Source organism: Sporichthyaceae bacterium (assembly GCA_036269075.1).
In the GTDB taxonomy this organism is placed as follows: domain Bacteria; phylum Actinomycetota; class Actinomycetes; order Sporichthyales; family Sporichthyaceae; genus DASQPJ01.
In genome coordinates, this window is record DATASX010000084.1 from 1 (window position 1) to 57,671 (window position 57,671).

Annotated in this window: 51 protein-coding genes (1 of these 51 running past the window's edge); 29 read left to right on the forward strand and 22 right to left on the reverse strand. The window is 71.7% G+C overall.

Annotated elements, in window-relative coordinates; genetic code table 11:
- Positions 1–42 precede the first annotated feature (42 nt).
- Both VHU88_14860 and VHU88_14865 read right to left on the reverse strand, forming a co-directional pair.
- Positions 43–225: a hypothetical protein gene (locus VHU88_14860; GenBank protein HEX3612964.1), complete on the reverse strand. Its 183-nt coding sequence runs from the start codon at positions 223–225 to the stop codon at positions 43–45.
- A 597-nt stretch (positions 226–822) separates the two neighbouring features.
- Positions 823–6,318 carry a carboxyl transferase domain-containing protein gene (locus VHU88_14865; protein ID HEX3612965.1) on the reverse strand — a complete coding sequence of 1,832 codons (5,496 nt, stop codon included), beginning with the start codon at positions 6,316–6,318 and terminating at the stop codon, positions 823–825.
- A gap of 141 nt (positions 6,319–6,459) precedes the next feature.
- On the opposite strand from VHU88_14865, the gene cobF reads away from it, so the two are divergent.
- The 7 genes from cobF to VHU88_14900 all read left to right on the forward strand — a co-directional run bounded on the left by cobF (position 6,460) and on the right by VHU88_14900 (position 10,858).
- A complete protein-coding gene (cobF, locus tag VHU88_14870) occupies positions 6,460–7,221 on the forward strand; it encodes a precorrin-6A synthase (deacetylating) (protein ID HEX3612966.1) in 762 nt (253 codons plus the stop codon).
- 29 nt (positions 7,222–7,250) lie between these two features.
- Entirely contained in the window at positions 7,251–7,679 is a 429-nt protein-coding gene (locus VHU88_14875; GenBank protein ID HEX3612967.1) for a TIGR03618 family F420-dependent PPOX class oxidoreductase, read from the forward strand.
- Between the two features lie 86 nt (positions 7,680–7,765).
- Positions 7,766–8,980 carry a precorrin-6y C5,15-methyltransferase (decarboxylating) subunit CbiE gene (gene cbiE, locus VHU88_14880; GenBank protein ID HEX3612968.1) on the forward strand — a complete coding sequence of 405 codons (1,215 nt, stop codon included), beginning with the start codon at positions 7,766–7,768 and terminating at the stop codon, positions 8,978–8,980.
- Positions 8,980–9,726 (forward strand): precorrin-4 C(11)-methyltransferase, encoded by a 747-nt coding sequence (gene cobM / locus VHU88_14885; protein HEX3612969.1) that lies wholly within the window; start codon positions 8,980–8,982, stop codon positions 9,724–9,726. The genes cbiE and cobM overlap by 1 nt, the downstream gene beginning before the upstream one ends.
- 13 nt (positions 9,727–9,739) lie before the next feature.
- Positions 9,740–10,507: a cobalt-precorrin-6A reductase gene (locus tag VHU88_14890; GenBank protein ID HEX3612970.1), complete on the forward strand. Its 768-nt coding sequence runs from the start codon at positions 9,740–9,742 to the stop codon at positions 10,505–10,507.
- Positions 10,508–10,559: 52 nt separating this feature from the next.
- On the forward strand, positions 10,560–10,676 hold the full coding sequence (locus VHU88_14895) for a heavy metal-binding domain-containing protein (protein ID HEX3612971.1): 117 nt from the start codon (positions 10,560–10,562) through the stop codon (positions 10,674–10,676).
- Positions 10,673–10,858 carry a heavy metal-binding domain-containing protein gene (locus VHU88_14900; GenBank protein ID HEX3612972.1) on the forward strand — a complete coding sequence of 62 codons (186 nt, stop codon included), beginning with the start codon at positions 10,673–10,675 and terminating at the stop codon, positions 10,856–10,858. Before VHU88_14895 ends, VHU88_14900 begins: the two co-directional genes overlap by 4 nt.
- 107 nt (positions 10,859–10,965) lie before the next feature.
- Here the strand turns inward: VHU88_14900 and VHU88_14905 are convergent, their stop codons facing one another.
- From VHU88_14905 to VHU88_14920, 4 genes are all read right to left on the reverse strand, one after another.
- Positions 10,966–12,435 carry an SDR family oxidoreductase gene (locus VHU88_14905; GenBank protein HEX3612973.1) on the reverse strand — a complete coding sequence of 490 codons (1,470 nt, stop codon included), beginning with the start codon at positions 12,433–12,435 and terminating at the stop codon, positions 10,966–10,968.
- A 144-nt stretch (positions 12,436–12,579) separates the two neighbouring features.
- Complete coding sequence (locus VHU88_14910) at positions 12,580–14,103, reverse strand: precorrin-2 C(20)-methyltransferase (GenBank protein HEX3612974.1); 1,524 nt, start codon at positions 14,101–14,103, stop codon at positions 12,580–12,582.
- Positions 14,100–14,729 carry a precorrin-8X methylmutase gene (locus VHU88_14915; protein ID HEX3612975.1) on the reverse strand — a complete coding sequence of 210 codons (630 nt, stop codon included), beginning with the start codon at positions 14,727–14,729 and terminating at the stop codon, positions 14,100–14,102. The genes VHU88_14910 and VHU88_14915 overlap by 4 nt, the downstream gene beginning before the upstream one ends.
- Positions 14,730–14,801: 72 nt before the next feature.
- Complete coding sequence (locus tag VHU88_14920) at positions 14,802–15,764, reverse strand: precorrin-3B synthase (GenBank protein HEX3612976.1); 963 nt, start codon at positions 15,762–15,764, stop codon at positions 14,802–14,804.
- Positions 15,765–15,884: 120 nt separating this feature from the next.
- On the opposite strand from VHU88_14920, the gene cobN reads away from it, so the two are divergent.
- The gene (cobN, locus tag VHU88_14925) at positions 15,885–19,583 is read left to right on the forward strand and encodes a cobaltochelatase subunit CobN (protein HEX3612977.1); all 3,699 of its coding nucleotides are present in this window, start codon (positions 15,885–15,887) and stop codon (positions 19,581–19,583) included.
- 53 nt (positions 19,584–19,636) lie between these two features.
- Positions 19,637–20,524, forward strand: coding sequence for a class I SAM-dependent methyltransferase (locus VHU88_14930; protein HEX3612978.1), 888 nt, complete (start codon positions 19,637–19,639; stop codon positions 20,522–20,524).
- On the opposite strand, the gene tsaD is transcribed toward VHU88_14930, so the two are convergent.
- Positions 20,517–21,551: a tRNA (adenosine(37)-N6)-threonylcarbamoyltransferase complex transferase subunit TsaD gene (gene tsaD / locus VHU88_14935; GenBank protein ID HEX3612979.1), complete on the reverse strand. Its 1,035-nt coding sequence runs from the start codon at positions 21,549–21,551 to the stop codon at positions 20,517–20,519. The genes VHU88_14930 and tsaD overlap by 8 nt on opposite strands.
- Before the next feature lie 182 nt (positions 21,552–21,733).
- Between tsaD and VHU88_14940 the strand changes: the two genes are divergently transcribed.
- Entirely contained in the window at positions 21,734–21,859 is a 126-nt protein-coding gene (locus tag VHU88_14940) for a hypothetical protein (GenBank protein ID HEX3612980.1), read from the forward strand.
- A gap of 44 nt (positions 21,860–21,903) precedes the next feature.
- Here VHU88_14940 and VHU88_14945 read toward each other — a convergent pair whose 3' ends face one another.
- From VHU88_14945 to hemG, 3 genes are all read right to left on the reverse strand, one after another.
- Complete coding sequence (locus tag VHU88_14945) at positions 21,904–22,941, reverse strand: DUF475 domain-containing protein (protein HEX3612981.1); 1,038 nt, start codon at positions 22,939–22,941, stop codon at positions 21,904–21,906.
- A 160-nt stretch (positions 22,942–23,101) separates the two neighbouring features.
- Entirely contained in the window at positions 23,102–23,842 is a 741-nt protein-coding gene (gene hemQ, locus VHU88_14950) for a hydrogen peroxide-dependent heme synthase (GenBank protein ID HEX3612982.1), read from the reverse strand.
- Positions 23,839–25,260 carry a protoporphyrinogen oxidase gene (gene hemG / locus VHU88_14955; protein ID HEX3612983.1) on the reverse strand — a complete coding sequence of 474 codons (1,422 nt, stop codon included), beginning with the start codon at positions 25,258–25,260 and terminating at the stop codon, positions 23,839–23,841. The genes hemQ and hemG overlap by 4 nt, the downstream gene beginning before the upstream one ends.
- A 124-nt stretch (positions 25,261–25,384) precedes the next feature.
- On the opposite strand from hemG, the gene VHU88_14960 reads away from it, so the two are divergent.
- Both VHU88_14960 and VHU88_14965 read left to right on the forward strand, forming a co-directional pair.
- On the forward strand, positions 25,385–26,368 hold the full coding sequence (locus tag VHU88_14960) for a DUF4349 domain-containing protein (protein HEX3612984.1): 984 nt from the start codon (positions 25,385–25,387) through the stop codon (positions 26,366–26,368).
- An 80-nt stretch (positions 26,369–26,448) separates the two neighbouring features.
- Positions 26,449–27,777: a hypothetical protein gene (locus tag VHU88_14965; GenBank protein HEX3612985.1), complete on the forward strand. Its 1,329-nt coding sequence runs from the start codon at positions 26,449–26,451 to the stop codon at positions 27,775–27,777.
- 19 nt (positions 27,778–27,796) lie between these two features.
- Here the strand turns inward: VHU88_14965 and hemE are convergent, their stop codons facing one another.
- Positions 27,797–28,921, reverse strand: coding sequence for a uroporphyrinogen decarboxylase (hemE, locus tag VHU88_14970; GenBank protein ID HEX3612986.1), 1,125 nt, complete (start codon positions 28,919–28,921; stop codon positions 27,797–27,799).
- A 109-nt stretch (positions 28,922–29,030) separates the two neighbouring features.
- Between hemE and VHU88_14975 the strand changes: the two genes are divergently transcribed.
- From VHU88_14975 to VHU88_14990, 4 genes are all read left to right on the forward strand, one after another.
- On the forward strand, positions 29,031–29,246 hold the full coding sequence (locus tag VHU88_14975; protein ID HEX3612987.1) for a hypothetical protein: 216 nt from the start codon (positions 29,031–29,033) through the stop codon (positions 29,244–29,246).
- Positions 29,247–29,333: 87 nt separating this feature from the next.
- Positions 29,334–29,903 (forward strand): DUF3000 family protein, encoded by a 570-nt coding sequence (locus VHU88_14980; GenBank protein HEX3612988.1) that lies wholly within the window; start codon positions 29,334–29,336, stop codon positions 29,901–29,903.
- A gap of 301 nt (positions 29,904–30,204) precedes the next feature.
- The gene (locus VHU88_14985; protein ID HEX3612989.1) at positions 30,205–30,879 is read left to right on the forward strand and encodes a LuxR C-terminal-related transcriptional regulator; all 675 of its coding nucleotides are present in this window, start codon (positions 30,205–30,207) and stop codon (positions 30,877–30,879) included.
- Positions 30,880–31,035: 156 nt separating this feature from the next.
- On the forward strand, positions 31,036–32,304 hold the full coding sequence (locus VHU88_14990) for a ribonuclease D (GenBank protein HEX3612990.1): 1,269 nt from the start codon (positions 31,036–31,038) through the stop codon (positions 32,302–32,304).
- Positions 32,305–32,315: 11 nt separating this feature from the next.
- On the opposite strand, the gene dxs is transcribed toward VHU88_14990, so the two are convergent.
- A complete protein-coding gene (dxs, locus tag VHU88_14995) occupies positions 32,316–34,229 on the reverse strand; it encodes a 1-deoxy-D-xylulose-5-phosphate synthase (protein ID HEX3612991.1) in 1,914 nt (637 codons plus the stop codon).
- A gap of 169 nt (positions 34,230–34,398) precedes the next feature.
- Between dxs and VHU88_15000 the strand changes: the two genes are divergently transcribed.
- Complete coding sequence (locus VHU88_15000; GenBank protein HEX3612992.1) at positions 34,399–35,427, forward strand: hypothetical protein; 1,029 nt, start codon at positions 34,399–34,401, stop codon at positions 35,425–35,427.
- On the opposite strand, the gene acnA is transcribed toward VHU88_15000, so the two are convergent.
- Complete coding sequence (gene acnA, locus VHU88_15005) at positions 35,424–38,159, reverse strand: aconitate hydratase AcnA (GenBank protein HEX3612993.1); 2,736 nt, start codon at positions 38,157–38,159, stop codon at positions 35,424–35,426. The two genes, VHU88_15000 and acnA, sit on opposite strands and share 4 nt — an antisense overlap.
- Before the next feature lie 241 nt (positions 38,160–38,400).
- Here acnA and egtA point away from each other — a divergent pair, with 241 nt between their 5' ends.
- From egtA to egtD, 4 genes are read left to right on the forward strand one after another with little or no spacing between them, the layout of a single operon-like run.
- Entirely contained in the window at positions 38,401–39,654 is a 1,254-nt protein-coding gene (gene egtA, locus VHU88_15010) for an ergothioneine biosynthesis glutamate--cysteine ligase EgtA (GenBank protein ID HEX3612994.1), read from the forward strand.
- On the forward strand, positions 39,651–40,958 hold the full coding sequence (gene egtB / locus VHU88_15015) for an ergothioneine biosynthesis protein EgtB (GenBank protein ID HEX3612995.1): 1,308 nt from the start codon (positions 39,651–39,653) through the stop codon (positions 40,956–40,958). Before egtA ends, egtB begins: the two co-directional genes overlap by 4 nt.
- Positions 40,958–41,773 (forward strand): ergothioneine biosynthesis protein EgtC, encoded by an 816-nt coding sequence (gene egtC / locus VHU88_15020; protein ID HEX3612996.1) that lies wholly within the window; start codon positions 40,958–40,960, stop codon positions 41,771–41,773. Before egtB ends, egtC begins: the two co-directional genes overlap by 1 nt.
- Positions 41,770–42,765, forward strand: a complete 996-nt coding sequence (gene egtD / locus VHU88_15025; GenBank protein HEX3612997.1) for an L-histidine N(alpha)-methyltransferase — start codon at positions 41,770–41,772, stop codon at positions 42,763–42,765. The genes egtC and egtD overlap by 4 nt, the downstream gene beginning before the upstream one ends.
- A gap of 102 nt (positions 42,766–42,867) precedes the next feature.
- On the opposite strand, the gene VHU88_15030 is transcribed toward egtD, so the two are convergent.
- On the reverse strand, positions 42,868–44,205 hold the full coding sequence (locus VHU88_15030; protein ID HEX3612998.1) for a class I SAM-dependent RNA methyltransferase: 1,338 nt from the start codon (positions 44,203–44,205) through the stop codon (positions 42,868–42,870).
- Positions 44,206–44,382: 177 nt separating this feature from the next.
- On the opposite strand from VHU88_15030, the gene VHU88_15035 reads away from it, so the two are divergent.
- Both VHU88_15035 and VHU88_15040 read left to right on the forward strand, forming a co-directional pair.
- Positions 44,383–45,048 (forward strand): TrkA family potassium uptake protein, encoded by a 666-nt coding sequence (locus VHU88_15035; GenBank protein ID HEX3612999.1) that lies wholly within the window; start codon positions 44,383–44,385, stop codon positions 45,046–45,048.
- Complete coding sequence (locus VHU88_15040) at positions 45,048–45,728, forward strand: TrkA family potassium uptake protein (GenBank protein ID HEX3613000.1); 681 nt, start codon at positions 45,048–45,050, stop codon at positions 45,726–45,728. Before VHU88_15035 ends, VHU88_15040 begins: the two co-directional genes overlap by 1 nt.
- Before the next feature lie 51 nt (positions 45,729–45,779).
- Here VHU88_15040 and VHU88_15045 read toward each other — a convergent pair whose 3' ends face one another.
- From VHU88_15045 to dut, 4 genes are read right to left on the reverse strand one after another with little or no spacing between them, the layout of a single operon-like run.
- Positions 45,780–46,439 carry a DUF3159 domain-containing protein gene (locus VHU88_15045; GenBank protein ID HEX3613001.1) on the reverse strand — a complete coding sequence of 220 codons (660 nt, stop codon included), beginning with the start codon at positions 46,437–46,439 and terminating at the stop codon, positions 45,780–45,782.
- Entirely contained in the window at positions 46,436–46,840 is a 405-nt protein-coding gene (locus tag VHU88_15050; protein HEX3613002.1) for an OB-fold nucleic acid binding domain-containing protein, read from the reverse strand. The genes VHU88_15045 and VHU88_15050 overlap by 4 nt, the downstream gene beginning before the upstream one ends.
- Positions 46,841–46,886: 46 nt before the next feature.
- Positions 46,887–47,729, reverse strand: coding sequence for a DUF3710 domain-containing protein (locus tag VHU88_15055; protein ID HEX3613003.1), 843 nt, complete (start codon positions 47,727–47,729; stop codon positions 46,887–46,889).
- Between the two features lies 1 nt (position 47,730).
- The gene (dut, locus tag VHU88_15060; GenBank protein ID HEX3613004.1) at positions 47,731–48,237 is read right to left on the reverse strand and encodes a dUTP diphosphatase; all 507 of its coding nucleotides are present in this window, start codon (positions 48,235–48,237) and stop codon (positions 47,731–47,733) included.
- 116 nt (positions 48,238–48,353) lie between these two features.
- On the opposite strand from dut, the gene VHU88_15065 reads away from it, so the two are divergent.
- Complete coding sequence (locus VHU88_15065) at positions 48,354–48,821, forward strand: DUF3093 domain-containing protein (protein HEX3613005.1); 468 nt, start codon at positions 48,354–48,356, stop codon at positions 48,819–48,821.
- 69 nt (positions 48,822–48,890) lie between these two features.
- Positions 48,891–49,187 carry a DUF4235 domain-containing protein gene (locus VHU88_15070; protein ID HEX3613006.1) on the forward strand — a complete coding sequence of 99 codons (297 nt, stop codon included), beginning with the start codon at positions 48,891–48,893 and terminating at the stop codon, positions 49,185–49,187.
- 39 nt (positions 49,188–49,226) lie between these two features.
- Here the strand turns inward: VHU88_15070 and VHU88_15075 are convergent, their stop codons facing one another.
- The 3 genes from VHU88_15075 to VHU88_15085 form a co-directional block, all read right to left on the reverse strand.
- Positions 49,227–49,523, reverse strand: a complete 297-nt coding sequence (locus tag VHU88_15075; GenBank protein HEX3613007.1) for a DUF4193 domain-containing protein — start codon at positions 49,521–49,523, stop codon at positions 49,227–49,229.
- Between the two features lie 251 nt (positions 49,524–49,774).
- Positions 49,775–50,548, reverse strand: a complete 774-nt coding sequence (locus VHU88_15080) for an inositol monophosphatase family protein (GenBank protein ID HEX3613008.1) — start codon at positions 50,546–50,548, stop codon at positions 49,775–49,777.
- A gap of 28 nt (positions 50,549–50,576) precedes the next feature.
- Positions 50,577–51,692 carry a ferrochelatase gene (locus VHU88_15085; protein HEX3613009.1) on the reverse strand — a complete coding sequence of 372 codons (1,116 nt, stop codon included), beginning with the start codon at positions 51,690–51,692 and terminating at the stop codon, positions 50,577–50,579.
- 216 nt (positions 51,693–51,908) lie between these two features.
- On the opposite strand from VHU88_15085, the gene sepH reads away from it, so the two are divergent.
- The gene (gene sepH / locus VHU88_15090; protein HEX3613010.1) at positions 51,909–52,838 is read left to right on the forward strand and encodes a septation protein SepH; all 930 of its coding nucleotides are present in this window, start codon (positions 51,909–51,911) and stop codon (positions 52,836–52,838) included.
- A 387-nt stretch (positions 52,839–53,225) separates the two neighbouring features.
- Positions 53,226–54,971 carry a putative glycoside hydrolase gene (locus tag VHU88_15095; GenBank protein ID HEX3613011.1) on the forward strand — a complete coding sequence of 582 codons (1,746 nt, stop codon included), beginning with the start codon at positions 53,226–53,228 and terminating at the stop codon, positions 54,969–54,971.
- Between the two features lie 50 nt (positions 54,972–55,021).
- On the opposite strand, the gene kynU is transcribed toward VHU88_15095, so the two are convergent.
- Positions 55,022–56,284 (reverse strand): kynureninase, encoded by a 1,263-nt coding sequence (kynU, locus tag VHU88_15100; GenBank protein HEX3613012.1) that lies wholly within the window; start codon positions 56,282–56,284, stop codon positions 55,022–55,024.
- Positions 56,285–56,374: 90 nt separating this feature from the next.
- Here kynU and VHU88_15105 point away from each other — a divergent pair, with 90 nt between their 5' ends.
- Positions 56,375–57,475, forward strand: coding sequence for a S8/S53 family peptidase (locus VHU88_15105; GenBank protein HEX3613013.1), 1,101 nt, complete (start codon positions 56,375–56,377; stop codon positions 57,473–57,475).
- On the forward strand, positions 57,472–57,671 hold the beginning of the coding sequence (locus tag VHU88_15110) for a sigma-70 family RNA polymerase sigma factor (protein ID HEX3613014.1). The gene runs 382 nt beyond the window's last position; the window shows 200 of its 582 coding nt (coding positions 1–200); it begins with the start codon at positions 57,472–57,474; the stop codon falls past the right edge of the window. The genes VHU88_15105 and VHU88_15110 overlap by 4 nt, the downstream gene beginning before the upstream one ends.

Here is a 57,671-nt window from a genome sequence, read left to right on the forward strand (position 1 = left end):
GCCTCGCCGCGAGCGGCGAGGCGCGACCGGAACGCCGAATGCTTAGAGCGGGAGGCCGCCGAGGCTGCCGGTGATGGCGCCGAGCAGACCGCTCAGCAGGGCCGGCAGGCCGCCGACGGTGCTGATGGCGGTGCCCCCGGCGCCCGTGACGGCCGTGACCGCCCCGCCCAGCAGCGTGGCCAGCGACGAGATGATGCCGGTGAGGTCGAGGAAGATACCCAGCATGTTGATTCCTAAGGTCGAGGGTGATTTCGTGGTTTCGGTCGACGGCTTTCGAATAAAGGCAGCTAGACCCGTTCCGTCCTTGTCTGACATGGGAAGAAAACCAGGGCCCTAAATGCCCGTGTAGTGCCGTTTGTCATCGGTCACCGAATTCCTCCCGCCGCGGCGGCACCCACGGTGTCCGTTTCCGGCGTTTTGCGTGCCAATCGCGGGCAAGCCCGGATTCCGCTGGTCGGGACCTAGGTCCAAGAGCCCTCTTCGTGGAGGTATGCAGCGGAATGGGCGCGGCACCCCGTGAGGTGCCGCGCCTTTCGGGTTGGCCCGCCACGGTCTCCGCGTCCGCACCTCGGCCCAGGACAACACCCTGCCGAACGCGGGTTCGAGTCGGTGGCGGAGCCGCCTATTGAGCTTCCGACGCGTTTCTTGGTCGAGATAGTGTCATTTGTCATCTACTGTCCGATGTGCGGGGAATTCACCCGCTTCGGGCCCTGCACCGAGGTCGGCAGTCACTGGCAACAGCAACGGCCGACCCCGTCCACAAAAACGAGCGGGCCGGCGCGGCACCCCATGGGATCCCGCGCCGGCCCCGCGTTCGGTGTGCTACCGCTCCAGCGTCCGCGCGATGCCTCGCTCGACCGCGCCGATCAGGTAGGGCCGCAGGTCCGCGGCGGCGATGATGGCGTGGACCGAGCCGACCCGCTGGGCCCGGCGGATGTCGTGGATCCCCTCGAACTCAGCGGCGACCTGGCCCATCTTCTCGACCCGGACGGTGGTCCGCAGGTCACCGAGCTCCACCCGCAGCGCAGCGGCCCTGGCCCCGTCGGCCTCGGCGATCGCGGTCTCCAAGGCCTTGATCCGGCCGTCGTCGTTGGTCCGCCTGCGGACCTCGCCGGCGAAGACGACCGCAGCCGCGGGCGCGCCGCCGAGCACCGAGGCGTAGGAGCCCTCGACCGCGACGACCTCCATGTTGTCGTTCAGGGTCCCGGAGAACACGACGAACGCACCACCGTGGTAGCGGGAGATGACCGCGAACACGATCGGGCCCTGGAAGTTGGTGATCGCGCGGCCGATCTCGGCGCCGTTCTCCAACTGGACGTTGCGCAGCGACTCCGGCGAACCGTCGAACCCGGACAGGTTCGCGAGCACCACCAGTGGCCGGACCCCGCTCGCGGCGTTGATCGCCCGGGCGGTCTTCTTCGACGACTGCGGGAACAGCGTGCCGCCGGTCCAGATGTCCGGGCCGTCCTTGGGCAGTGCGCCCTTACGCGGAACGGGTTTCGACTCGATCCCGATCACCGCGACCGGGATGCCACCGAGGTGCGCGTCCACGATCACCGAGGTGTCGGCGTCGGCCATGCCGGCCCACCGTTCGAGCACCGCGTGGTCCTGGTCCATCACCGCCCGGATCACGGTCCGGATGTCGAACGGCTTCTTCCGCTCGGCATTCTTCTGCGCGGAGAAGATGTCGCCGACCTTGGTGAAGTCGCTGCCCGCGATGTTGTGCGGGAACTCGCGCACGTCGCGGTCGCGCGGGTCGTTGGTCGGTGCCGGACGCGGGAACCGCTCGCCGGGCGCGCGGTAGGCGTGCTCGTAGTGCGCGAACAGGATTCCCACCGCGGCCGGGATGTTCGGCGCCCAGTACTGCGCCTGGCCGTTCGGGCCCATGACGCGGTCGTAACCGCCGATGCCGAAGTTGTCCTCGGCCGAGACGCCGCCGGAGTAGTCCAGCGACTGCTTGCCGGTCAGCACCATCGCCGAGTCCGGCGTCATGACCAGGATGCCCTTGGTGTGCATCAGCATCGTGGCCTCGGCGTTCCAGTACGGCTGGGCGCCGACGTTGATGCCCGCGACCACGACGTTGATCTCGCCGCCGGCCTGGGTGAACTCGATGATTCGGCGCAATGCCCGGGCCACCCAGTCCATGTTCTCCGTGCCGGACTCCATCGAGATCCGGGCGCCGGAGGACAGCGCCAGCCACTCGACCGGGATGCCTCGGTTTTCTGCGTAGTCCAGTGCCGCGCAGACCCGGTGGCACTCGGCCTCGGCGACCGAACCCAGCGACTTGGTCGGGTCGCCCATCAGCACGACCCGGGTCATGCCCTCCGGGTAGCGCGGAGTGATCGAGGTGACCTCGCCGACCACGATCCCGGCCGTGTTCTTGCCGCGGGGGCGGTCGACCGGGACCAGCACCCCATCGGCCAGATCCAGCTCGGCGAACGTACCGCCCTCACCGGCCAACAATTCGGCCAGTTCGTACGGGTAGATCGCGCCACGGGCCCGGGAGGCCCGGACCTTCTGCGAGTACTCGTCCAGCGGCGGAAGCGGCTCGGTGGGCCGCTCGACGACCGAGATCTGCACCCCGGCGCCGTGCCGGTAGGAGATCAGCACCGCGACCTCGTGCTCGGCGATGTCGTCGGCCTCCTGCAGCCGGCCGACGACCATGACCTCCTCGAGACCCGCACCCGCGGTCATCGGGACGAGGTTGCGCACCACGTGGTGCATCTCGTCCAACGGGACCTTCGCTGTCGGGGCCACCGAGAGCACGATCCGGTTGGACTCGATGCGAAGCTTCGGCGGACGCCGCAGGTGCTGCGCGCGGATGCTCTCCACGCAACCGGCGAGCACCCGCTCGACGGTGGGCACGGCCAGGACCCGGCCGGCCGCGTCGCGCAACGGGTGCACGTCGCGGATCTCGCCGAGAGCGATGAACCGCTGGTCGTCCCGGTTCTCCTTGCCGACTGCGCGGTACAGGTAGATGCCCTCGTCGCCCGGTAGCCGAGTCAGGTCGAAGTTGACCAGCCGCTTGAAGTCCAGCCGCTGCGCCACCAACGGGTGCAGCCCGCGGATCAGACGGTCCTCGACCAGGCTCCCGTCCGCACTCGGGCGGAACGTGAAGTAGTGCGCCCGGGCGGCGATCTCGCCGCCGGCGATGCCGACGGTGACCCGGCGCAGGGTCTCCGGCAACGACAGCTGCGCGGCAGCGGCCCGCAGTTCCTCAGCCATCGCGTCGTGGTCGCTCGGCGCCCCTGCCCAGGACAGGAAGATGTCGACGACCAGCGTCGAGGGTTCCCAGGCGTCGGTGCCCGCGGCGACCACGTTCAGCGCGCCGGACAGCTCGTCGAGCTCGCTGAAGTCGCCGACCGTGGTGATCAGGTGCAACCGTTGGTCGGCCAGCTCGAACTCGGCGGTGACGAACTGGCGGTCCTGCTGCTGGAACAACCGCACCTCTTCCAGCACCCGGGTGCGATAGTAACGCCGCGTCAGAACTTCGAGCAGCGGGCCGAGGTCGGCGGTACCGGTCCCGATCCACTCACTCATCAGCCCGATGATCGGCTCGGGCGAGACGACCATCTCCTCGACCCGCTCGGCACGGTCCGGTGCGTCCGGATTCGCCACCAGGTAAGCCAACTGCTCGCGCACAGCCGTGATGACCTTCGCGCGGTAGGCCATGTTCTGCGGCTTGTCGAAGTAGCGGTACCGCACACTGCGGGCCAGCTCACCGATGACCGGGTTACGGATCACGGTGGCTGTGACAACTCGCTCGAGAACCTCGGCCAACGCATCGTTCGCGGTGGCCTCGTCGGCGACCTCGAGCCAACGCTCCAGGAGCGCGGTAACCACCGGCATCTGAGCGTCGCCACGTTCCAACGCGAGGAATACGCGGTATACCGCGTCCTTCAACCGGCCGCTGGGCTCCAGATCGGAGATGTCGTAGTGCGCCAGCGCCCGCAACAGCCGGGACCGGAACGACTCCGGCAGACCTTCCCGCTCGATGTCGAGCGAGTGCAGGTAGGCGTGCAGGTGCTCGCGCGGCGAGTGGACGTGGAGATCGGAGAGCTCCTCCTCCTCCGACGGCCGGTTGCGGGAGAGCTCGCAGATGTCGGAGAAGGTGGTCAGCAACGCGAGTTCGGCCGAGACCAGGTCCGCATCGTCGGCGGGCAGCGCACGGCGCACCTTCGAGTACTCGCCGACCAGTGCCCGCGCCTCGCCCGCGCTCACGTCGTAACCGGTGACCAGCGCGCGCAGCGCGTCGAGGATCGCCGCGGCCCGCCGGGCGGGCTCGACCTCGGACTCGCCGTCGCCGGCGAACACCACGGTCGGGGCGTCGCAGACCACGGTCTCCTCCGACTCCGGGTCCAGCCGCACCAGGGGGGTCCCGGCCGGGACCTGTGAGTTGACCGAGGCGAAGACCTCGCGGACCCGACCGGCGACCGGGGTCACCACCGGGGTCTCCATCTTCATGGCCTCGAGCACCGCGACAGTCGTGCCCGCCTCGACGACGTCGCCGACCTTGACCGGCAACGAGACGATCACGGCCGGTGCGGAGGAGCGGATGACGCCGCCCTCGTCGCGAGCGACGCGGTGGCTGATGCCGTCGACCTCCACGAGGTGATCGGCCGCGCCGGCCGCGAGCACGACGCGGTGGACCCGCCCGTGCACCGAGAGCCGGTAGGCGAAACGACCCTGCCGCTCGACCGCGACCTCGGCCTTGGTGCCGTTGGCCGAGACCCGGTACCGGGCCGGGGAGATCTGATTGACCCTCAGTTTGTAGTCCTGGCCCTGGTAGCGGACCTCGACGTCGCGCCCGATGGCGTGGTTCGCCTGCGGGCGACCGCCGCGGGCCGAGACCAGGAACGCCTCGCGTTCCGTGGCTTCCTCGCGGGCGTAGACGTCGATGGCAACCGCGTAGAGCGCGATGTCGGCGTGGGCGGGCAGGGTCGCCTTCGCGTCCAGCCCGACCCGGTCCAGCCATGCCGTGTCGGCCGAGCCGGACAGGACCTCCTCGCGGTTGAGCAGGTCGAGCACGAACGACTTGTTCGTGGTGCCGCCCTTGATGACGACGGTGGTGTCGCGCAACGCGCGCCGCAGCCTGGCGATCGCCTCGGTGCGGTCCCTACCGGACGCGATGATCTTGGCGACCATCGAGTCGAACTCCTGCGGGATGGTGTCGTCGGTGGCGATCCCGGAGTCGACGCGGATGCCCGGCCCCTGCGGGAACTCCAGGAACTGCACCTGGCCGGGCGCGGGCGCGAAGCCGTTGTCCGGGTCCTCGGCATTGAGCCGGATCTCGATCGCGTGGCCGACCTCGGCCGGGCACTCCCCCTGCAGCGCCTCACCGCCGGCGGTGAGGATCTGCAGCTTGACCAGGTCGACGCCGGTCGCGGCCTCGGTGATCGGGTGCTCGACCTGCAGGCGGGTGTTGACCTCGAGGAACGCGAAGGACTTGGCGGCCGGGTCGTAGAGGTACTCGACCGTGCCGGCGCCGTGGTAGCCCACCTCGCGGATCAGGTCCATCGAGACCCGGCGCAGTTCGAGGGACTGCTCGGCGGTCAGGACCGGCGAGGCCGACTCCTCGATGATCTTCTGGTTGCGACGCTGGATGGAGCAGTCGCGCACGCCCGGCGCCCAGACGTTGCCGTGCTTGTCGGCGATGATCTGCACCTCGACGTGCCGGCCGCCGGTGACCAGCGCCTCCAGGAACACGCCGTCGTCACCGAAGTACCGGGCCGCATCGGCGCGGGTGCCCTCGTAGGCCGCCGTCAGCTCGCCGGGCTCCATGACCTTACGGATGCCGCGGCCACCGCCGCCGGCCTTGGCCTTGATGATCAGCGGGTAGCCGATCCGCTCGGCGTGCTGCTCGGCCTCCGCGACGCTCTGCACGCCGCCGGCGCCGCTCCACGCCGCGACCGGGACGCCAACCCGTTCGGCCACCAGCTTGGCCTCGATCTTGTCGCCGAGCAGCCGCATCGCCTCGGCCTTCGGGCCGATGAACGTGATGCCGAGCCGGTCGCAGAGCTCCACGAAGCCCGGGTGCTCGGAGACGAACCCCCAGCCCACCCAGGCAGCGTCAGCGCCGCACTCCACCAGCGCGCGCTCGAGTTCGGCGTAATCCAGATATGGGACGGAGGCGGTGGCACTGGGGCGCAGCAGTACGGCTTCGTCGGCCTGACGCACGAACATGGCCGAGCGTTCGCCCTCGGTGTGCATGGCAACGGTTCGAATCCGGAACCCGCGCTCCTCGTTGAGCTCGCGGACTGCACGGATCAGGCGGACCGCCGCCTCACCGCGGTTTACAACGGCAATTCGTCGGAACACTGAGGCTTCTCCAGCTCATGGGCGTCTGGCCGACCGGATCGCGGGCGGCGTCTGACAAACCCTAGGGCGGCCCACCCTGACTCCGCAGTGACGGCGGTGACAACAATCGGGATGGAATCCTGTAAGACCGGAGGGACTCGGGTGCGCACCATTCATGTGATCGGCATCGGCTGCGGAAGCCCGGAACACCTGACCCTGGAGGCAATTCGGGTCCTCGCGGACCTCGACGTGGTCCTCGTCGTGGACAAGGGAGAGGCCACCGCGGAGCTCGTCGAGGTGCGCAGAACAATTTGCGAGAGGCACATCACAAAGCCCTACCGGCTGGTACCGGTCCCCGAGCAGCCCCGCGACCGCCGGGCCGCGGATTACCCCGGTGCGGTGACCGACTGGTACGACGCCCGGGCCGCGGCCTTCGAGACAGCACTGGTCGAGCACACCGGCGCGCAGGAGGCCATCGGCATCCTGGTGTGGGGCGACCCGGCGCTGTTCGACAGCACGCTACGGGTGCTCGACCGGGTCGCCGACCGGGAGAAGATCGCCTTCCGGTGCTCCGTCGTGCCCGGGTTGAGCAGCATCCAGGTGCTCGCCGCCCGGCACGGGGTGACGTTCACGGCCGTGGGCTCCCCGGTCCACGTGACCACCGGACGGCGACTGGCCGGCGGGATGCCCCCGGACCTGGACAACGTCTGGGTCATGCTGGACGGCAGCGGGGCCTTCGCCGACCTGCCGGACGAGGACCTGGACATCTTCTGGGGCGCCTACGTCGGGATGCCGGACGAGCTGCTCGTCACCGGCGACCTGCAGGACTGCAAGGCAAAGATCCTGGAACTGCGCGCCGAGGCCCGGGAACGCAAGGGCTGGATCATGGACAGTTACCTGCTGCGGCGGCGTCGCGGTCGGTGAGAGTCGCGCCGGGGGTCTAAGTTGCCTCGATGGCCGTCGATTCCCCGCGCGTTCGCGTCGCGTCGCACCTGCTGTCCGCGCACGACCCGGCGGTGGCCGAGTTCTGGACCGAGCGGCACCTGTGCACGCTGACCACGCTGCGCGCCGACGGCCGCCCGCACGTGGTGCCGGTCGGGGCCACGCTGGACGCCGAGGCCGGCCTGGTGCGGGTGATCGCCTCCCGGTCGTCGCTGAAGGTGCGCCACGTCGCGGCCGAACCCGGTGGGGCTCCGGTCGCGGTGTGCCAGGTCGACGGCCGGCGGTGGTCGACCGTGGAGGGCACCGCGACGGTCAGTGCCGAGCCGGCCGACGTCGCCGAGGCCGAGCGCCGCTACGCGTTGCGCTACCGCACGCCGCGGGCCAACCCGGAGCGCGTCGTGCTGCTGATCCGGATCGACCGGCTCGTGGGGAATCCATGATCCCTCCGGCCCTGCCTCGTTGCAGGTGAGCAAAGGCGAGGGCTATACAGCAAATCCGGGCAGACGCGATTGGGCGGTGTGGGGGCATGAGCGAGCGGGTCACCGTCGTCGGGATCGGGGCCGATGGCTGGCCGGGGCTGACCGAGACCGGTCGGGCCGAGCTGGCGCGGGCAGATGTGATCGTCGGCGGGCCGCGGCACCTGGCCATGCTGCCGGACGACCTGAAGGCGACGCGGGAGTCATTGCCGATCCCGCTGGTCGAGGGCCTGCCCCAGTTGCTGGAGGAGTACGCCGGGCACCCGGTGCACGTGGTGGCCAGCGGCGACCCGATGCACTACGGCATCGGCTCAACCCTGGTGCGGATGCTCGGCCCGGAGATGGTACGTGTCGTGCCGCACCCCGGGTCGGTCTCGTTGGCCTGCGCGCGCCTGGGCTGGTCGGTCGAGGACGTCGACGTGATCAGCACGGTCGGTCGGCCGCTGTACCGGGTGCGGGAGGTGCTGTCCCCGGGCGGTCGCGTCCTGGTGCTGTCCGAGGGCGCGATGACCCCGGCAGCAGTCTGTGCACTGCTGGTGGGTGCCGGGTTCGGTCCGAGCGAGGTGATCGTGCTCGAGCAGCTCGGCGGCCCGGACGAGCGGCTGATCGCCGCGACCGCGGCCACGCCGGCCTCCCCGTCCGGCGGGTTCGACCCGCTCAACATCGTCGCGATCGAGGTGCTGGCCGAACCCGGCCGCAGCCCCCTGCCCCGGACCCCGGGCCTACCCGACGACGCATTCGCGCACGACGGGCAGATCACCAAGCGGGAAGTCCGGGCACTGGCGCTGGCTCGGCTCGCGCCCCGACCCGGCGAACTGCTCTGGGATGTCGGCGGCGGGTCGGGCAGCATCGGCATCGAGTGGATGCGGGCTGCCCGGGGCGCGCTCGCGATCTCCGTCGAGCGTCGCCCGGACCGCGCCGAGCGGATCACCGTGAACGCGGTCACCCTCGGTGTACCGGACCTGCGGGTCGTCGTCGGGACGGCACCGGACGCGCTGGCCGACCTGCCCCTGCCCGACGCGATCTTCGTCGGCGGCGGCGGCAGCGACCCGGCCGTGCTGGACATGTGCTGGGATGCGCTGCGCCCGGGCGGCCGGTTGGTCGCGGACGCCGTGACGTTGCAGACCGAGGCCGCTCTCGTGGACCGGTGCGACCGCTTCGGTGGGGACCTGACCCGGCTGGAGGTGTCGCACGCGGTGCCGCTCGGCGGGTTCACCGGCTGGCGCGCCGCGCACCCGGTGACCCAGTGGGCGGTCACGCGGTAGTGACGGTCCACTTCGTCGGGGCCGGGCCGGGTGCGGCCGATCTGGTCACCTTGCGGGCCAAGGATTTGATCAGCGCCGCGGCGGTTTGCCTGTACGCGGGCAGCCTGATCCCGTCGGCGATCCTGGCTTGGTGCCCGCCAGGGGCACGGGTGGTGGACACGTCCAAGTTGGACCTCGAGGCGATCGAGGCTGAGTTCCGGGAAGCGCATGCGGCTGGGCACGACGTCGTGCGCCTGCACTCCGGCGACCCGGCGCTGTACTCGGCGATGGCCGAGCAGATGCGGCGGCTGGACGCGGCCGGCATCCCCTACGACGTCACACCCGGGGTGTCCGCCTGGACGGCGGCGGCCGCCGCGTTGAACCGGGAGCTGACCGTCCCCGGCGTCGGGCAGACGGTGGTGCTGACCCGCATCTCCGACCGCTCGACCCCGATGCCGCCCGGTGAGGACCTGGCTTCGCTCGCGGCACTGGGCACCACCCTCGTGCTGCACCTGGCGGTGCAGAAGATCGAGGACGTGGTCGCCGAACTGATGCCCCGGCACGGCCCGGCCGCGCCGGTCGCGGTCGTGGCCCGGGCGAGCTGGGACGACGAACTGGTGCTGCGCGGAACGCTGAGCACGATCGCGCAGGCGGTACGCGCCGCCGGGGTGGTCCGGACCGCGGTGATCATCGTCGGCGCGGTGCTGACCGCCGAGCAGTTCCCGGACAGCCACCTCTACAGCTCCGCACGGTGTCGCGACACATGAGCCAGGTCGGCCGATGAGCGTTGAGTTGCTGATCCTCGGCGGCACCGGAGAGGCCCGGGCGCTGGCGGCCGCACTGCATGCGGCCGGCGAGCACGGTTTCGTCAGCTCGCTGGCCGGTCGGGTCAGCGCCCCGGCGCTGCCGGCCGGCGCGGTGCGCATCGGCGGGTTCGGCGGGGTCGACGGGCTGCGGGACTGGCTGCGCGACGAGGGCATCACGGCGGTGATCGACGCGACCCACCCGTTCGCCCGGCGGATCAGCGCGTCTGCCGTGGCCGCCACGAAGAGTCTGGGGCTGCCGCTGCTGGTGCTGCGCCGGCCAGGCTGGCAGGCGCAGCCCGGCGACGACTGGCACCGCGTGCCGGACATGCCCGCCGCTGCCGGTGCGTTGCGCGACCTGCCCGGTCCGGTGCTGTTGACCACCGGCCGGGGCGGGCTCGAGGTCTTCGCGGCCGCCCCGCACCGGTTCGTGATCCGCACGGTGGACCCGCCCGACGGGCCGCTGCCAACCGAGCACGTGCTGCTGCTCTCGCGCGGGCCCTACGCCCTGACCGACGAGCGCGCGCTGCTGGCCGAGCACGGTGTACGGGTGCTGGTGACCAAGGACAGCGGCGGGAACATGACGGCTGCGAAGCTGGTCGCCGCTCGCGAACTCGGCGTCACAGTGGTGATGGTCGACCGCCCGCCGATGCCGGGGGCCGGTCGGGTGAGCGTCGTCGCGGACGTGCCCGGCGCCTTGGCCTGGCTGCGCACGAACGGCCTGCTGCACCCAGATCATCGATGATCAGAATGGGCACTCTCATACCTGGGCTGCGGCGGCCGGCAGCGTGGACCGCATGCTGATCACAACCACGAACGACGTCGCCGGTCATCGGATTGCCCGCGTCCACGGCGAGGTCTTCGGGCTTACCGTCCGCTCGCGCAACATCGGCCCCAGCACCGGGGCGGCCTGAAGTCGCAGGTCGGCCAGGAATTCGAAAATTGGCACAGCGGGGGCGAGCTTCGGGGCATGACCAAGATGCTCGCCGACGGCCGTACGCAAGCCACCCAACGGCTCACCGAGGAAGCGCGGGCCCGCGGTGCCAACGCCGTGATCGCGTTCCGCTTCGACACCAGCGAACTCGGGGGCAGCTGACCGAGATCTGCGCCTACGGCACCGCGGTGACGTTGGATCCCGACCCTGGCGACGCCGCGTTCCCAACGGGGCTGCACATCTGACTCGACGTCAGCGGCAGCGGACGGTCAGGCGGTGCTGAAGTCGCCAGGCTTCGCCGGTCGACCCAGGTCCGCCGGTGCACCCGGCTGGGTGGCCTGCTCCGAGTCCGATCGCGACGCGACCTGATTCGGTACCGCCGGTGAGTCCTGGACCGGCTGGGTCAGGAATGCCTGACCCGCCGCGGACTGCTCGGCGCCCGGCTGAGCCGGCAGCGGCGACGTTGTAGTCACCGGACCGGGGTTCAGCTGATCGGCCATCAGATGGGTCATCGGCGGCACGGGCGCCGCCACGTACGCGGGACCGGCCGGCGGCTGAGCCGGGTACTGCGGCATGCCTTGCGCCGGCTGGACCGTCGCCCAATGGGCGTTGTTGGGCGGCTGCTGCATCGGGGGCTGCGGCATCGGCTGCTGCTGCGGCATCGATTGCTGCTGCGGCATCGGCTGCTGCGGCATCGGCTGCTGCTGCGGCGTCGGGTACTGCTGCGTCGGCGCGGGCGTCTGAGGGTCGGCCGGCTGCAACCGTTCGGCGCGGGCCTGCTCGCGCTGAACCTTGCGGGCCTGCTCCTCGGCCTGCTGGGTGAGCTTCTCCGCGTCCTTGGCGGCCCGCTCCTGCGCCTTGGCAGCGTCCTTGGCCGCGCGAGCGAGCTTCCGGTCGGTGGCCTTCTGCTGAGCTTGGGCCGCCTCGAACGCGACGGCCTCCGCATCCCGGAAGCGACGGGTGGCGGCCAGGTAGGCCCCGAACGTCTGCTCCCCGACGCCGCGCTCGGGGGCGAGGTGCGCACCGGTGCGCCAGCCCTCGTACTGGTGGCCGCGCTTGTTGACCTCGAGGACCTTGCGGACCCGCCCGGTCTCGGCCAGCCAGGTGCTGGCGAACTCGACGGCGGACAGGATCTGCGGGCCGCCCATGTCCGGCACCCGGTGGGACTGGATCCCGGTGCACAGGTCGGCCATCCGGTCGGCCACCTCGGCGGCGGCGATCGGCTGGAACGAGGTCGCGCCGGGCACCAGCATCAGCGGGAAGCGGGCCGCGTGGGCCAATTCCGCCTCGAGGTGCTCGTGAAAGTGGGTGCAGCGCATCACGGTCCACGGCAGGTCGCCGCTCTCGAGCATCCGCTCGACGGCGCGCTTGTCGCGGTACTGCGGGCTGCGGATGGTCTCGCACCCCACCATCGACGGGAAGACGATGTGCGGGTGGTTCGCGCGGGCCGCCGCGATCATCAACTGGGCGCCCATCTTGGCGTCGCCCTTCAGCCCGGTCGCGCAGTGCACGATCGTGTGCACGCCGTCGACGGCCGCGGGCACACCAATGCCCGTGGTCAGGTCGCCGACGAACCACTCGGGTTCGCCGCGCATCGGTGCCGACTCGTCTCCGGCAACACTGCCTGGCCGTGGTTTGCGGCTGAGAACCCGGACCTCACGGCCCCGGGCCTGCAGTTCACGAACCAACAAAGTGCCAAGCGTCCCGGTTCCGCCGGTTACCAGGATGGGCGCGCTCATCGGCGTGCGGCCTCCCTCGCTGCCAGTGACTCAATCCCCACGGAGCAGAGTGACACCAAGATCGGCCTTTCGTGGGCGAACGCCGTTCTGCACCGTTGGCCCGCTCTACCCTGATCCGTCCGACTCCCTACGGGGCGGAAACGGTCATTGCGGGCGATACCGGCGCGGTGTGAAAACCATGGTGGATCCGTCCCCCCGGGTTATCACCCGCGTGGTCGAAGATCCGATCATCAGTAGACACCTCATGTCGATGGTCCCGGGCTGCATTTGACCCAGGGTTGTCACCTCTATGTGCTCGGCCGCACCGCCGACGTCGCGGCCGATCACCACCGGCGTCTGTGGGCTCCGGTGCTCGAGCAGTACCTCGCGGGCGCGGGCCACCTGCCAGGTCCGGTCCCGGGAGGCCGGGTTGTAGACGGCGAGCACCAGGTCCGCCGCAGCGACGGCCGCCAGCCGGGTCTCGATGACGTCCCAGGGCTTGAGCCGGTCGGACAGCGACAGCACACAGAAGTCGTGCCCGAGCGGTGCACCTACTCGGCTGGCCACCGCACTGGCCGCGGTCAACCCGGGCAGCACCCGCACCGGCACTTCCTTCCACCGCTCTTCTGCGGCCACCTCGAGCACCGCCGAAGCCATCGCGAACACGCCCGGGTCGCCGGAGGACACCACGGCCACCCGGCGGCCGCGACTGGCCAGGTCGAGGGCGAACTCGGCGCGCTCGCTCTCCACCTTGTTGTCCGAGGCGTGCCGCCGCTGCCGAGGGTTGGGCGGCACCCGGTCGAGGTAGGGGCCGTAGCCGACGAGGTCCTCGGCGGCGGCCAGCGCCGCCTGCGCCTGCGGGGTCAACCACTCGCGTCCGGCCGGGCCCAGCCCGACCACGACCACCTCACCGCGCCCGCCGGTCCGCACCGGGGCGGTGGCCAACTCGGCCCGGGTCGCCTCGTGGACCCGGCTGGGCAGCACAGCCACCGAGAAGTACGGCACAGTGGCCGGGTCGACGTCGGCCAGTCGGGCGATCCGCTGCCGCCCGGTGGTGGCGCGTTCGACGTACCAGGCCTCGTCGAGCCGACCCGCTCCGGCCAGGGCGTCTCGGACGCCGGTGAACGTCCGGCCGAGCTTCATGATCGCCGCTGAATCGGTCTGCGCCAGCCGGGCGGCCAGCACGTCCGGGGACAGAGTCCCGGGCAGCACGGTGAGGATCTCGTCGCGTTCGACCAGCGGCATCCCAAGTTCGGCGGCCGCCCCGGCCACCGAGGTCACCCCGGGCACCACCTCGACCGGGTACCGACCGGCCAACCGCTTGTGCATGTGCATGTATGAGCCGTAGAAGAACGGGTCGCCCTCGCAGAGCACGACGACGTCGCGCCCGGCGTCCAGGTGTTCGGCCAGTCGGCCGGCGGCCTGGTCGTAGAACTCCTCCAGCGCCCCGCGGTACCCGCCCGGGTGGTCGGTCGTCTCGACCGTCAGCGGGTAGACCAGCGGTTCCTCGATCTGATCGCCCGTCAGGTAGGGGGCGGCGATCGAGAGCGCGACGCTGTTTCCGTGCCGGGCGGCGTGGTAGGCGATCACGCCGGCCGTCGCCAACAGTCGGGCCGCCTTCACGGTGACCAGTTCCGGGTCGCCGGGCCCCAGCCCGACCCCGTAGAGCTTGCCTGTCATTCCACTCATTCCACCTCACTCGCGATGGCGTTGACCGCGGCGACAGCCATGGCCGATCCGCCGCGGCGGCCGCGGACGACCAGGTGCGGCAGTCGGTGCGGCGAGGCGGCCAGTGCCTCCTTGGACTCCGCGGCACCGATGAACCCGACCGGCAGTCCGAGAACGGCCGCCGGGCGCGGGGCGCCCGCGTCGAGCAGTTCGAGCAGCCGGAACAGTGCGGTCGGGGCGTTGCCGATCGCCACCACCGCGCCGGCCAGGCGATCGCCCCACAGGTCGACGGCGGCCGCGGACCGGGTGTTGCCCAGTTCGGCGGCCAAGCCCGGCACGCGCGGGTCGGCCAGCGTGCAGACGATCTCGTTCTGGGCCGGCAACCGACTGCGGGTGATGCCCGAGGCGACCATCTGCGCGTCGCAGAGAATCGGCGCGCCGGCCAGCAGCGCCGCGCGTGCCGCCGTTACGACGTCCTGACTGTATGTCAGATCCGTTGTCAGATCGGTCATCCCGCACGAGTGGATCATCCGCACCGCGACCCGGGCCACGTCGGTCGGCAACTGGTCGAGGGCTGCCTCAGCCCGGATCGTCGCGAACGACCGACGGTAGATCTCGGCAGCGTCACGCACATACTCGATCTTCACGCCTCGACCACGCAGGCGAGGTCCTCGGCGTTCGATGAAGATGCTCTGCTCATCTGTCGCTCGCCAGCTCGCTCATACAACCTCCAGCCCATGGGCGCCGGCCCACGAGCGCACGATGTCGACGCCAGGACAGTCGAGGCCGGGAACCAGCAGGCTGCGCCAGGGCGTGACCCGCACCGACTCGGCGGCGCCGGAGTCGACGAGCGCTCCGGCGGCCTGCGCCGACAAGGTCCGGTCGGGCACGCCGACGACCACCGCAACCCGACCGTCCAACGGGGTCGCGTGTGGGCCCAGGTTCGGCAATCGCGGCCGGACCAGTGCCCCGGGCGGCAGACTCTCGGCGCAGTGCACGGTCGGGATCGCCGCCCGCACCACCGCGGCGACCCGCGCCGGGCCCTCGGTCAGTTCGACCAGCCGCCAGGCGCCCGAGCCCTGGGCCTGACGCTCCGTCAGGAACGCCCGAGCCGCACAGACCGCCGCGACGACCACCTGGTCCTCGGCCACCCGCACGCCGGGCACGGTGCCGCCCAGCACCACTTCCCAGCTGCGCTCGCCGCGGAACAGCGCGACATCGGCCCCCAGCGCGGTGACGTCGCAGGTGCCGTCGTCGACGGCGAACAGGAAGCGTCCGGGCAGCGCGGCCAGATCCGCCTCGGCGATCATGGCCGCGTCGAGGGCAGCGACCACGGCCCAGACCTCCGGTCCGCACAGGCCGGAGCACGGCGAGGCGACGATGTTCCGCACCCGCTCATGGGTGTCGCTGGGCAGCAGGCCCGCCGGCCGCAGGCGCTCGGCCAGGTCGCGTTCGGCGCCCCGCGCAAGGCCGCGGACCTGCATGTTTCCGCGCACGGTCAGTTCCAGGACCCCGGACCCGAGTTCGGTGGCCGCCTCGGCGAGCACCCGCAGGCCCGAACTCGCCAGGCGCCCGCCCGGCAGCCGGACGCGGGCCAGTCCGCCGTCCTGCGCCTGCCACACCGAGAGCACGCCCGGACACGCGTCCGGGCCGAGCCGGCGGGGGCGCGGCGGGGTGTTCATCCCCCGATCCTAAGGACCCCTGGACCCCTCCCCGACCGCGGCGAGGGCGTGCGGACCGTCCCGGCAGGCCCTGGAACTCAGGCCCTGGAACTATGGCGGTGACCAGACCGAGGAGTCCGCTTGCCCGCCACGCACCTGCTGCTGTCCACCTCCGACACTGATCTGCTGTCGGCCCGTGCCGCCGCGGCCGACTGGCGCCTGGCGAACCCGGCCCGGTTGGACCTGGCCGAACTGCCCGACCTGCTCGCCGGCGTCGAGATCGTCGTGGTCCGGATCCTGGGTGGCTACCGCGACTGGGAGGACGGGTTCGACCTGCTGCGGGCCGACGGCCGGCCGGTGGTGGTGGTCGGCGGCGAGCAGAGCCCGGACGCGGAACTGATGGGCCTCTCCACGGTGCCGGCGGGCGTGGCGGCCACCGCCCACACCTATCTGGCCTACGGGGGTCCGGCGAACCTGGGCAACCTGCACGGGTTCCTGTCCGACACGCTCCTGCTGACTGGGCACGGCTTCGAGCCGCCCGCCGAGTTGCCGGGTTGGGGTCACCTGGAGCTGGAAGCGGAGGTCACTGACGGAGCGTCAGGTCCACGGATCGGGATCCTGTACTACCGCGCCCACCACGCCGCGGGCAACACCGCGTTCGTCGTCGACCTGTGCCGGGCGGTCGTCGCGCGCGGCGGCGTACCGATGCCGATGTTCGTGTCCTCGCTGCGGGTTCCCGACCAGTCGCTGCTGGCCGAACTGGCTCCGGCCGACGCGCTGGTCGTCACCGTGCTGGCGGCGGGCGGCACCCGACCGGCAAGTGTCGGTGCCGGCGAGGACGACGGGGCCTGGGACGTCGCCGCGCTGGCGGCGCTGGACATGCCGATCCTGCAGGGCCTGTGCCTGACTTCGGGTCGGGACCGGTGGGCCGGCTCCGGCGAGGGCCTGTCGCCGTTGGACACCGCTACCCAGATCGCCGTGCCGGAGTTCGACGGACGGTTGATCACTGTTCCGTTCTCGTTCAAGGAGACCGACCCCGACGGCCTCAGCGTCTACGCCGCCGACCCTGAGCGGTGCCTGCGGGTGGCCGGGATCGCCGTCCGTCACGCCAGGCTGCGCCACGTCGCGCCGGCCGAGAAACGCCTGGCGATGGTCCTGTCCGCCTACCCGACCAAGCACTCCCGCATCGGCAACGCAGTCGGCCTGGACACTCCGGCCAGCGTGATCCGCCTGCTGCAGCGCCTGCGCGAAGCCGGTTACGACATCGGGCCGGCCGACGGCCCGGGCGCCGTGCCGGGTCTGCCCGGCAGCGACGGCGACGCGCTGATCGCCGGGCTGATCGCCGTCGGTGGCCAGGACCCCGACTGGTTGACCGACGCGCAACTGGCCGCAAACCCGATCCGGTTGGGCGCCGCCGAGTACGGGGCCTGGTTCGCGACTCTGCCGGCGGACCTGCGGGAATCGGTCGAGAAACATTGGGGCTCGGCGCCGGGCGAGCTGTTCGTCGACCGGTCCCGCGCGGCGACATCGAGGGATCCGGCCGGCGAGATCGTCCTGGCGGTGATCCGTGCCGGGAACCTCGCGCTGACCGTGCAACCGCCGCGCGGGTTCGGCGAGAACCCGGTGGCGATCTACCACGACCCGGACCTGCCGCCCTCGCACCACTACCTGGCCGTCTACCGCTGGCTCGGCGGCGACGGGCCAGGCTGCTTCGGCGCGCACGCGATGATCCACGTCGGCAAGCACGGCAACCTCGAGTGGCTGCCGGGCAAGACCGCCGGGATGTCCGCCTCGTGCGGGACCGACGCCGCACTCGGTGACGTGCCGTTCATCTACCCGTTCCTGGTCAACGACCCCGGCGAGGGCACCCAGGCCAAGCGGCGGGCGCACGCGACCTTGGTCGATCACCTGGTCCCGCCGATGGCCCGGGCCGAGTCCTACGGCGACATCACGCGGCTGGAGCAACTGCTCGACGAGCACGCCAACATCGCGGCGATGGACCCGGCGAAGCTGCCCGCGATCCGGGCCCAGATCTGGACGTTGATCCAGGCCGCCAAGCTCGACCACGACCTCGGCCTGGACGATCGTCCGCACGACGCCGAGTTCGACGAATTCCTGCTGCACGTCGACGGTTGGCTGTGCGAGATCAAGGACGTCCAGATCCGCGACGGCCTGCACATTCTCGGCCAGGTGCCGGTGGGCGAGCCTCGCGTCGACCTGGTGCTGGCAATGCTGAGGGCCCGTCAGATGTGGGGCGGCCAGGTCGCTGCCCTGCCCGGCCTGCGGGAGGCACTGGGCCTGGCCGAGGACGGCAGCGCCACCCGGGAGGAGACCGACCGCATCGAGGCGCAGGCCCGAGCGCTCGTCGCCGCCATGGAGGCCGCCGACTGGGACCCCGCCGCCACCGACTCGATCCTCGCATCTTCTGACGTGTCGGGCGCCCTAGCTGAGGGGTTGAAGGGCGCGGGACACGGCAGAAGTTGCGATCTGGTTGCGGTGGCGGGCGTGCTGCGGTTCGCGGCCACCGAGATCGTGCCGCGCCTGAACCGGACGTCCGACGAGATCGACGCCGTCCTGCACGCCCTGGCAGGTGGGTACGTCCCGGCCGGGCCGTCCGGCTCGCCGTTGCGGGGTCTGATCAACGTGCTGCCGACCGGGCGCAACTTCTACTCGGTCGACCCCAAGGCGGTCCCGTCCCGGTTGGCCTACGCCACGGGCGCGGCGATGGCCGAGTCGCTGCTCGAGCGCTACCGTGCCGACACCGGCGCGTGGCCGCGGTCGGTGGGCCTGTCGGTGTGGGGCACCTCGGCGATGCGGACCTCCGGCGACGACATCGGTGAGGTCCTGGCCCTGCTCGGCGTGCGCCCGGTGTGGGACGAGGCCTCGCGGCGGGTCAGCGGCCTCGAGGCGATCGACCTGGCCGAACTGGGCCGGCCGCGGATCGACGTCACGGTGCGGATCTCCGGGTTCTTCCGCGACGCCTTCCCGCACGTGGTCGCGATGCTGGACGACGCCGTCCGGTTGGTCGCCGAACTCGACGAGTCGCCGCAGGACAACTACGTCCGGGACCACGTGGCCGCCGATGTCGCTGAGCACGGCGACCGGCGCCGAGCCACCGTGCGGGTGTTCGGGTCGAAGCCGGGCGCCTACGGTGCCGGTCTGCTGCCGTTGATCGACTCGCGATCCTGGCGCACCGACGCCGACCTGGCCGAGGTCTACGCGGTCTGGGGCGGTTATGCCTACGGCCGCGACCTGGACGGCGTCCCGGCCCGCCCGGACATGGAGTCGGCCTACCGACGGATCGCGGTCGCCGCGAAGAACACCGACACCCGCGAGCACGACATCGCCGATTCCGACGACTACTTCCAGTACCACGGCGGGATGATCGCGACCGTCCGCGCGCTCACCGGCAAAGATCCGCAGGCCTACGTCGGCGACTCGACCAACCCCAGCGCGGTCCGCACCCGCAGCCTGTCCGAGGAGACCGCGCGGATCTTCCGGGCGCGGGTGGTGAACCCGCGCTGGCTGACGGCAATGCGCCGGCACGGCTACAAGGGCGCGTTCGAACTCGCGGCCACCGTCGACTACCTGTTCGGCTACGACGCCACCGCGAACGTCGTCGCGGACTGGATGTACGAGCAACTGACAGAGCGTTACGTCCGCGACCCGGAGCAGCGCAAATTCTTCGCCGAGTCCAACCCCTGGGCGTTGCACAGCATCACCGAACGACTGCTCGAGGCCGCCGATCGCGGCATGTGGGAGCACCCGGACCCGGAGAGCCTCGCGGCATTGCGCGACGTGTACCTGGAGACCGAGGGCGACCTGGAGGCGAACACCTGACGCAGCGTCAGGAACCAGTCCAGCTCCACCGATCTTCAGGTTCGGGAGGAATCGTGGCCACCACCCAGGAACGGCCGGACCCGACGGCGGTGCTGGTCGCGGTCTGGCGGGCGCAGCACGTGCGCCTGGACGCGCCGCCCCACGTGCTGGTCGACGACGTCGGCATCCAACTGGCCGACACCCCCGATGCACTCGAGGGCCTCGGCGTCCCGCACGACGCCGACGGCGCCTGGCGCGACCTACCGGTCTTCGCCGGCGCGGCCTCCCGGTCCTACCGGGGACTGATGATCGCGCGGGCCCGGATGACCGAGGACCTGCTGCTCGAAACCGGCCTGGAGCAACTGGTGATCCTGGGCGCCGGGCTGGACAGCACCGCGATCCGCCGCACCGACCTGGCAGGCCGCCTGGCCGTCTTCGAGGTGGAACAACCCGGTCCGCAACGCTGGAAGCAGCGCAGGCTCGCCGAACTCGGCATCGCGGTGCCGCCGGGGCTGCGCTTCGTGCCGGTGGACGTCGAGTCCGGCGAGGACTGGCTGGACGCGACGCTGGCCGCGGGCCTCGACCCGGCCCGGCCGGTGTTCCTGGCGACGTTGGGCCTGACCCAGTACATCGGTCTGGCGGCCACCATGAGCCTTTTCGAGCGCGCCGCAACCCTCGCCCGCGGCACCACGATGGTGATGAGTTTCGGCGTCCCGGACGACTTGGTCGACGCTGCCGAGCTGGACCACTTCCGATCGGTCCTCGCGGTGTTCGAGCGACGCGGTTGCCCGTGGGTCGCCCGCTACCTCCCGACGGAGTTCACGGCACTGGCTACCGTCGGGGGTTTCGGCGAGGTCGACGTGGTCACGCCCGAGGACCTCACCACGCGGTACTTCGGCGGACGCGACGACGGATTGCGGTCACACAGCGCCGAGTACTTCGTGGTGGCCCGCCTCACCTGAGCGCGGCGGTACGCAGGTCGGCCGAGGGGTCGGCGCCGAGGTCCAGGTCGTCGGCGGGCGCACCGGCCGCCAGCAGCATGTGGCCGACTGCCGCGATCATCGCGCCGTTGTCCGTGCAGTACTTCAGGGCCGGCACCCGCAGGTTTATCCCGGCCGCCGTGCAGCGCGCCGCGGCGATCTCCCGCAGCCGGGAGTTGGCCGCGACTCCCCCGACGATCACCAGGGTGTCGACGTTCTGGTCGCGGCAGGCGGCGATCGACTTGTCGACCAGCACGTCGACAACGGCCTGCTGGAACGAGGCGGCGACGTCGTTGGTCGGGATCTCGTTGCCCGCGCGCTCCTCCCGCTCGACCCAACGGGCGACGGCGGTCTTCAAGCCGGAGAAGGAGAACTCGAACGGCGGGTCGCCGGGGCGGTTCAGGCCGCGCGGGAACGCGATCGCCGCGGGGTCGCCCTCCTTTGCCGCGCGGTCGATCCACGGCCCGCCCGGGAACGGCAGCCCGAGCACGCGGCCGACCTTGTCGAAGGCCTCGCCGGCGGCGTCGTCCAACGTGTCGCCGAGGTGGTGGATCTCGTCGGCGACCAGATCGCGGACGACCAGCAGCGAGGTGTGCCCGCCGGAGACGATCAGCACGATGCACGGGTTCGGCAGGGCGCCGTGCGCGAGGGTGTCGGCGGCGACGTGCCCGGCCAGGTGGTGCACGCCGTAGAGCGGGACGTCCCAGGCGATCGAGTAGGCCTTCGCGGCCGCCAACCCGACCTGCAGGGCGGTGGCCAGGCCCGGCCCCGCGGTGACCGCGATCGCGTCGACGTCGGCCCCGGTGATCCCGGCCTGCGCCAACGCCGCGTCCAGGCAGGGCACGAGCGCCTCGAGGTGCGCCCGCGCGGCCACTTCCGGCACCACGCCGCCGAACCGCGCGTGCGCTTCCATGCTGGAGGCCAGGGCCGAGCCGATCAGCACACCGTCGCGGACCACGCCGACGCCGGTCTCGTCGCACGAGGTCTCGATCCCCACCACAACAGCCACGCACAGATTCTCGCAGAACCCGGATCAGCCGCCGTGTTCGCTGTCGGATTCCGCCGCACGTGCTCCTTCGTCGCGCGCGCGGCTCAGTTCATCCGAACGATGGAGCACATTTGAACCGATCGGCCGGCTCCGCCCACCCGACACGCGCGTCCAAACGGATGATTGCGACCGCGGGAGGATGGATGACCGGCCGGCTATACCCGTACAACGACGACGGGCACGCGCCCTACGGCTACGCCTTGGACGAGCACCAGGGCCGCGGCCTGCTGGCCCGGTTGCGCGCGCTGTTGCGCTCGCACCGGGGCTGACCGACCCGTCCAGGTCGCGCCGATCGCCCGGATCGGCGCAGCCGTCAGGCGCGCACGGCCCGGCGCCGGTTGCGACGCAACGACGACGCGAACGCCATCCCGATGAAACCGACGCCGATCAGCCCGGTGACCACGTCCGGCGCCTCGTGGCCGACGCTCACCAGCAGGATCACCGACAGCGCGCCGATGGCCCACATCGCCCCGTGCTCCAGGTAGACGTATCGGCCCAGCATCTTCTGCCGGACCAGGAACACCGTCAGCGACCGGATGTACATCGCGCCGACGCCGAGCCCGGCCGCGATCACGAAGATGTTCTGGCTGATCGCGAACGCCCCGATCACCCCGTCCAGGGAGAACGAGGCGTCGAGCACCTCGAGGTAGCAGAACAGTGCGGCCGCCGCGCGACCGACCAGCACCGCACCGGAACCGGACGTGAGGTCGTGGCCCTGCGCCTCGAACAACTCCCCCAGACCGTGGATCAGCACGTAGCAGATCAAGCCCGACGACCCGGCGACCATCACCGTGCCGACGTTGTCGGCGAATGCCTCGGCGACTGCGACCAACGCCAGTACCGCGAACACGACCGGCAACTGCTTCAGCCGACCGATGCGGGCCAGCGGCACCTCCAACCAGGTCAGCCAGTGCAGTTCGCGGGCCGGGTTCAGGACGAAGTCCAGGAACAGCATCAGCAGGAACACCCCGCCGAACGCGGCGATCTGCGGGTGCGCGGCGGCCAACACGTTGGCGTAAGTGCCCGGGGTGTCGACCGGGCCGCCGGCCCGGGCGAGCCGGAACGCCTGCGCCGGGTTGAGGTGCGCGGTGATCCCGACGATCACCAACGGGAACAGCACTCGCATCCCGAAGACCGCGACGACGACCCCGATCGTCAGGAACAGCCGCTGCCAGAACGGGGAAAGTCGGCCCAGTACCGCGGCGTTGACCACGGCGTTGTCGAACGACAGCGAGATCTCCAGCACGATCAGGATCGCCACCAGAGCCAGCGCCGAACTGCCGCCGAGGATCCCGGCCACCGCGAGCGCCACGATCGTGCTCGCCAGCGCCCAGCCGAACGTGCGGATCAAACCGCTCCAACCGATCGCGGCCCGGCGCGGCAGCCGAGCGGTTCCCAGTCCGGAGAACGAGCACCGGTCGCTGACGGTTCCACAGTGTCCATGATCGGATTCCTGGCCACACGTGCTCCTTCGTCGCGCGCGTGTCTCAATTCATCCGAATCCGCGGACGTCAGGGCAGATTCGCGACGAGTTCACCGACCGGCTTGCGGCGCCCGGTGTAGAACGGCGTCTCGTGCCGGGTGTGCCGACGGGCCTCGCTGGCGCGCAGGTGCCGCATCAGGTCGACCATCCGGTGCAGTTCGTCGGCCTCGAACGCGAGCATCCACTCGTAGTCGCCCAAGGCGAAGGCGGCGACCGTGTTGGCCCGCACGTCGGGATACTCGCGGGCCATCTGGCCGTGCTCGGCGAGCATCGCGCGGCGTTCTGCGTCGGGCAGCAGGTACCACTCGTAGGAGCGGACGAACGGGTACACGCAGACGTAGGCCCGCGCCTGTTCGTCGGCCAGGAACGCCGGGATATGGCCCTTGTTGAACTCGGCCGGACGATGCAGGGCCAGCTGCGACCAGACGGGGCTGCAGCGCCGCCCCAGTTCCGTGCGCCGGAACCGGGAGTAGGCCTCCTGGAGGTCCTCCGCGGCCGGGGCGTGCCACCAGATCATGAAGTCGGCGTCGGCCCGCAGGCCCGCGACGTCGTAGACCCCACGGACCGTCAGATCCTTGTCGGCCAACTGGTCGAACAGGGCGTCGACCTCGGCGGACACCGCGTTGCGGTCGGCCTCGCCGAGCGGGTTCTCGACCTTGAACACCGACCACATCGTGTAGCGGACGACGTTGTTCAACTCCCGCGCACCGCGCGGCTTGCCGCGGTCGGCTTCGCCGCTGTCGCCGGTGAGCTCACTGCGTTCGCTCATTTGTCCCCTCCTGCCGCCGCCCATTCTGCCCCCTGCGCCGCGGGCCGCAGCACGGCTGCCGCCGCCGTCCGCGCCGAGGCGATGCAGGCCGCGATTCCGATCCCGTCGTAGGCCGCGCCGCACACGGCCAGGCCCGGCACGGCGGCGACGGCGGATCGGACCCGGGCGACCCGGTCCAGGTGTCCGACGGCGTACTGCGGAAGTGCCCCGCCCCACCGCGTGACCGCACTGTCCAGCGGCTCGCCGCGCAGCCCGGCCGCCTCGGCCAGATCGGCCCGCACCCGCTGGACCAGTTCGGTGTCCTCGTAGGCCAGGTCGACAGTCTCGCCCAGCCGGCCGACCGAGGCCCGCACGACCACGCCGTCCCCCGCGACCTGCCCGGTCCAGGCCCATTTCGCCGAGGAGTTCGTGACCGCCTTGACCAGCCGGCCGTCGACACCTGGCACGAGGAAACCGCTGCCGCGCAACGGCCTGGTCACCGCGGCTGCGGGCAGGACCAACGTCACGATCGCGACCGAGGCGTGCTCGACCGTGCGCAGTTCGCCGGCCGCGGCCGGGACGGTGTTGTGCAACAACCGGGCGGCCGCGGAGGCCGGGACGGCGAGCACGACCGCGTCGGCGCGGAACTCGGTCGGGTCCGGCACCGGTCCGGTGACCAGTCGCCATCCCTCCGGCAGTCGCTCGAGCTGACGCACCGTCACACCGGTGCGGATCTCGGCGTTCGCGGTGGCGGCCACCGCCGCCGGCAGCCGGCCGACTCCCCCGCGGATCCCGGCGAACACCGGTCCGGTCGACGCGGCCGGCGGTCGCACCCGGAGCCCTTCCCGGGCGGCCTGCGCCAGGGGCGGGACCGCGGCGGCCAACGACAGGCCGTCGGCGTGCCCGGCGTAGACCCCGCCCACCAACGGGTCCACGAGTCGGTCGACGACCTCGCCGCCCCAGCGCCGGCGGACGAACGCACCCACTGACACGTCAGCCTCGGCGGGGTGCACCGGCAATGCCCGCTCGAGGGCGGCCCGGGCCAACCCCGGCCCCGACAGCACGCCGCTGCGGGCCGCGGCGCGCAGATCGGTGGGGATCCCGAACACGTGCCCGGTCGGCAGCGGGCGGACCATACCGCGGGTCCAGACCCCGGCGGCCGTGGTCACCGGGTGCACCAGGTCCTCGCCGAGCCCGACCCGCCGCACCAGGTCGACGGCCTCCGGCCGCCGCGCCAGCAGCGCCTCCGCGCCGCCGTCCAAGGTCAGCCCGGCGACGTCGATCAGCCGCAGTTTGCCGCCGATCGCCCGGCCGGCCTCCAGGACGGTGATCCGCAGGTCCGGCCCGCCCAGCTGCCGCAGGAACGCCGCCGCGGCCAACCCGGCGATCCCGGCGCCGACGACCACGACGGAGCGCGGACCGGGCCCGGGACTGGACATCCCGCCAGCCTGCCACGTCGCGCTCGGGTGCCCGATTCGCGTCGGAGGTGAACGTTTCACCCTTTGGCCCCGTCCTCGTCGCACGGCCCGTCGTCGACGGGTCGATCCGACAAGGAGCACCACCATGACCAGACCCCCCAAAGCAGCGACCGCAGCTCTGGTGCTGGCCGCGCTCGCCGGTTGCAGTTCCGGTCCGAGCCACAACTCGGCCTCGACCGCCTCGTCCGCCGGGGCCATGTCCGGGATGGCCGAGGGCGCCCCCGCCGCATCACCAGCGGCACCGGCGGCCGCCGCGTCCACCACCGGCGCCTCGAGTGCCAAACGCAGCGCGAAGGCGGCTCCGCAGTCGGCGACAGGCCACTCCTCGGCGGCCGGCTCGAACCTGGGGATCCCGACCTCGGCCCTGGCCGGGCGCAACATCGCCTACAACGCCGAGGAGACCCTGAAGGTCGACGACGTCGGCAAGGCGGTGTCCTCCGTCGAGGCCGCCGCGGCGGGCGCCGGGGGTCTGGTGGCCGACTCCGAGCGCAGCGGCCTCGGCGACGACGCCACCGCGAATCTGGTGCTCAAGGTGCCGCCCGGCGGATTCAACGCGGTGCTCGACCGCATCGGCACGCTCGGCGAGGTCACCGACCGAAACCTGATCGGCAACGACGTGACCGATCAGGTCGTCGACGTCGCCGGCCGGGTGGACAGCCAGCGCAAGAGCGTCGACCGGGTCCGGGCGCTGATGGCCCAGGCGACGCGACTGTCCGACGTGGTCGAACTGGAGGGCGAGCTCTCCTCGCGCGAGGCGGATCTGGAGGCGCTGCTGGCCCGTCAGCAGAAACTCGCCCAGCAGACCGACCTGGCCACGGTGACGGTGCACGTGCAGAGCAAGCCGCACCCGGCCGCGGTGCCGCCCGCGCCCCACACCCGGCGGGCCGGGTTCGTGTCCGGTCTGGACGACGGCTGGACGGCCTTCACCGGCGCCCTGACGGTCGGGTCGGCCGTGCTCGGGGCGGTGCTGCCGTTCGGATTGCTGATGCTGGTGCTGTTCCCGGTGGTCGTGCTGGTCATGCGGCGGATGCGGCGGGACGACGTCCTGGACAAGAGCGCGACCGGCTGAGCCGGACACGCCCGATTCGCCCGTCCTCGCGGCTTTTCGCGACGTACGCTGCCCGGGGTCACCTCGGGGGCGGAGGCAGGTTGGTCGGCAGGCGTGGCGCGGCAGTTCTCGGGCCGCTGCTGGCGGCCGTCCTGATGCTTTCCGTCGTCCCGGCCGCGGCCGCCAAGTCCGATGCGGGCGTGACCAGGCTCGTCAGCGCCGGAGCCGGCGGCGTCCCGGCTGCCGGGCAGAGCTACGCGCCGGCGGTGAGCGCCGACGGCCGGTTCGTCGCGTTCGACTCCGACGCCTCGAACCTGGTCCCGGACGACCGCAACGACCGCAACGACGTGTTCGTGCGCGACCGGAAGGCCGGGGTCACCACCCGGGTCAGCACCGACAGCGCGAGCCACGAGGCCGACGGCTCCTCCTACACCCCGTCGATCTCCGGCGACGGCCGCTACGTGGCGTTCGTGTCCGACGCCGACAACCTCGTGCCCGGCGACACCAACAAGGCCACCGACGTGTTCCTCAAGGACCGCGTCACCAATCGCACGACCCGGCTCTCGGTCGCCCTCGACGACCGCGAGACCACCGGCGGCTCGGCCCCGCAGATCAGCCGCAACGGCCGGTTCGTCGTCTACAGCGTCGGAACCCCGCTGCGGTCGATCGGGACCGACGAGGACCTGGCCGGCCTGTTCGTCTACGACATCACCACCGACAAGCGCGAGCGCCTCGGCCACCTCGAGGGCGACGACCCGACGATCAGCGCCGACGGCCGCTGGGTGGCATTCAGCTCCGAGATCCGCGACCTGGTGCCCGGCGACACCAACCGCAAGGCCGACTGTTTCGTGTTCGACCGCAGGACCCGGCAGGTGCAGCGGGTCAGCGTCGGCGGCCGCCGCAGATTCCCCGGCGGCTGGTGGGCCGGTGAGGTCCAGGGCGACGGGGAGAGCACCGGAGCGATCATCAGTACGGACGCCCGCTACGTGGCGTTCGTGTCCTCGGCGACCAACCTGGTGCCCGGCGACACCAACCATCGCGACGACGTCTTCCTGCGCGACCTGCTGACCGGGGCCACCCGACGGTTGAGCGTGTCCCAGCACGGCGAGCAGGGCGGCGGGGTCTCCGGCGGGCCGGTGCTGTCCGGCGACGGCACGGTGGTGGTGTTCCTGTCGCAGGCGTCGAACCTGGTCGCCGAGGACCCCGGCGGCCACGGGTACGACGTGTTCCGGCTCGAGCTGCCCAGCGGCGCGATCACGCAGGTGAACGTGGCCCCGAACGGCGCCCAGCCGGACGGCGAGACCAGCTCGTTCCCGGCGCTTTCCGACGACGGTCGAGTCGTCGTGTTCGGCACCCGGGCCCCGGACATCACCGGCCCGGCCGCCGGCGGGCACGACGAGATCATGGCCCGCGAGTACCCGAAGCCCTGACGCCCCGGGGCTCGGGGCTTCAGGCCGCCGGCAGGCCCGCCGTGGCGGTGTGCACGTGCTCGACCAGGCGGGTCAGCACGTCCGGGTCGGTGTTCGGCAGCACCCCGTGGCCGAGGTTGAACACGTGCCCGCTCAGGTCGGCCGCCGAGGCCAGCACCCGATCGGCGGCGACCTCGACGGCGTCCCATCCGGCGAGCAGCACCGCGGGGTCGAGGTTGCCCTGCAACGCCCGCCCCGGGCCGACCCGACGGGCCGCCTCGGCCAGCGGCACCCGCCAGTCGACCCCGACGACGTCGGCGCCGGCCTCCCCCATCAGGCCCAGCAGTTCACCCGTCGTGACGCCGAAATGGATGCGCGGCACATCCAGGTCGGCAACCGCCGCGAGCACCTTGGCACTGGCGTCGAACACGCAGTCCCGGTAGTCGGCCGGCGACAGCGCCCCGGCCCATGAGTCGAACAGCTGGATCGCGGAGGCGCCGGCGTCCACCTGCACCCGCAGGAACGTCGCGGTGATGGCGGCCAGGCGGTCCAGCAACGCCGTCCAGAGGTCGGGACGGCCGAGCATCAGGGCCTTGGTCTTCTCGTGGGTGCGCGACGGGCCGCCCTCGATCAGGTACGACGCCAACGTGAACGGCGCGCCCGCGAACCCGATCAGCGGCGTGCCGCCCAGCTCGGCGACCAGTCCTCGCACCGCGGTCGCGATCGGTTCGACGGCGGCCGGGTCCAGCGGCGGCAGCCGGTCCAGGTCGGCGAAATCGGCGAACGGCGTGGCGACCACCGGCCCCACCCCGGCGACGATGTCGAGGTCGACCCCGACCGCCCGCAGCGGAACCACGATGTCCGAGAACAGGATCGCCGCGTCCACCCCGTAGCGCCGCACCGGCTGCAGGGTGATCTCGACGACCAGCTCCGGCCGGGTGCACGACTCGAGCATCCCCACCCCGGTGCGCAGGGCGCGGTACTCGGGCAACGCCCGCCCGGCTTGGCGCATGAACCAGACCGGCGTGCGGTCCACCGGCAATCGACGGCAGGCGCGCACGAAGCGCGAGTCGGCGGGATCCGGCCGATCGGCCGGCGTTCGGGCCACTGTTGCGGGAGACGACGACACGGCGGGAATCGTGTCATGTATTGGCCCGTGGTCCATCCGGGCCGCGACACACCCCGGCAGTTCCACGGTTTTGTCGGACCCACCGTGCAACCTGAGGGCAACGCCGCGCGGTTGCGCCCGGTGTGCCCGGAAGGAAGGCAGCCCGATGCTCCAGCACAACGCCTCGACCAACCGGTCGGCCGGTGCGGGAGAGGTCGTCCTGGACTGCCCGGACTGCCTCGAACGCCGACTGTTCGTCAGCCCCGACTGCGCCGCGCCGCTGGTCGGCGAGCGGGTGTGCACCGACTGCGGCGCCGCAGTTGTCCTGGTGGAGCCGTCCTCGCGCCCGTCCGTCCCGCGGACGTTGCGGCGCGTCGCCTGAGAGCCTGACGTCGCCGCCGCCGGCCCGGACCGACCGGGACTCGTGCCCCTCGCCTCGGTTCCTGACCGCAACTCCTACTCTGCCCCGATGGGCAATGACGCGCCCCAGTTCCCGCCGGAGTTCGCCGCGGCGCTGGACGCCGTGCGCGCGGTCGACGTCCGGCCCGAGATGAGCCTGATCGAGGCCCCTGCGCCGGCCAAACTTGCCCCTTACGCGGCCGCGGTCGCGGCCACCGTCGAGGTGGACGGGGTCGAGATGGCCCGCGGACGCCTGGTCCTGCTGCACGACCCGGACGGCCACGAGGCCTGGGTGGGCACGATGCGGCTGGTCACCTACTTCCGTACCGAGCTCGAGGCCGAGCTGGTCACCGACCCGGTGCTGCCCGAGGTCGCCTGGGGCTGGTTGGCCCGCGCGCTGACCGACAACGGCGTCGCGCTGACCGCGGGCAGCGGCACCGTCACCCGGGTGCAGAGCCAGGGCTTCGGTGAGCTGGCGGAGTCGGACGAGCCGGAGGGCGAGGTGGAGGTCCGCGCCTCCTGGTGCCCGGTCGACGACCTGACTGCCCATGTGCAGGCCTGGCTCGACGCGCTCTGCGCCGCCGCCGGGCTCCCGCCGGCGGACCCGGAGGTCCGGGCCCTGCACGGCCGAGTCCGCTGAAGCGCCAAGCAAAGGTAAAGGTCAAGACCACCGCTAGGTCTTCGGTAAAGGAACCGTCAACCCCCGAGACGGTAACTCGAACGGACCAACGCCCGGTCACGCCGCTGAATCTCGTGCTTCGGTAGCTGTGAACAGCACATTTTCCAGTAAAACCTCCTGTGTCCGCTTGGCCCCGGATCGTAAACGGTGGGGCCCCTGAGACAGATTTGGTAAAGAAACAGCATAAATAGCTCAAGGACTGCTTTGGTTAGGCCGATGGATAGCTAAAGACCATCGCAACGAGACCTCCGGGGGAACGGTGTTGACTCAGCAGCCCGCAAGCACCACGCCGCAGCAAGTACGTCTGCCCCGCGTGCCCCGGCAGGCCGCTCCCCAGGCGCTGCGTCCCGGCAGCGTCCCCGAGAACGCCTCCTTCACCGCCATGGTCGTCGGTGCCGACGCGTACCGCCGCGCGATGAGCGTGCGCCGGCTGCGCTCGCTCGGCGCCCGCGACGTCGCCGAGGCCGGCACCGTGCTGCAGGCCCGGGCTTGGGCCCGCACCGGCGGCCCGCGTGAGGTCTGTCTGGCCGACGCGCTCCTCCCGGACGGCTCCGGCATCATGCTGCTGGCCGAGCTGCAGCGCAACGGCTGGGCCGGTTGCGCACTGGTTCCCCAGAAGGACGGCGCCCGCGCCGTGCACGCGGCCCTGGCCGCCCGCATCCGCAGCAGCGTCCTGGCCGGTCGCTCCGGCGGGGGCGCCACCGCCGGTACCGACTCCGAGTCCGCCCGCGCCGCGGCCCGCCTCGGGCTGTCCGACCGGGAGGTCGAGGTCCTGCGCCACGTGGCCGAGGGCCGCGCGAACCGCGACGTCGGCGAGGCCATGGGCCTGTCCGCCCTGACCATCAAGAGCCACCTGGCCCGCATCGCCCGCAAGCTCGGCACCGGCGACCGCGCCGGCATGGTCGCCGCCGCGATGCGTGCCCGCGTCATCGACTGAGCAACCCGAAAGCGTTCGACAACCGGCGTCCGGCAGGCCCTCGAGCCCCGGACGCCGGCCCGCGTTCTGACCGCACAGCGCACAAACTCACGGTGCCCGGACATCGAACGGGCGCCGGACGTTTGCGCAACCGTTGCACCCCGTACGGTATGCCGCGTGGAAACGGCCGCGGAGCAGACGCAGGACCGTACGCCCGTTCCACTGCTCGACCCGGTCGACGGCCTGCCGGACGTCGTCGAGGACCCCCGTGCTTTGGCCGCGGCGGCCGCGGCGCTGGCCGCCGGCACCGGCCCGGTGGCCGTCGATGCCGAGCGCGCCTCCGGTTACCGCTACGGCCAGCGGGCCTATCTGATCCAGCTGCGCCGCGCCGAGGCCGGCACCGTGCTGATCGACCCGATCGCCTGCCCGGACCTCAAGCCGCTCATCGAAGCCATGACCGGGCCGGAGTGGGTACTGCACGCCGCCAGCCAGGACATCCCGTGCCTGGCCGAGGTCGGCCTGCGGCCCACCGCGATCTTCGACACCGAACTGGCCGGACGGCTGCTGGGCTATCCGCGGGTCGGGCTGGGCAGCATCGTCGAGGAGGTCCTCGGGCTGGCCCTGGAGAAGGGCCACTCGGCCGCCGACTGGTCGGTGCGCCCGTTGCCCGAGCCGTGGCTGCGCTATGCGGCGTTGGATGTCGAGGTGCTGGTCGAACTCCGTGACGCCCTCGAGGCGCAGTTGGCCGAGACCGGCAAGCTGGACTGGGCGCGCCAGGAGTTCGCCGCGATCGTCTCGGCACCGTTGCCGGCCCCGCGGGCCGACCCCTGGCGGCGGGCCTCCGGCCTGCACCGGGTGCGACGGCCGCGGCAGTTGGCGATCGTGCGGGCCATGTGGGAGACCCGCGACCGGATGGCCCAGTCCCGGGACATCGCGCCGGGCCGGGTGCTGCCGGACACCGCGATCGTCGAGGCCGCGCTGGCCACACCGGCCACGGTCGAGGCGTTGGCCGAGATCTCGGTGTTCGGCGGACGGGCGACCCGCCGGTCGCTCACCCAATGGTTCGCCGCGATCGAGACGGCCCGGGCGTTGCCGGACAATCAGTTGCCGCCGGCGCACGTGGTCGCCACCGGGCCGCCGCCTGCCCGGTCCTGGCCCGAACGCGACCCGGCCGCCGCGGCCCGGCTCGCCGCGCTGCGCTCGGTCGTGGGTGCGCTGGCGGACAAGAACCACCTGCCGACGGAGAACCTGCTCGCCCCGGAGAGCCTGCGCCGGTTGGCGTGGTCGCCGCCCGATCCGTTCGACCGCGAGGTGATCACGACGACCTTGCGTGAGCTGGGTGCCCGGGCGTGGCAGATCGAGCTGACGGCCACCACGATCACCGAGGCGTTGGAAACGGCCGCCGAAACCCCGGCGGAGGAGGAATCCGGCGACCCGTCACCCTGACGGCGGGTGGGTCACGGGTTCATGGTCGGCGCCGGCTGCGGGACCTTGCCTGCGTCGAGCCCGGCCATGGTCTCCACGACGGCCCGCGAGACATCCTGCGCGGTCAGCCCTATCGAGGCGAGCACCTCGCCGCGGGTGCCGTGTTCGAGGAATCGTGCCGGGATGCCGTGGTCCCGCAGCGGAGTGTCGACGCCGGCAGCCCGCAGCTGCTGCGCGACCGCGGAACCGATGCCGCCGCTACGCACGCCGTCCTCGACCGTCACCACCAGCCGGTGGTCGGCGGCCAGTTCCACCAGAGCCTCCTCGATCGGCTTGACCCAGCGCGGGTCGACGACGGTCACCCCGATGCCCTGGTCGGCCAGCCGGCCGGCGACCTCCAGCCCCAGGCCCGCCATCGCGCCGACCGCCACCAGCAGCACGTCGAAGGCACCGGAGCGAAGCAGCACATCGACCCCACCGCGGCGTTCGATTGCCGGGATCTCGGCCGGCAGGTCACCCTTCGGGTACCGCACAACGGTCGGACCGTCGGAGACGGCCACGGCCTCGTCGAGCTGGGCTCGCAGCTGCGCGCCGTCGCGCGGCGCGGCAATGCGTAGTCCAGGCACGACACCCAGCATCGCCAGGTCCCACATGCCGTGGTGGCTGGCGCCGTCCGGGCCGGTGACCCCGGCGCTGTTGAGCACGAACGTCACCGCGCAGCCGTGCAGCGCTACGTCGAACAGCACCTGGTCGAAGGCCCGATTGAGGAACGTGGAGTAGACCGCGACGACCGGGTGCATGCCGCCCATCGCCAGCCCGGCGGCCGAGGTGACCGCGTGCTGCTCGGCGATCCCGACGTCGTAGACGCGCTCCGGGTAGGCCGCGGCGAAAGCCTTGAGCCCCACCGGGATCAGCATCGCCGCGGTGATCGCGACGACGTCCGGCCGGCGTTGCCCGAGCCCGACCATCTCCTCGGCGAACACCGAGGTCCACGAGATCCCGCCGGACGGAGTCAGCGGCAGGCCGGTCTCCGGGTCGGATACGCCGATGCCGTGGAAGCGGTCGGCCTGGTCGTTCTCGGCCGGCGCGTAGCCCTCGCCCTTGCGGGTGATTGCGTGCACGATGACCGGGCCGCCGAAGTTGCGGGCCCGGACCAGCGCGGCGGACAGGGCCTCGACGTCGTGCCCGTCGATCGGGCCGAGGTACTTCAGGCCCAAGTCCTCGAACAGGCCCTGCGGGGCGACCGCGTCCTTGACGCCCTTCTTGAGCCCGTGCAGGGCGGTGAACAGCGAGCCGCCGATCAGCGGGGTGCGGCGCACCCGCTTGCCGCCCCAGCGCAGGAAGCGCTCGTAGCTCGGCATGGTGCGCAGCGCCGACAGGTGCCGGGCCAGGCCGCCGATGGTCGGCGCGTAGGAGCGCTCGTTGTCGTTGACCACGATGATGACCGGGCGGTCGGCGTCGGCGATGTTGTTCAACGCCTCCCAGGCCATGCCGCCGGTCAGCGCACCGTCGCCGACGACGGCGACCACGGCTCGGTGCGCCTCGCCGCGCAATGCCCGTGCCTTGGTCAGGCCGTCGGCGTAGGACAGCGCGGTCGACGCGTGCGAGTTCTCGACCAGGTCATGCTCGGACTCGGCCCGCGACGGGTAACCGGACAGGCCACCGGCCTGTCGCAGGCGGTCGAACTTCGCCGCGCGCCCGGTCAGCAGCTTGTGGACGTAGGCCTGGTGACCGGTGTCCCACACGATCGTGTCCTGCGGGGAATCGAAGACCCGGTGCAGCGCGATCGTCAGCTCGACGGCGCCGAGGTTCGGGCCGAGGTGCCCGCCGGTGCGGGACACGGCCTCGATCAGGAAGGTCCGGATCTCGGCGGCCAACGCGTCGAGCTGATCGGTCGGCAACCGTTTGAGGTCGGCCGGACCGTGGATCGACTCGAGCAGTCCCACGAGCTGCGTCCTCCCAAGCCTGGCGATGTTCCGGGGATCAATCGTAGGGCCGCCCCGCCACAGACCCGGATCCGCCGCCGTTCTACGCCGGACACAGGCGGACAATCGGTTCCATGTGGGCTGCCCAGGTTGCGGCGAACGAAATCGGCGCTCGCGGCGTCCTTCTCCCGTGACGCCTCGAGCCCGCACCGCCGCCCTGCTGGTCGCGACCGGCCTGCTGACCGCGGCCTGCGGCAGCGGCGCGCACCGCGCGTCCTACGGACCCGTGCCGGCCGCCTCGGCGACCCCGACGTCCGGCGACCTGTCGGCCCCGACCAGCCCCACCGGACCGGAGGCGGCTGCAACAGCCGCTGCCCAGACCGAGGCGGACCGGCTGGTCGGCCTGGTCGATCCCCCGGCCGGGTCGACCGTGGTGGCGCAGGCCCCGCCGAGCCTGACCGGCCCGGCCGAGCAGCCGGCGATGAGCAATCTGGTGTTCGGCGCCCGGTTCTGGTCGATGCCGCTGTCGTTCGGCGCCGCCCAGCAATGGGCGTCGAAGCAGCAACCGGGCGGGATGGATGCCCGGGGCCCGGGATTCGGCAGCACCTCCGTGCACGGCACCGTGGTGATGCTGGACCGGATCTACCCCGCCCCCACCGACCCGCGCTGGTCCGTCGACGAGCTCCAGTTGTCGATCGCCCCGCACGACGCCAACTCGTCCTACCTGCGCGCCGATGCCCGGGTGGCGCCGCTCGACCAGCACCCCTTGCAGGACACGACGTCGGGGCCGCGGGTCCGGGTCGCGGCGGCCGGCCCATGCCCGAGCGACGTGGCCGGGGCGGTGGGGGTGAGCAATCCGGGGCAGTCCGACCTGGACTCGATGCTGGTCCCGGCCGGCGGCCCGAGCGCGGCGTTGGTGTGCCGGTACTACGGCAACGGCCACGGGAACCGGCTGATCCACACCTGGCAGCTCGGCCCGGCCCAGGCAGCGAAACTGGCCGCCGCCGCTCGCGCCGTCTCGTTGGCCCACGACGACAACGTGATCCGGCACTGCCCGGCCGGGTTCGGCGCGGTCAGCGTGATCGCGTTCGCCTACCCCGGCCGGCCCGACGTCGACCTGTGGAACACCGACGACGGCTGCACGTTCGGCGCCAACGGTCATGTGCGCAACGATTTCGGCGGCCTGCCCGACGAGCCGTCGTCGGCGCCCTCGTCCTAGCCCCGCAGCAGCGAGCGCAGCACGTACTGCATGATCCCGCCGTGCCGGTAGTAGTCGGCCTCACCGGGGGTGTCGATGCGGACCCGGGCCTGGAACTCCGTCGTGCCGGTCCGGACGGTCACCTCCCGCGGGATGCTCCCGTCGTTCAGTTCGGTGATGCCGACGATCTCGTAGGTCTCCTCGCCGGACAGGCCGAGCGACTCGGCGGTCTCGCCGTCGCGGTACTGCAGCGGCAGCACGCCCATGCCGATCAGGTTCGACCGATGGATGCGCTCGTAGGACTCCGCGATCACCGCCCGGACGCCCAGCAGGGCGGTGCCCTTCGCGGCCCAGTCGCGTGAGGACCCGGAGCCGTACTCCTTGCCGGCCAGGATCACCAACGGGATGCCCGCGGCCTGGTAGTTCGCCGAGGCGTCGAAGATGGTTGCCTGGACGCCATCCGTCCCGCCCACTGTGAAGTCGCGGGTGAAGCCGCCCTCGACGCCGTGCAGCAGCAGATTCTTCAACCGGATGTTGGCGAACGTGCCACGGATCATGACCTCGTGGTTGCCGCGGCGCGAGCCGTAGGAGTTGAAGTCCGCGCGGGCCACGCCGTGCTCGGCGAGGTACTTCCCGGCCGGCGAGTCGGCCTTGATGTTGCCCGCCGGCGAGATGTGGTCGGTGGTCACCGAGTCGCCGAGCTTGGCCAGCACTCGCGCGCCACTGATGTCCGAGACCGGCGATGGTTCCAGCGCCATGCCGTCGAAGTACGGGGCCTTGCGCACGTAGGTCGAGTCCGGGTCCCACTCGAACGTCGATCCGGTCGGGGTCGGCAGCCCCTGCCAGTGCTGGTCGCCGGCGAAAACGTCGGCGTAGTCCTTGATGAACATGTCCTGGGTGACCGCGCCCGCGAGCACCTCCTCGATCTCGGCCGCGCTCGGCCAGATGTCGCGCAGGTGAACCGGCTTGCCCTCGGGGTCGAGCGCGATGACGTCGTTGACGATGTCGATGTCCATCGTCCCGGCGATCGCGTAGGCGACCACCAGCGGCGGGCTGGCCAGGTAGTTCATCTTCACGTCCGGCGAGATCCGGCCTTCGAAGTTGCGGTTGCCGGACAGCACGGCGGTTACGGCGAGGTCGTTGTCGTTGATCGCCGCGGAAATCTCCGGCAGCAACGGGCCGGAGTTGCCGATGCAGGTGGTGCAGCCGTAGCCGACGAGGTTGAACCCGACCTTGTCCAGGTACGGGGTCAGGCCCGCACGGTCGTAGTAGTCCGAGACGACCTGCGAGCCCGGGGCCAATGTGGTCTTCACCCACGGCTTGCGGGTCAGCCCGTGCTCGACGGCCTTCTTCGCGACCAGCGCGGCGCCGATCATCACCGTCGGGTTCGAGGTGTTGGTGCACGAGGTGATCGCCGCGATGGTGACCGCGCCGTGATCGAGCTCGAAGGCCGTCCCGTCGGACAGCGTGACGGGCACCTTCTTCGACGCCCGACCGGAGTGCTCATCGCCGGGCGCGTGCGCGGATGGGTCGCTGGCCGGGAACGAGCCGTCGTCTCCGTCGAAGGGAGTGTGATCGACGTAGTCACGCAGCGACCTGCGGAAAGCCGGCTTGGCGTCGGTCAGTCGGATGCGGTCCTGCGGGCGCTTCGGGCCGGCGATCGAGGGCACCACCGTGCCGAGGTCGAGTTCGAGCTTCTCGGAGAAGTCCGGCTCGGCCTGCGGGTCCAGCCACAGGCCCTGCTCCTTGCAGTAGGCCTCGACCAACGCGATCTGCTCGGGGGTGCGGCCCGTCAGCTCCAGGTACCGAAGAGTCTCGGCGTCGATCGGGAACATCGCCGCGGTCGAGCCGTACTCCGGGCTCATGTTGCCGATCGTGGCGCGGTTGGCCAGCGGCACGGCGGAGACGCCGGGGCCGTAGAACTCGACGAACTTGCCGACCACCTTGTGATTGCGCAGCATCTCGGTGATGGTCAGCACGAGGTCGGTGGCGGTGACGCCCTCGGACAATTCGCCGTGCAGCTTGAATCCGACGACCCGCGGGATCAGCATCGACACCGGCTGACCGAGCAGTGCGGATTCGGCCTCGATGCCACCGACGCCCCAGGCCAGGACGCCCAGGCCGTTGACCATCGTCGTGTGGGAGTCGGTGCCCACGCAGGTGTCCGGGTATGCCTGGCCGTCGCGGACCATCACGACGCGGGCCAGGTGCTCGATGTTGACCTGGTGCACGATGCCGGTGCCGGGCGGGACCACCTTGAACTCGTCGAAGGCGGTCTGGCCCCAGCGCAGGAACTGGTAGCGCTCCCGGTTGCGCTGGTACTCCAGTTCGACGTTGCGGGTCAGCGCGTCGCCGGTGCCGAAGAAGTCGGCGATCACGGAGTGGTCGATGACCAGCTCAGCCGGGGCCAGTGGGTTGATGCGCGTCGGGTCGCCGCCGAGGTCGGTGACGGCCTCGCGCATGGTGGCCAGGTCGACCACGCAGGGCACGCCGGTGAAGTCCTGCATGACCACCCGCGCCGGGGTGAACTGGATCTCGGTGTCCGGCTCGGCTGCCGGGTCCCAGCCGGCCAGTGCCCGGATGTGTTCGGCGGTGATGTTCGCGCCGTCCTCGGTGCGCAGCAGGTTCTCCAGCAGCACCTTCAGGCTGAAGGGCAGCCGGGCCGCGCCGTCGACGGCGGAAAGGCGGAAGATCTGGTAGCTCGCGGCCCCCACCTGCAGGTCGCCCCGGCTGTTGAAGCTGTCCCGACTCATCGACGACTCCCCTTCTGATCGCGGCGTCTGGGACATCCTTACCCCCGCCGTCCGACACTCTCGCGACCGCTCCCGAATATCTTGACGTCAAGATACATCACGTCGAGCGGAATTTTCGCGGGCTCCGGCGAGTCGGAGCTTCCGCGGTACGTAAGAGGCTCACCTGAAATTTTTTGGGTAGCGGGACGTAGGGTCGCCGGAGCGAGATCAACTTGCCCGGTCTGCGAGGCGGAGGTGCAGGGTGGGGGCAGGATCGGTCGACCGTTTCTCGGAGGTCGAGGCCCAGACCTTCGTGGCGCGTACCTGCTTCAAGACCGGACCGCCACGGGCGGTCGGCATCGAACTCGAATGGCTGTTGAACCATCGCGACGATCCTGTTCGGCCCATCACCCCGGCCGATCTCGATCTCGCCCAGCAGGCGGCGAGCACGCTGCGCCACAGCACGCTCTCGATCGAGCCCGGCGGTCAGTTGGAGCTCTCGAGCGTTCCGTTCGCCGGCGCCGCGGAATGCGTCATCGCACTACGCGCCGATCTGGGCCCGTTCCGCCAGGCCCTGCACAGCGCGGGCCTGGCCCTCACCGGCATCGGGCTCGACCCTTGGCGCCCGCCCCACCGCATTCTCGACCGCCCCCGCTACGTGGCGATGGAACGCCACTTCGACCGTCGCGGGTCCGCCGGTCGGCGGATGATGTGCAGCACCGCGGCCGTGCAGGTCAACGTCGACGCCGGTGTCGGCGAGCCGGCCCCGGGCCAGGTCGACGCCCTCGCCCGCTGGGATCTGCTCCATGCGCTGCTTCCCGTGCTGGTCGGCGCGTTCGCGAACTCCCCCGTTCGCGGCGGTCGCCCCACCGGATGGCTGTGCACCCGCCAGCAGGTCTGGGAGGACATCGACCCCGCCCGCACGGCGCCCGCGTACCGGCCGGACGAGCACCCGGCACGGTCCTGGAGCAGCTACGCGTTGGCGGCCCCGGTGATGTGCATCCCGACCGATGGCCCCGACTGGTCGGCGCCGGTCGGCCTGACGTTCCACGACTGGATCCGCACCGGGACGCCCCGACCGCCCACCGAGGCTGATCTGGCCTACCACCTGACGACCCTTTTCCCACCGGTGCGCGCCCGCGGCCACCTGGAACTGCGGGTCATCGACGCCCAACGCACCGATTCCGACTGGGTCGCGGCGTTCGCGTTCGTGACCGCCCTGGTCGACGACCCGGTCGCCGCCGACCGCGCCCGTGAGGCGCTGTGCCCGGTGTCCGGCCCCGATTGGGTACGGACCGCGGCCCGTACCGGGATGAGCGACCCGGTCCTGGTCAAGGCCGCCCGCGGCTGTTTCGAGGCCGCGCTGGAGGCACTGGCCGGATCACCCGAGGCCGGGCTTCGGGAGGAATTGACCGCATTCGCGGCGCGTTACCCGGACCGGGCCCGGTGCCCCGCCGACGACACGCTGGTCGACCTGCTGGGGTCATCCGGTCGGCCGCCCGAGGAGGCAGCGTGATCCCCGAGCGGCACGAACGGCTGGCGGCCGACCTCGACCGGGCCCGTGGGCGCAGCCTGGCCCTGACCGAGGCGCTCGACGACGCCGAGCTGATCCGCCAGCACTCCCCGCTGATGTCGCCGTTGGTCTGGGACCTGGCGCACATCGGGAACCAGGAGGAACTCTGGCTGCTGCGCCGGGTCGCCGGGCGGGCCGGGATGCTGCCGGACGGGATCGACGAGCTGTACGACGCCTTCCGGCATGCCCGACGCGACCGGCCGTCGCTGCCACTGCTCGATCCGACCGAGTCGCGGAAGTACCTGCACGAGGTGCGTGGCCGGGTCGGCGACCTGCTCGAGGTTCTCGACCTGGAGGCGCCGGATCCACTGACCCGGAACGGCTTCGCGTTCGCGATGATCGCCCAGCACGAGCAGCAGCACGTGGAGACGATGCTGGCCACCCACCAGTTGCGCGTCGGTCCCGCTGTGCTGAGCGCCCCGCCCGCACCGGGCTCGATCGCCCCGCCCGCCGCGGCCGAGGTGTTCGTCCCGGCCGGTGAGTTCGAGATGGGCACCGACCTCGACCCGTGGGCGCTGGACAACGAGCGACCGGCCCACCAGGTGCACGTGCCCGGGTTCGGGCTGGACACCACGCCGGTGACCAACGCCGCCTACGCCGAGTTCGTCGCCGCGGGCGGCTACCGCGATCCGCGGTGGTGGGAGCCCGCCGGCTGGGAACACGTGCAGGACGCGGAACTGACGGCGCCTGCGTTCTGGGTGTCCGACGGCCCGGGGTGGTGGGTGCGCCGCTTCGGCGAGGTGGTGCCGTTGGTCGCCGCCGAGCCGGTGCAGCACGTCTGCTGGTACGAGGCCGGCGCGTACGCCCGGTGGCGTGGTCGGCGGCTGCCCACCGAGGCCGAGTGGGAGAAGGCCGCCCGGTTCGACCCGGCCACCGGTCGGTCGCGGCGCTACCCCTGGGGCGACGACGACCCGACCCCCGAACGGGCGAATCTGAGTGGGCGTCACCTCGGCCCGGCGCCGGTCGGTGCGTACCCGGCCGGGGTGTCGCCGCACGGGGTGCACCAGTTGGTCGGCGACGTCTGGGAGTGGACCTCGTCGGACTTCACCGGTTACCCGGGCTTCCGGGCCTTCCCGTACCGGGAGTACTCCGAGGTCTTCTTCGGCTCGGAGTACAAGGTGTTGCGTGGTGGCTCGTGGGCCGTCGACCCGGTCGCCTGCCGGGGGACGTTCCGCAACTGGGACTACCCGATCCGGCGGCAGATCTTCGCGGGCTTCCGGACCGCACGCGATGCGGAGCAGATCTGATGTGCCGTCACTTCGCTTACCTGGGGCCGTCGGTGCGGCTCTCGGACCTGGTGTTCGCTCCCCCGCACGGCCCGCTGAAGCAGTCCTGGGCACCGCGCCGGCAGAACAACGGTCTGCTCAACGCCGACGGGTTCGGCTTGGGCTGGTACCCGCATCCGGGTGCCGAGCCAGTGCGCTACCGGCGCCCGGTGCCGTTGTGGACCGACGCCGACCTGCCCACCACAGCGCGTGGGATCACCTCCGATGCGGTGCTCGGCGCCGTGCGCTCGGCCACGCCGGGCAACCCGGTCAGCGAGGCCGCCACAGCACCGTTCGCCCACGGCACCAGGCTGTTCAGCCACAACGGGGCCCTGCCTGGCTGGCCGGAGAGTGGCGCCGAACTGGCCGCGGAGTTGAGTTGGCCGGAGTTGGCCCGCCAGCAGGTGCTGCTGGACTCGACGTTGCTGTGGGCGTTGTTCCTGCACCTGCTCGACGCCGGCGCCGACGCGGCCGGGGCGTTGGCCGAGGTGACCCGGCGGGCCCGGCGGATTCCCGGCGCGCGAGTGAATCTGCTGCTCCACGACGGCAATCGAATCCTGGCCACCGCGGCCGGCGACACCCTCTGCTACCTGCAGGGCGGCCAGCCGGATGCCTCCGGCGTCGATCGCCCCGCGGTGATCGTCGCCTCCGAGGCGTTCGACGACGCCGACGGTTGGGAAGACGTCCCCGACGACCACCTGCTGATCGCGACCCGCACAGCTGTGGCGCTCCGTCATCTGACGGATGTCCCGCTGGCGGCGCGAGAGGCGGACGAACTGCTCCTGGAGGCTCCGTGACCGCGACTGCCCCGCTCCGCCGCCTGGTGATCGAGGAGTTGCTACCCGCCGACTTCGTCGCCCAGTCGTTGCGCTCCGACGTGCGCAACGGCCTGGGTCAGCGCCCGCGCACGCTGCCGCCGAAGTGGTTCTACGACAAGGTCGGCAGCGACCTGTTCGTCGAGATCACTCGGCTGCCCGAGTACTACCCGACCCGGGCCGAGGCCGAGATCCTGCGCCGCGAGGCCGACCGCATCGCAGCGGTGTCACGCGCCGAATCGGTGGTCGAGCTGGGCTCCGGCTCCTCGGAGAAGACCCGGCTGCTGCTCGACGCGCTGGACCGGGCGGGCACGCTACGCCGCTACGTCCCGGTCGACGTGAGCGCCGAGGCGTTGGTCGAGGCCGCCACCGGCCTGCTCGCCGACTACCCGGCGTTGGCCGTCCACGGCGTGGTCGCCGATTTCGAGGGCCAGCTCGACCAGCTGCCCGAGCACACCGGCCCACGGCTTTTCGTTTTCCTCGGCGGGACCATCGGCAACTTCGAGCCGGAGAGCCGGGCGCGGTTCCTCAAGTCGGTCGCGGCCGGGATGCGCCCGGGCGACCACCTGCTGCTGGGCACCGACCTGGTGAAGTCCCCCGCAGTGCTGGTCCCCGCCTACGACGACGCGGCCGGGGTCACCGCCCGCTTCAACCGCAATGTGCTCGAGGTGATCAACCGGGAGCTCGACGCCGACTTCGACGTCGAGGCCGTCGAACACGTCGCGGTGTGGGACGAGGACGCTGAATGGATCGAGATGCGCCTGCGGACCCCGGTCGCGCAGCGGGTTCACATCGGCGCTCTCGGTCTGGTCTTCGATCTGGACGCGGGCGAGGAGATCCGCACCGAGATCTCGGCCAAGTTCCGCCCCGAGGGTGTCCGCGCCGAGTTGGCCGCCGCGAACTTGCGGGTGCACGAGTGGTGGACCGACTCCGAGGATCGCTTCGGCCTCTCCCTGTCGACGCTCAGCAGTTGACCGCCGCCAGGGCGCCCCTACCGACGGCCCACTTCTGCTGCCTGTCCCACGTATCGGAGGTTCTTGATCGGTGGGACAGGCAGCAGAAGTGGCGTCGGAAGGTCAGGCGGGCTCCAGGCCGGCCAGCGCCTCCAGGTGATGCGTGTGCGGGAACAGGTCGAAGGCACGCAACGAGGTGAGTCGGTAGCCGCAGTCGGCGAAGATCCGCAAGTCGCGGGCCAGCGTCGCCGGGTCGCAGGCGACGTAGGCGATCCGCCGTGGCCCGCGGGCCGCGACCGCCTCGACGACCTCCCGCCCGGCCCCGGACCGCGGCGGGTCGAGCACGACCAACGAGGCCACGGGCAGGCCGTCGGCCAGCGCCCGGTCCACCCGGTCGGCGACCACCGACACCCCGGCGATCCCCAGCAGGTTGTCCCGAGCGGCGGCAACCGCGGCCGCATCGCTCTCGACTGCGTGCACCTCCCCGCCCGGGGCGACCGCCGACGCCAGGGCCCCGGCGAACAACCCGACCCCGCTGTAGAGGTCCAGCAGCACGTCGCCCGGGTGCGGATCGAGCACCGCCCGCACAGCCTCCACGAGGGTCTGCGCGGCCTGCGGGTGCACCTGCCAGAATCCGCCGGCCGGGACGGCGTAGCTACGCCCCAACACGGTCTCGACGACCCGCTCGGCGGCCGAGACCCCGGGCGGCCAGTAGCCGAGCACGGTGGTCTCCGGGTCGGGCAGCGGTTCGGCCGACGGTTGGGCGCGGACCCCGCGGGGGTTCTCGGCCGCCCGGACCACAACCGCACGCTCGCCGGACCCCGCGACGGTGACCTGCACCTCGGCGGTCTGGGTCCAGCGGGACCGCAGCACCCCGGTCGCGGCCACGTCCGGGTGTGCGATGAAGCACCCGGCGATCGGCACCACCTCGTGCGAGCGATGCCGCCGCAGGCCCGCCCGCCCGGCCGCGTCGACGGCGAACCGCACCCGGGTCCGCCAACCCGAACCGTCGGCGGCGCCGGGCAAGGCCTCGACCTCGCACTCGACGTCCAGGCCGGCCAACCGATGCAACTGCTCGGCCAGCACCTGCGCCTTGATCCGCCGTTGGGCGGCCAGGTCGGCGTGCTGCCAGTCGCAGCCGCCGCAACCGCCCGGGCCGGCGTACTCACACGCGGGCGCGACCCGGTCCGGCGACGCCACCAGCACCTCGATCGCGTCCGCGCGCCAGAACCGGTCGCCGACCTTGCCCTCGGTCACCCGGGCCCGGACCTCCTCGCCGGGCAGCGCATGCCGCACGAACACCACCAGCTCGCCGTGCCGCGCGACGCAGCTGCCGCCGTGCGCCGGGTTCCCGACGGTCAGCTCCAGGACCTGACCCGCCGCGTCGCCCGCGTTCGAGCGCTCGGCCACCCGCCGGTACGCGCCGGTGCGCCGACGTGCCCGCGTAGCCCGCTCGTCCATGTCCTCGCCGTCCGCCCGAAGTAGCCCCACGCGAGCCTAGGCGCCGCCGGGGTGCGACGAGCGCCGTGCCTGAGGACGCGCAAACAAGGTGGCCGCTCGCAGGCTCGCTCGTCTCTCTCCTCGCTCGGTCGGGTAGCCTCACCGGCGGTCGGCAGCGCCACCAGCGAAGGGCCGCGCGTGTACATCGTCATCATGGGTTGCGGACGGGTCGGGTCCCGGCTCGCACTGACCCTCGAGGCCAAGGGGCACGAGGTCGCCGTCGTCGACCAGTCCGCCGACGCCTTCCGCCGCTTGGGCACCGGGTTCAAGGGCCGCACCGTCACTGGCATCGGTTTCGACCGCGAAACCCTGCTGGCGGCCGGAATCGAGCACGCCGACGCATTCGCGGCGGTGAGCAGCGGCGACAACTCGAACATCATCTCCGCCCGCATCGCGCGCGAGACCTTCGGCGTGGAGAACGTGATCGCCCGCATCTACGACCCGGCGCGCGCCGAGGTCTACGAGCGGCTGGGCATCCCCACGGGCGCGACCGTCAGCTGGACCACCGACCAGATGCTGCGCCGGCTGCTGCCTGTCGGCGCGGAGCCGCTGTGGCGGGACCCGACCGGGCACATCGCGCTGGCCCAGATCCACCTGGCGCCGGGCTGGGTCGGCCAGACGCTGCGCAGTCTGCAGGACCAGTCCAGGGCCCGGGTCGCGTTCCTGACCCGGCTCGGCGAGGGCTACATCCCGAACGGCGACACCGTGATCCAGGACGGCGACCTGGTCCACGTCCTGGTCCGGGACGAGGATCTGGCGGGCGCCGAGGCCTTCTTCGCCCACGGACCGGAGGAGCACCACTGATGCGGGTCGCAATCGCGGGTGCAGGCGCGGTCGGCCGTTCGATCGCCGCCGAACTTGTCGCCAACGGCCACGAGGTGCTCCTGGTGGACCGCGATCCGCGGGCCGTCAAGCCCGAGTCGGTGCCCGGCGCGGACTGGCTGCTCGCCGACGCCTGCGAGATGTCCTCGCTCCAGGAGGCCGCCCTCGACCGGTGCCAGGTGATGGTCGCGGCCACCGGCGACGACAAGGTGAACCTCGTCGTGTCGTTGCTGGCCAAGACCGAGTTCGGCGTACCCCGGGTCGTGGCCCGGGTGAACCACCCGAACAACGAGCCCTTGTTCACCGAGGCCTGGGGCGTGGACGTCGCCGTGTCCACCCCGCGCCTGCTCTGCGCCCTGGTCGAGGAGGCGGTCACCGTCGGCGACCTGGTCCGGCTGTTCTCGTTCAAGCAGGGCGAGGCGAACCTGGTCGAGGTGACCCTGCCCGGCGACTCCCCCCAGGTGGGGCGTCGGGTGGGCGACGTCCCGTGGCCGGCCGACACCGCGTTGGTGGCGATCCTGCGCTCGGACCGGGTGCTGGTGCCCACCGCGGACGACCCGATCGAGTCCGGCGACGAACTCGTGCTGATCGCCGCACCCGAGCGCGAGGAGGAACTGCAGGGCCTCCTCGCCCCGCACGAGCCGAAGACCACCACGATCTGACGCTGTGTCTGGTCAGCTGCGAGTCAGCTGCGAGCCCTAGCTGACGGGGTGTCAGTCCGGGCCGTCCACCGCGTGGATCGGCGTCCGGCCGCGGGCCAGCAGGGCGCCCATCGCGAACAACGCGGCCACCTGCAACGGCCAGCCCATGACGACCTTCGCGGTGCCCAACGCCCCGACCTCGCCGGCCCGGTAGAGCGGAAGCTCGACGATCACGCGCAACGCGCACGGGAGCACCAGCAGCCAGGTCAACCGCGCGCAGAGCTTCACCAGCGCGGAGTTGGACCGCCATCCGGTCGGATCGCCGGTCGCGGTGCCGACCAGGAAGCCGAGCAACGGCCAACGTGTCACGATCGACAGGATCATGGCCGCCGCGTACGCGCCGTTGGTGACGATCCCGGGCAGGAACGCGTCCTGCGCCTTCCCGCTGCGCGCGGCGAAGAACGCGGCTACCAGGATCCCGAACAAGCTGTTCAGCACGAACTTCATCGTCGAGCGCTGCACGAGCCGGATCAGCACCAGCACCGCGGCGCTGCTCACGCCGAAGATGATCGAGGGCCGCAACTGGTGCGAGACCACGTAGCAGATCGTGAATCCGATGGTCGGGATCGCCGTCTCCACGACCCCGCGCGGCCCGCCGAGCGCGGCCGTCAACTGATTGCGGACGACCTGTTCGACGGTGTCGACGGCCGCCCGGTCCGCGGCGGAATTCACGCCCCGCCGCCGGTGGGCCGCAGCTCGTAACGGGGGTTGAAGATCACCGGGCGGCCCTCGTTCATCGAGATCCGTCCCTGCACGCTGATCCCCCGTCCGGGTTCGATCCCGGCGATCTGCCGACGCCCCAGCCACACCAGGGCAACAGTCCCGGAGCCGTCGTAGAGCTCGGCCTCCAACGCCGGCACGCCGGCCCGGGGCCGCAGGGTGACGGTCCGCAGGGTGCCGGACAGCGTCGCCATCTGCCGGTCGGCGCAGTGTCGGATCGGCGTGCAGCCGGCCGAGACGGCGTCCTCGCGCAGCTCGGCCGCCTCGAGCTCGTCGCGGGTCGCGGTCAGCTTGCCGAACATCCGCTTGAACCGGCCGCCGCTGGGATTCGCGTCGCCGGCGTCGCCTGTCATGAGCGGTGAGCCTATGACATCCGCCGACTCACTCGATCGAGCACGGTCAGCGGATCTCGGTGATCTCGGGCCCGCGCTCGAACGGGTTGAAGTCCTCCATGCCCTTCGCCTCCGGCTCGGCGTCCGGCTCGCCCTGCGCCGCAACCGCGGCCGCCAACGGGTCGTCCGGCAGCGGGTCCATCTCGCCCGGCAACCGCAGGGTGATGGGCTCCCGCGGCGCCATCGGCTCGGCCCCCCGAACCACCACGACGTCGGCGAACAATTCCTCCAACGGTTCGCGGGCGGCCTCGTCCAGAGCGCCTTCGCCGGTGATCACGGCACGCAGGAACCAGCGTGGGCCGTCGACGCCGAGGAACCGGGCAGCCTGCAGGCCCACGGTCCCGTCGGGCAGCCCGACCGGGACCTCGGCCACCAGCTCGAGACCGAACCGGCCCTCGAGCTGGCGGACGGTCCCGCCGCCCTGCCCGATGCCCTCGGCGATCTCGCCCCGGACGTCGTCCCAGATGCCCATCGTCCGCGGCGCGGCGAACGGCTGGATCTGGATGGCGCTGCGGCCGACCACCAGCGTGGCCGCGACCACGCGTTCCTCGGCAATCTCGGCACGCAGCTCCATGCCGTCGACGATCGGCACCAGGATCCCGCCGAGGTCGACGCGCTCGATCTTGTCCTCACCGAGGTCGCCGGAGTCCCACGGCCCGCCGTCGCGTTCGGCCCGGGCGGCTGGGAAGCGCGGAGCACCGGTGTCGACCTCGGGCTCCTCCGCCCAGGCCTCCTCCTCGACGCCGTCCTCCTCCACGTCCTCGAATTCGGACTCGGACTCGAGCGCCGTATCGGCCGTCTCGTCCGACGGCGCCGGCTCGGAGTCCTTGTTCCGACGACGAAAGACCACTTCACACCTCTCCTGCGTCGGCCGCGCCGACGATCTGCGTCCGCTCGGTGAATCCACCGCTCGACCCGTGCCCACCGGTTCCCCGGATCGAGCCCGGCAGCCGGTCGACCGGGTGGAAGCGCGCCCGTTCCACCCGCTGGATGACCAGCTGGGCGATCCGGTCGCCCCGGTGGAGGACCACCTTCTCGTGCGGGTCGTGGTTGATGAGCAGCACCTTGATCTCGCCCCGGTAGCCGGCGTCGATCGTGCCCGGCGCGTTTACCATGCCTACCCCGAACCGGTGTGCCAGACCGGAGCGGGGGTGCACGAATGCCGCGTACCCGTCCGGCAGGGCGATCGCCACCCCGGTCGGGACCATTGCCCGCGCGCCCGGCTCCAGCGCCACGTCGACCGCGGCGCACAGGTCGGCACCGGCATCGCCCGGGTACGCGTACGAAGGCAGGGGCAGCTCCTCGTCGAGGAGTTGCACCAGCACGTCGACGCGCTGACCCGGAGCTTCGCCACTCACGCTGCCCGAGGGTAGGGCATCGGAGTGTGCGTCAGCCGGATCGACGACCGACGGCCCGGCCGGTGTGGGGGACGTCATCCCTGGTGGGCCTCCCCCGGTGGTGAACACTGACCGTCGTGAGCACAACGGGAAGCGGCGTCACCTATCGCGAGCAGTTGCGTGTCCCGGTCGGGTGGTGGGTGCCGCCGTGGTTCTTCGTGATCGTGCTGACCGCGGGATCGGGTCGCTACCTGGGCGTCGTCGCGTTCACCGTGACCCTGGTCGCGAGCGTCACGATCACGGTCGTCGGGCTGTTGCGCTACGGCGCCGTCGAGGTGGTCGTGGACGACGTCGGACTGCACACCCAGGGCCAGGTCCTGCCACGTGCCGCGATCGGCGCAGCGGCCCCGCTGGACCGGGAGCAGGCGCGGGCACTGTGCGGCCCGCGGGCCGACGCCCGAGCGCCGCTGCTGATCCGGGGCTACGTGCCGACCGGGGTGCGGGTGGACGTGACCGACCCGCGCGACCCGGCGCCGTACTGGTTCGTGTCCTCCCGCCACCCGCACGAGTTGGCGGCCGCGCTGAACTCGGTCCGCCAGGGCTGAGGCACTCCGCGCAGGCCCGTCGCGGGACGGTCCGGACACGGTCGGTGGGTACTGTGAAAGGCTGCCCGCATGGCCAAGCAGGACTCGAAGTTGGCGTGGAAGGCGATCAGCACGGTCGCCGGCATCGTGGCCGGCATGGTCACGAAGAGGGCAGTCGGGGCCGCCTGGCGGCAGGTGACCGGGAATGCACCCCCGGACCCCCCGGAGAACCCCGACCTCGCGTTGTCGGGCGCGTTGCTCTGGGCCATGGCCGCCGGCGCCGCGGCGGCGGTCGTCAAGGTCTGTCTGACCCGTCAGGCCGCCGTCTCGTGGCGTGGCCTCACCGGCGCGTTGCCCCCCGGCCTGGACTCGGTCGAGTCGGTCTGACCCTGCACCGGGCGGCCGGAGCGGCCGCCCGGGCGTCGGTCAGGAGCAGTCGCGGCAGATCGGCTGTCCACTGCGCTCGGATGCCAACTGGCTGCGGTGGTGCACCAGGAAGCACGAGCTGCAGGTGAACTCGTCGGCCTGGCGCGGCAGGACTCGGACGCTCAGTTCCTCGCCGGAAAGATCGGCCCCCGGCAGCTCCAGGGACTCGGCAAGGTCGGCCTCGTCGACGTCGACGGTGCTCGCGCCCTTGTCGACCCGACGCGACTTCAGTTCCTCGATGCTGTCCTCGGACAGCTCGTCGTCAGTCTTGCGTGGTGCGTCGTAATCGGTCGCCATCTCGTGGTGCTCTCCCTGATCTCAGCTCCTGCGACTCGGGTGCGTTGCCGCCCCGAGCACCGGTCCGCGCTGCGGCCGGCGCAGAACACTCAACTGCGTCGGGCGCGGATCAGTTCCCTCCCGGGTGGCAGATTGTGCCCTACGAACGAGGCGCGCGCGTCACAAGGCGCCTACTGGACGAATTGAGCGGCCTCTGCGACCGGCATATTGAGCCACGGCCGGCACCCCGAGGGCCAGCACCGTGTCACATCTCACCCTGCCGGGTCGTCCGCCCCGGCCGCCACCAGCAGGTCGTGCAGGGGCCCGAAGAGGTTTTCCGGAGCGGCCAGCGCGAACCGGTCGGACGGGGGCGCGCCGTGCAATCCGGCAAACCGTGCGCCTGCCTCGACGGCCACCAGGCCGCCCGCGGCGTGGTCCCACGGCTGTACCCCGCGCTCGAAATAGGCGTCGACCCGACCGGAGGCGACCATGCACAGATCGACCGCGCAGGCGCCCTGGCGTCGGATGTCGCGGATGGCGGGAAGTACCCGGGCCAGCACCGCGCCCTGGTGCGCCCGCCGGTTCTCCGCGTAGCCGAAACCGGTCGCCACCAGCGCTTGACCGAGGGTCGGCCCCTCGCCCAGGCGCAACGGCACACCGTTGCAGGTCGCCCCGCCGCCTGCGGTCGCGGCGAAGGTCTCCCCGAGGGTCGGGATGTGGACGACGCCGGCCACCGGGGCCCCCTCGATCAGCGCCGCCACGCTGACGGCCCAGCCGCCGAGCCCGTAGAGGTAGTTGACGGTGCCGTCCAACGGATCGATCAACCAGTCGACCCCGCTGGTGCCCTCCTGCCGGGCGCCCTCCTCGCCGATCAGGCCGTCGTGCGGCCGCAGTCGACCCAGCGCGGCGGTGATCAAGGCTTCCGCGGCCCGGTCCATCGCGGTGACGACGTCGGTCGGCGAGCTCTTCGAGTCGGTGGCCAGCCGGCCGGCCGGTCGTCCCTCGACCAGCAGCACCCCGGCCCCCAGGGCGACTTGCTCCGCCATGTCCCGAAGTTCGATCAGGTCCACGTACTCAGTCCTCCCCGCCGACAGCCGGTCGCGGCCCGCGCGGGTTCGGGCAGCAGCCCGCCACGCAGACGTCCGGCCAGAGGGCTGAGGCACCGCGGACCGCTCGCCGTGTGCTCGGCTCCAGCCGCTCCTGGACCAATTCCCGGATCGCTGCCACGAACGCCTGGGCGGTGCCCACGGTCGCGGCCCGCTCGAACGGCAGGCCCACGTCGGCGGCCACCTTCCGGGCCGCTACGTCGAGGTCCCAGCACACCTCGACGTGGTCGGACAGGAAGCCGATCGGGCTGACCACCACCGCGGGCGCGCCGTCGGCGGCCAGTCGGCGCAGGTGGTCGCGGATGTCCGGCTCCAGCCACGGCACGTTCGGCGGACCCGACCGGGACTGGAAGACCAGCCGCCAGGGATGGTCACGGCCGGTCGCGGCCGCGACGCCGGCGGCGACCAACCGGGCGACCTCGGTGTGCTGGGCGACGTAGGCACCCCCGGTCGGACCCGCGGTGGCGGCCATCGCCTCCGGGATGGAGTGGGTGGTGAATGCCAGCGCGGCTCCGGGACGAACCTGCGCCGGCAGCCGGTCGAGTGCGGCGAGCACCGCGTCGACCTGCGGGTCGATGAAGCCCGGGTGGTTGAAGTACAGCCGGATGCGGTCTACGACCGGCGCGTCGGGCCCCAGCGGCGCGAGCGCGGCCGCCAGGTTCTCCCGGTACTGCCGGCAGCCGGAGTAGGACGCGTAGGCGGAGGTGACGAACGCCAGCACCCGGCGGGCGCCGGACTCGGCGAGCCCGTGCAACGTCTCCGGCAGCAGGGGATGCCAGTTGCGGTTGCCCCAGTGGACCGGCAGATCGATGCCGTGCGCGGCGAACTCGGCCGTGATCGCCGCGCACAGCGCGCGGCACTGTTCGTTGATCGGGCTGACCCCGCCGAAGGTCGCGTAGTGCTCCGCGACCTCGGCCAGCCGCGCCTCCGGAATCCCGCGCCCGGCGGTCACGTTCCGCAGGAACGGCAGCACGTCGTCCGGGCCCTCGGGGCCGCCGAACGACACGAGCAGGAACGCGTCGTAAGGCGCGACGGGATTCGGCACTCCTCGATCCTGCCGGCCCCCGCCGATGATCTTGAGCATCCCCACAGGTCACACCTGCAACGCGTGAATCAACTCTCCCTCCTGCCTCTGACCTGCGACGATTCACCCTCACCTGGTCGACGCGCCTCCGCCGGAATGGCTTGCCAACAGGTCAGGATCGTGCGGGAAGCACTGAGCGAGAGTCGCCGCCGAGCGCCGACGGATGACCCGGCCGGCGACCGAGCGATCAATTGCACTGCCGGGAGAGGACTGGTCATGCAGGATCTACGCCTGGTCGCGGCCAACGAACGCGGTAGCCACCTGGTCCTGCGCTCGGCGGAGGGCGAGAAGTTCGTCGTCTCGATCGACGACCGACTGCGCGCCGCGGTGCGCGGCGACCGGGCGCGGACCGGGCCACCGCCCGGCGACGCCGCGTTCGACGTGCGGCCCCGGGAGATCCAGGCCCGCATCCGAGCCGGCCAGAGCGCCGAGGAGATCGCCGGATCCGCCGGGATCGCGATCGACCGGGTGCGCCGCTTCGAGGGCCCGGTACTGGCCGAGCGCGAACACGTCGCCGAGCTGGCGCAGCGCAGCACGGTCCGGCGTCCCGGCCTGGACGGCCGACCGAGCACGTTGGGCGAGTGCATCGGCGAGCGCCTCGGCACCTCGGACCTGGCAGCCGACGGACTGGGCTGGGACTCCTGGCGTGCCGAGGACGGTCGCTGGGTGGTCCAGGTGACCTACAGTTACGACGACCGTCCGCAGGTCGCCCGGTATCTCTACGACCTGCGGGCCCGCAGCGTGGTGGCCGACAACGACGAGGCCCGCTGGTTGACCGGTGAGCTGCTCGAGTGCCCAGTGCCGCCGGCCGCTTTCGTGCCCCGCATCGCGACGGCCGAGCCGGTGACCGGCGCGGTCGATGACGAGGTCGAGGCCAGGGTCGAGTGCCCGACCGCGCCGGCGCCGCGCCCGATGGTCGTGGCCCGGCTGGCCTCGGCCCAGTTGGAGATCACCACCGTCCTGGAGGCGGAGCAGGTGGCGGTGATCGAGGCGACTCCCGTCGCCGCCCCGCAGCCGGTCGAGGCGCCCGCCGCCGCCCGCGGCACGGGTACCGACGGCACTGCGACGGCCCGTCCGAATCGTTCGCGGCGGGCTTCCGTGCCCGCCTGGGACGACATTGTTTTCGGGGGCCGACGCCCCGAGTGACGCTCCCTGAGTGACTGCGACGAGCGAGAAGCACAAGGGAAAATGATGTACCGTCAGCTTTGCGGAGCTGAGTTCGTGATGGCCCGAGGACGAGCAGGTCTCCGCCGACCTTTCCGGACATTCGGCGTCGCGGGAAAAGCCAGGCCACAGGCGTTGTTAATGCACTTGCGGCGTCTTTCGCGCGCCTCAGGCAACAATCCGGTAACTGGTAGGCCCAGGGCCAAACATTGTCTGCGTATTTCCCCGCGTAACAGGGCTCGGTGCTGCACTGTGTAGATCATGCGCCCGGGGACTCGGAGCCAAGGTCTCCCGGGATGTCGGACGCGGCGGGGCGTGGGGTCCCACCGCGTTGTCCCAGCGACAACTCGGTAAAGGTGGAATCGGGAGATGAGCCAATTCGGCGCCGGCGCGGCAACGCCCGGCGGGGCAGTGCCCGGCAAGAAGCGGATGTCCGGCCGCAACGCGGCTGTGGTCGGCGGTGTCGCGCTGCTGCTGGTCGTGGTCGGCGCGGCTGCCTACCCGCTGGCGACCGGCCCGTCGATCAAGATCGCAGCAAGCAGTGACCTCGGCGCACCCCTGACCGGCGACGCCATCAAGAATCTCGCGTTCACCGTGACCGGTGGCGACATGTCCAAGCTGAGCATGACCATGGACGGCAAGAAGGTCGACGGGACCGCGTCGGGCAAGTCGATGGTGTACACCGCGGGCGGCCTGCCCGACGGGAAGCACACCTTCGCCGCCTCCGAGCCGGGCCACTTCGGCCGGACCTCGTCCACCTCGGACAGCTTCACGATCAACTCCGCAGGGTCCTCGGGCAACAGCGCCGCGCCCGCCGCCGCCGCGACTGCCTCGCCGGCCCCGGGGGCGACAAAGACCATGTTCGGTCTGCGCGCCGTGCACATGACCGCCTCGGCGTGGGCCTACAAGCCGCTGCACGACCCGGTCGTGCAGATGCTCAAGGACCACAAGATCGACACGGTCGAGATGGACATCAAGGACGAGGACGGCCACGTCCAGTACAAGTCCAACGTCCCGCTGGCACAGCAGGACGGGGCGGAGAACACCACCCTCTACGACCCCGCCGAGATGCTCAACGAGATCCATTCTCTGGGCGGCAAGGTGGTCGGGCGCATCGTGGCCTTCAAGGACCCGCTGCTCGGCAAGTACGCCGTGGCCAACAACAAGCTGAGCTGGGTGGTCCAGGACCACAGCGGCAACGCGTACCACGCCGGTAGCTACGGCACCGCGGCCTTCACGAACCTGGCCAGCCCGGACGTCCAGCAGTACCAGACCGACCTCGCGGTCGAGGCCACCAAGCTGGGCTTCGACGCGATCATGTTCGACTACATCCGCCGGCCCGAGGGCCCGCTCGGTTCCGAGGTCTACCCGGGCATCGGCAACCAGAAGGCACAGGATGTGATCGCGAACTATCTCGGCACGGTCGAACCGCAGGTCCACGCCGCCGGCGGACTTCTCGGCGCGGCTGTCTTCGGGATCTCCGCGTTCACCGCGGCCGGCAGCGGCGACGTCGCCCAGGACATCCCCGAGATGTCCAAGCACCTGGACTTCATCTCGCCGATGGACTATCCGTCGCACTGGGGCAAGGGCGAGTACGGCGTGGCCGTGCCCTGGGAGCAGCCGTACGACATCATGTATCGCTCGCTGCTGGACTACAACCGGCAGGCGGCCGAGGGCACCGCGATCATCATCCCGTGGATCCAGGACTTCAACTTCCCCGGTCAGCCCACGTGGACGCCGGGCGACGTCCAGGCACAGATCAAGGCCGCGCACGACGCCGGCCTCAACTCGTTCTTCGTGTGGAACGCGTTCGCGAGGTACCAGTACGACGCCTACACGCCGAACACCGCCAACCCGGCGAACGATGCCCCGGGGACGCTTCGCTACTCGATCGACAAGCCGGGCCTGAACTCGGTGGGCACGACCGACAAGCAGCAGGCGCTGGACTACCTCAACTCCTACCTGGCCGCCAAGGCCAACGGGACCCCGCTGCCGGGCAGCTCGAGCACTGCGAGCCCGGCACCGACGGCGGCGGCCACCCCGGCATCGAAGAACTCGATCTCGAGCACCACCTCGACGACGAATTCCACGCCGACGCCGACCGCCAAGCCGTAACACCGCACTGACGACGGTGCCCCGGCCCTCGGCCGGGGCACCGTTGCGTTTCAGGTGATCTTGCGGCTGGTGTCGGCGAATCGGTGGTAGCCACCGGCGGCCACCAGCACGCGGATCCGGTCGAAGGCGTCCCACACGTCGACGAACCGCGTGCAGATCGGGGCCGGCCCCAGCCGCAGCCGATCCGGGGCGCGGAAGTCCCCGATCACCCCGGCGGTCTCGATCAGTGCCCGGCAGATCGCCCAGGCGTCCGGGTGACGCAACGTCAGGTGCGACCCACGGCGGGCCGGATCGCGCGGTGAGGCGGCCGCGAAGCCCAACGGCACCAGCCAGGCGTCGGCCAGCGACAGGGCCAGTTCGGTCAACGCGATTCCCTTGGCCCGCAAGCGATCCAGTCCGGCCCGGCCGAGCAGCCGGACGCCTTCCTCGACCCCGACCAGGCCGAGCACGCCGGGGGTCCCGGTGAGAAACGCTGCCGCACCCGGGCGCGGGTCGTAATCCGGCCCCATCGCGAACTGGTCGCGTTGGGAGAACCAACCGTGTATCGGCTGGCGCAGCAGGCCCGCCAGATTGCTGTTGACGTAGAGGAACGCCGGGGCGCCCGGGCCGGCGTTGAGGTACTTGTAGGTGCACCCGACGGCCAGGTCCGCACCCGCGGCACCGAGCTCGACCGGCACCGAGCCGACGGCGTGGCTCAGGTCCCACAACGTCAAGGCGCCGACGGCGTGCGCCGCAGCGGTGATGCCGGGCAGGTCGGCGATCGCGCCGCTGCGGAAGCCGACGTGGCTCAGACAGACCAGGGCCACGTCCCCGTCCAGCGCGGCCCGCAGTTCGCCCTCGTCGGGCCCGGTGACGTCGTCGGCCGCGACGACCTGCATCGCCAGACCGCGCGCCTGCGCCAGCCCGGCGAGCACGTAGCGGTCCGTGGGGAACTCATCGGCGGCGGTGAGGATCGTGCCGCGTCCGGGCCGGGCCTCCAGGGCGGCCGCGGCGGCCTTGTAGAGGTTGACCGTCGTCGAGTCGCTGACCACGACCTCGCCCGGCCGGGCCCCCAGCAACGTGGTCGCGATGCGGTCGCCGACCCGCGTGGGCAGGTCGATCCAGCTCTCCCAGGACCGGACCAGGCCTTCCCGCCACTCGATGTCCACGACCTCGGCCAACCGCCGGGCGGTCGCGCGCGGCAGCCGACCCAGCGAGTTGCCGTCCAGATAGATCAGACCGGGCTCGATCTCGCCGAACTCGTCCCGGAAGTCCGCCAACGGGTCGGCGGCGTCCAGCGCCTGGGCGGTCGAGCGCAGCGTCACGTCGGACATCGAAGGCTCCTCTCGACCTCGGGCCGTTCGGCGGCCAAGCTATCCCCCGCGGGGTCGAAGATCATCGGACTGCCGGGAGGTGATGCGGCCATGGCATCGCAGGAGTCGGACCTGGCTGGCCTGCTGACGCGACACCGTGCCGTGCTCGTCGGGTCCGCGATGCTGCGCGGCGATCAGGTGATGATCGACGCCGCCGCGATCGGTCGCGTCCCGCCGGGGCTGCGGCGGTGGCTCGACGAACCGCTGCCGGCGCGGGCCGGCGTGCATCGCTGGCCGCTCCGCGCGGGCACCGACGTGCGCCGGCTACTGGCCGACGCCGGGCCGGATCCGCTCGTCGAACCGGTGCACCTGCTGCGAGCCGCGCCGCGGTGGCGCAGCGGTCCGGCTCGGCCGCCGGTGCTGGTCCGCGAAGCCGCGCCGGCGCCGGAGCCGGCCGACCCGTCGGCGCCGCCGGTCACCGTCGCGGTGCTCGACACCGGCGTCGCGGCCCATCCGTGGTTCGTTCACCGGCCGTGGTTCGCGCAGGTGACGGACGATCAGTTCGAGGTGCTGGACGCGAATCACGACGGCCGGCTGGACTCGGTGGCCGGGCACGGGACCTTCGTTGCCGGGGTCGTCCAACAGCACGCGCCGTCGGCCCGGCTGCGGATCCGCCGGGTGCTGCACACCGACGGCATCTGCGACGAAGTCGATCTCATCGAGGCGCTCGGCGAGCTGGCGGAGGACCCGGAGCCGGCCGAGATCGTCAATCTGTCCTTCGGCGGGCACAGCCAAGACGACCGGGTCTCGCGGTTGCTGGACCGGGCAGTGCGCCGGTTGACCGACAACAGCGTGGTGGTGGCCGCCGCCGGCAACTCCGGCACGCAACGGCCGTTCTGGCCGGCCGCGTTGCCCGACGTGATCGCGGTCGGGGCGTTGGACGTGGCCGGGTCCGCGCCGGCGGAGTTCTCGAACCGGGGCGCCTGGGTCGATGCCTGGGCGGTCGGCGCGGACGTACTCGGCGCGTTCGTCGCCTCGGCCCGGCAGTTGCCGGCGCCGGTCGAGCCGGCCGGCTGCTTCGCCCGCTGGAGCGGTACCTCGTTCGCGGCGCCGTTGGTCGCCGGGCGCATCGCCGCGCTCGCGGGCCGGGGTGTCCCCGTCCGGGCCGCGGCCGAGGAAGTGGTCGGGACCGCGGTCGGGCGATCGGCGTGACACCGGCCTGGGTTGCGACCGCGTCGGTCGGGGAACTCGTCGCGGCGGCAGGCGGCGGCGAACGGGTCGCATGGGACGAACTGGTGCGCCGGCATGCCGCACTGGTGTGGGCGGTGGCCCGGACGCACCGGCTCGGTCCGGCCGATGCCGCTGATGTTTCGCAGACCGTCTGGCTGCGGCTGGTCGAGAACCTCGG

Bases quoted from the DNA above. Each gene is read 5' to 3' on its own strand.
- egtC (HEX3612996.1), top strand. From the start codon at position 40,958: ATGTGCCGTCACTTCGCTTACCTGGGGCCGTCGGTGCGGCTCTCGGAC.
- sepH (HEX3613010.1), top strand. From the start codon at position 51,909: ATGCAGGATCTACGCCTGGTCGCGGCCAACGAACGCGGTAGCCACCTG.
- VHU88_15030 (HEX3612998.1), bottom strand. From the start codon at position 44,205: ATGGACGAGCGGGCTACGCGGGCACGTCGGCGCACCGGCGCGTACCGG.
- VHU88_15095 (HEX3613011.1), top strand. From the start codon at position 53,226: ATGAGCCAATTCGGCGCCGGCGCGGCAACGCCCGGCGGGGCAGTGCCC.
- VHU88_15105 (HEX3613013.1), top strand. From the start codon at position 56,375: ATGGCATCGCAGGAGTCGGACCTGGCTGGCCTGCTGACGCGACACCGT.
- VHU88_14905 (HEX3612973.1), bottom strand. From the start codon at position 12,435: ATGAGCGCGCCCATCCTGGTAACCGGCGGAACCGGGACGCTTGGCACT.
- VHU88_15085 (HEX3613009.1), bottom strand. From the start codon at position 51,692: ATGCTCAAGATCATCGGCGGGGGCCGGCAGGATCGAGGAGTGCCGAAT.
- VHU88_14890 (HEX3612970.1), top strand. From the start codon at position 9,740: ATGAGCGTTGAGTTGCTGATCCTCGGCGGCACCGGAGAGGCCCGGGCG.
- VHU88_15080 (HEX3613008.1), bottom strand. From the start codon at position 50,548: ATGGCGGAGCAAGTCGCCCTGGGGGCCGGGGTGCTGCTGGTCGAGGGA.
- VHU88_15040 (HEX3613000.1), top strand. From the start codon at position 45,048: ATGCGGGTCGCAATCGCGGGTGCAGGCGCGGTCGGCCGTTCGATCGCC.
- kynU (HEX3613012.1), bottom strand. From the start codon at position 56,284: ATGTCCGACGTGACGCTGCGCTCGACCGCCCAGGCGCTGGACGCCGCC.
- hemQ (HEX3612982.1), bottom strand. From the start codon at position 23,842: ATGAGCGAACGCAGTGAGCTCACCGGCGACAGCGGCGAAGCCGACCGC.
- hemG (HEX3612983.1), bottom strand. From the start codon at position 25,260: ATGTCCAGTCCCGGGCCCGGTCCGCGCTCCGTCGTGGTCGTCGGCGCC.
- VHU88_14860 (HEX3612964.1), bottom strand. From the start codon at position 225: ATGCTGGGTATCTTCCTCGACCTCACCGGCATCATCTCGTCGCTGGCC.
- VHU88_14975 (HEX3612987.1), top strand. From the start codon at position 29,031: ATGCTCCAGCACAACGCCTCGACCAACCGGTCGGCCGGTGCGGGAGAG.
- VHU88_15075 (HEX3613007.1), bottom strand. From the start codon at position 49,523: ATGGCGACCGATTACGACGCACCACGCAAGACTGACGACGAGCTGTCC.
- VHU88_15070 (HEX3613006.1), top strand. From the start codon at position 48,891: ATGGCCAAGCAGGACTCGAAGTTGGCGTGGAAGGCGATCAGCACGGTC.
- VHU88_14910 (HEX3612974.1), bottom strand. From the start codon at position 14,103: ATGAGTGGAATGACAGGCAAGCTCTACGGGGTCGGGCTGGGGCCCGGC.
- VHU88_15050 (HEX3613002.1), bottom strand. From the start codon at position 46,840: ATGACAGGCGACGCCGGCGACGCGAATCCCAGCGGCGGCCGGTTCAAG.
- VHU88_14875 (HEX3612967.1), top strand. From the start codon at position 7,251: ATGGCCGTCGATTCCCCGCGCGTTCGCGTCGCGTCGCACCTGCTGTCC.
- VHU88_14940 (HEX3612980.1), top strand. From the start codon at position 21,734: ATGACCGGCCGGCTATACCCGTACAACGACGACGGGCACGCGCCCTAC.
- VHU88_14920 (HEX3612976.1), bottom strand. From the start codon at position 15,764: ATGAACACCCCGCCGCGCCCCCGCCGGCTCGGCCCGGACGCGTGTCCG.
- VHU88_14960 (HEX3612984.1), top strand. From the start codon at position 25,385: ATGACCAGACCCCCCAAAGCAGCGACCGCAGCTCTGGTGCTGGCCGCG.
- VHU88_14980 (HEX3612988.1), top strand. From the start codon at position 29,334: ATGGGCAATGACGCGCCCCAGTTCCCGCCGGAGTTCGCCGCGGCGCTG.
- acnA (HEX3612993.1), bottom strand. From the start codon at position 38,159: ATGAGTCGGGACAGCTTCAACAGCCGGGGCGACCTGCAGGTGGGGGCC.
- cbiE (HEX3612968.1), top strand. From the start codon at position 7,766: ATGAGCGAGCGGGTCACCGTCGTCGGGATCGGGGCCGATGGCTGGCCG.
- hemE (HEX3612986.1), bottom strand. From the start codon at position 28,921: ATGGACCACGGGCCAATACATGACACGATTCCCGCCGTGTCGTCGTCT.
- VHU88_14895 (HEX3612971.1), top strand. From the start codon at position 10,560: ATGCTGATCACAACCACGAACGACGTCGCCGGTCATCGGATTGCCCGC.